This is a genomic window from Haladaptatus sp. QDMS2 (genome assembly GCF_029338295.1).
In the GTDB taxonomy this organism is placed as follows: Archaea; Halobacteriota; Halobacteria; order Halobacteriales; family Halococcaceae; genus QDMS2.
The window spans coordinates 2310579-2364462 of the sequence record NZ_CP119791.1; the positions used below are offsets into that span (position 1 = coordinate 2310579).

Here is a 53884-nt window from a genome sequence, read left to right on the forward strand (position 1 = left end):
GTCGAGGGCGGTCTGGGCTGCGACGGCAGCGTTGTTCACGAAACAAAAGCCCATCGCGTTGTCGTAGACCGCGTGATGACCCGGCGGCCGGCCGATAGAAAACGGCGTGTCGCGGCCTGTTTCGCCGTCGAGGGCGGCCGTCGCGGCCCACTCCGCGAGGCCGGCACTCTGCAGGGCGGCGTCCCACGTCGCTTCTACGGCGATGGTGTCGGGGTCCCACTCACCGCCGCCATCGGCACAGAATTGCTTGACGCGGTCTACGTACTCGTCTTCGTGGACGGCGCGGACGGCGGCCTCCGTCGCGGGGGCTGCCTCCACGTAGTCGACGCCGTGTTGCTTCGTGAGTCCGCGACGAATCGCGCGGAGACGGTCTGGACTCTCAGGATGGCGAACCCCCGTGTCGTGGTCCAGACAGACCTCGCTGTAGCCAAATCTCATTCAAAGAGTTCGAAGTACGTCTGAATGTCTTCTGCCTTGATGGTGCGGCGGTCTGCGTGCCTGGCGAGAATCGCCGCGGCCATTGAGATGTTTTCAGCGTAGTCTTCGAGGATGTCCGCGAGGGCGATTCGCGCGTCCATCGCCACGCGATATCGGTCGTCAATGCGTAGGCGGGCGATGCGGTCGACAGGCGCGATGGGCAGCGTCAGCGAATCCTTGTCGACGAGTTGTTCGACCCCGAAGTCCTGTGCCATCAGCGTCTTGCGACCGTCCGCAGTCGCGTGCTCTGCGGCGTCGATAGCCAGCGTCGCGCCGTGCCCCTGAATCCGGCGTGCGAGCTCTTCTGCAGCATCAGCACTCACGCGGAGGGACCCGGCATTGCGCCGAATGATGGTGTCTACCGGGGCGAACGGTAGCTCTACACTCATACCACAGAAGGGGTCCGATTGCCCCATAAGAGTTTCCGTCGGACTCGCTAGCCGTCGCTGCGCCGCTTAGAAGATATCGGTCGCGTCGAGTCGTCCGTCGCGGAGCGTCCCTCGGACCGTAATCTCCTGGCCGAGCTGCACCGTCTGGGAGGTTTCGACGCTCATCGTCTCTTTCCCGTCGTCGAGAACGACCGGATTGCCAGCCTGCACGACCGTTCCGGTGAATTCGACAGTCTCACCGTCCGCGCTGGCTTCAGCATCGCCGTCGTCACCCGTCTCGGGTTTCGGCTTGTTCCCCTCGGCAAACGCAGAGAGTCCCGTGTCGCTTGGGCTGTCCTGTGTGGCCGACTCTACCTCGCGGTCGGTGTCCTGAGTCACCGTGATTGTCGTCCGCCAGCCCGCGGAGGCTTCCATGTCCTCCTGCCAGCCGTCTTTGATTTCGACATCTGCGAGGTGGACCTCGTCACCTGGCGCGATTTCGTAGTCAGCTTTCTCGCCCCAGAGCGCGACGCGGATGTCACCCGTCGAGTCCTGCACGCGGATGTTTCTGACCTGTCCCTCCGACCCGTCGTCGCGGTCGAAGGTTCGCTTTGGGTCCGCAGAGCGGACGACGCCGCCGATGTCGGCGTTCATGCCGATTTCGAGGTCGGCGATTGGCGTCGATTCGGGGACGTATTCTACGTCCTCGTCTATCTCCTCTATCTTGCCGCGGTTGCCGACGTGCAGTTCTAAGTTGCCGTCGCGCTCGCGGACGTAGCCGTCTACGACTTCGACGGACGTGCCTGTGGTGAGTTCCTCGGCACGGTTCGCCTGCTCGTCCCACATCGTGACGCGGATGCGTCCCGTCGGGTCGCCGAGCGTGATGTTCGCGACGCGACCCTCGGAGCCGTCGTCCCGCGAGAAGGTGCGAACCGTCCCGGTGTCGAGCACCTTCCCCTGGAGATTGACGTCCGAGAGGCCGAGTGAAAGTTTCTCGATGGTGTGGGTGTCGAGCACCTCGACGTCGATTTCGACGTCCTCGTCGGGTTCGGCCTGGTCGACGCTCACTTCGACGCCGTTATACCCCTCTTTCGGGCGACCCTTGATGCGGAGGACCGTGCCGACGTCGAGTTGGCCGTCGGCCACGGCTTGAGCCTGCTCGTCCCAGAAGGTGATGCGAATCGTTCCGGTTTCGTCCGCAACTTCGACGTTGATGACGCGGCCGTCCTCGTCCTCGCCGTCGCGCTCGAAGGTGCGCAGGTCGCCGACCTTCACCACTTTCGCGATGAACTTGACCTCCTCTTGACCGGGTTTGATGTCCACGATGCCGGAAACCTCGCCGTCTTTGAGTTCGTGCGCGATGAGCATGGCCGCCGTTTCCTCGTCGGCGAGGCCCCCCATCTGCTCGACTTTCGCGGCGACGGCCTCGCGGAATTCCTCCTCCGAGACGTCAGCGTCAAGGTCCGCATAGATGTCCTCGATATCGCCCATAATCGTACGATTCACCAAGTTATGGCCGCGCTTAAGCGTTGTCGTTGGTCGAATAGACGGCTCTCGTCGGTCGGTTTTTTCAGGCCGAATCTAGCGTGCATGACGAGGGATTGTCCCGCCATCCGACTTGAATCTACGCCGACTGTGATTTCTTGGTGACTTCCGTCTTCTCGCCGCCGACGGTGTGGTTCACGACGACCGTCTCGGGGAGGCCGTTTTCGAATCCGACCGACGCCTCGTACTCGATCTCCTGAATACACTGCGCGCACATCGCGTCCTCGTCTGGCTGTTTCGTGACGACGTGGACCGTGAGCGTGTCAGACTCCTCGTCGTACTCGGCCGATTCGAGTTTTCCGGTGTGACAAGCGTTTGGCCCCCAGATGACCCCGCTGACCTGCACCTGCGACTGGTCGGGCTGGAACGAGACGCTCGCTTCGCTGACTTCGTTCCCACAGCCCGCACTGACCACCGAGAGCGATTTGTTCGTCACCTTTGGCTTCGGCTCTGGCGTCGCGGTCGTGGTCGTGTTGCCACCCGAACCGTTTCCATTTCCGGAGCTGACACAGCCTGCTCCAGCCGTCGCGGCGACACCCGCCGCGGACACGATGAATGTTCGTCGATTCATACCAGTACCGTCGCCGGGTGTAATAAAGGACGTTGGGTAGATTCAAAGAGCCATTTCACATATCGAAACCCGGTGCGAGCGAGTGAGTGACACCCGCAAAATCGACGGACGAAGCGAGGGCGAGAATCGTAACCCCTTTAACCGCGCCGGAGGTACGTGTAGATGAGTCCTGATAGGGTAGTGGACTATCCTCCTGGCTTGCGGAGCCAGGGACCGGAGTTCAAATCTCCGTCAGGACGTTTCATTTCATTCAACGACCTGACTTGCTCCACGCTCGCGTTCGCTCGCGTGGAACTCCGTGAGAACTGCGTTCTCACGTGCCTCACACTCGTTTCACTCGTGTGAGACTCCGTCAGGACGCTCATTTCATTCGCGCCCTGACTTACTCCACGCTCGCGTCCGCTCGCGTGGAACTCCGCCAGGACACTTCTACAAAAATTCGAGCGACAGAGCTACTCGCCCGTGTACAGCAGATAGCCGAGGACGACGAGCATGGCGACCTGCACGACCTTATCGAGAACGCCAATCGTAAAGTGTGGCGTGCCAGCGAGAATCCAGAGGACGACTTGGCCGGTGACGAAGAGAATCCCGATGGCATAGAGAAGTCGTCTAAAGACGTTGAGCGCCATCGCGACAACCGCGGCGAAGAAGATGACGCCGGCGAGGAGGAACGGAACCATGCCGTCTAGCGTGTAGAGATAGACGTGAACTGCCCCCGTGATGATGGCGAGCACTGCGAGCAGCCAGTGAACCGACGTGAGCGATTCCATTCGAAAGCCAAACCCCTCGTCTGCCAGCGTCCGGGATGGTTGGGTTGCCATGGTGCGACCCTAGGACATCTCCCGCACGTGACATAGGTATAGTATCGTTAATCGAAGAATATCATTCGTTTGCGAGTACTGTCGAGAATTGCTGCCCGTCGGACGGTTTTGGGAGATTACTGGACATTCATAACATTTTAACACGTGCTTAGTCGCAGAAACTGACTGTCCGTCCGGTGGCCAAACAACTATATGTGAAGGAAGTCCGTACTCCCCCTCAGAGGGGACAGGGGACAATGAGCCACCAAGCAGAGACTCGACTCGAACTGTACGTCCGCTCGCTCGCACCTGGAGTCGCGCGCGAGCAGCAAGACCGCATCATCGACCAACTGGACTCGCTCAAGGACGCAGACGCCATCGCAGACTACGACATCGAAGTCTGGGGCAGAGAGGTGTGCACGACGGCAGCCACCGCGCGCACCGAAGCCGGCAAGCGCGTCCTCGACAAAATTTCCGAGTTCGAACGGTGGGCCGACCGAAACGGCCGGTCGCTCTCTTCGGTGTTCGAGGTCCACGAAGTCGATTCGAGCATTACCGACGAACAATACGAGAGCATCGTCCTCCCGCTGATGGTGCTCGCAGAGTACCACGACGACGAACTCGTCGGCGTCGCGCCGTGCGCCTACGAAGGTGCACCCGTCACCATCGACGAGTGCCTCGCCACGCTGGACGAGCAGACCGACCGGCCGCTACTCGCTGCCGGACAGGCGAGCCAGTAACCACACCTTTTCACCTTCGCTCTCGAGATTCGCGTATGGACGACCACCTCCAGGCAGGCATCGCCATCTACAACGCGGGCGAGTTCCACGCCGCCCACGACGCCTGGGAGGACGTGTGGTTGGACCTCGACGCAGGTAGCGACGACGAGCGCCTGCTCCACGGCCTCATCCAGTTCACCGCCGCGGTTCACCACGCGACGCGCCAGAACTGGGAGGGCGTGGCCGGACTCGTCGAGAGCGCGGGCGAGTATCTCGCCGAACTTCCCGCCGACTACCGAGGCGTGAACGTCGGGCCGGTCTGCGACTACCTCACGACGCTCGCCCGCGACCCGACCGCCATCGACCTCGATGCGCCGCTCGCGCTAACCTACGAAGGACGCGAACTCCACGTACACCACCTCGACTTTCCGGCGGCCGCGATTGCGGCGCTGGTGCTTGCCGAAGAACACGATTACGACGAGGCGGTCGTCGCGCAGGCAGTCGCCTACGCGCGAGACGATTTAGCAGCGAACAATCAGACAAGTCAGTTTATCACGTTCGTGATGGACTTTGCGTCCGACCCTGCCCACCGCGCCATTGTCTTCCAGCGACTTTCTCAGCACGTAGAACGCCGGAAGTCGAAAGAACGAGACGTAGAGGGATTGTTCGATTGAGCTATTCGTCGAAGTGTGCGGAATTGTCCCGTGGCTCGTAGCCGAGGACCTCCTTCGCCCGGTCGATGGAGTAGTACTTGCGGTCGTTGTCCGAGATGCCGTAGACGATTTCGTAGTCGTAGTCGGCCTGGATACACCGGTCGAACAGGTGCGCACAGTCGCGATAGGAGAGCCACATGGCCTGCCCGCGCTCGTAGTCGATTGGCGGGTGGTCCTTCGTGAGGTTGCCAATTCGTACGCAGACCACGCTCAGGTCGTGGTGGTCGTGGTAGTACCGGCCGAGAATCTCGCCGGAGGCTTTGCTCACGCCGTAGAGGTTACTCGGTCGGGGAAGTTCGGTGCCGTCTAAGCGAAACTCGTCGTGCGTGCGGTAGATGTCCGGTTTTCGCTCCTCGGTCTCGAACGCGCCCACCGCGTGATTCGAGGAGGCGAAGGCGAACTTCTCTACGCCCGCGTCGACCGCTGCTTCGAGGATGTTCTGTGTGCCGTCGATGTTGTTCCGTAAGACGCTATCCCAGGGGGCCTCGGGACGGGGGTCACCCGCGAGGTGGATGATTGCAGAGACGCCCTCGACCGCTTCTCGGATGGCCTCCTCATCCGTGATGTCGGCGACGACGTACTCGTGGTCGACCTCGCCAGTGGGGGGTTCGCGGTCGAGGAGTCGCCACTCGTACTTGTCGGCAATGTCGCCCAGGATGGCCGTGCCGACGCGGCCCGCAGCGCCCGTGAGTAAGACCGGGTCGTCCATTCAGATGGTTCTCGGAGCGGGGACAGTAAGTAACGTGCGATTCAGAAAAGTCGTCTGTAGATTAGGCGAGCCGCGCGAACGCCAGCGTGCCAGAGATGTTCTCGATGTAGATGTTCACCACGTCACCCTCGCGTGCGCCGGGCACGAAGATGGTGTACTTGCCTTTCTCGGCGACGCCGTCGCCCTTGCGACCGGTGTCGGTAATCTTGACCTCGTAGGTCTTGCCCTCTTCGAGGACGGCACGGTTCTGGGTCGCGGAGGTTTTGCTGCGCTTTGCGACGGGGCGGAAGGCACCACAGGCCTCACAGCGGAGCATCTGCGTGCGCCCTTCCATCGTCAGGCGGGTGTCGGGAAGGCCACACTCAGAGCAGATGACGAACTCTTCCATGTAGCTCTCGATGGCCGCCTCGAAGTCGGAAGGCGAGAACGACCCGTTGTAGCGCGCCCAATTCTCCTCTATCTGACCGTTCGTCCCGAATTCGCGCTGGATTGCGCTGTGGAGATGTTCCGGTTTGCGCGAGAGGGCGTCCGCGATGGCGTTCAGGTTCGTCAGGCGAGTGAACGCCCCGTCCTTTTGCACCTCCGCGTCTGGGACGCGAAGTCGGTCTTCGCTGCCCCGGAAGTCGGGCACAGACTCCATGGCTCTGTTGAGGCTGGCTTCGTAGTCCATACTCGAACGAGGTGGCCGGGGCCTAAAGGAGTTGCGTGATTAGCTATCGCGTGGGGTCACAGAAGACGTATTGGCCCGGAAGGCGGAGAAAGCGCCATGGAACCGACCGACGCAGAGACCGCCTGTTTCGAGGCGGGCATCAAGTTCGGCACGCTGTATCACCAGTTCGCGGGGACGCCCGTCAGCCCCGAGAGTGCTGACTCGCTCGCCCGTGCTATGGAGGAAGCGATTTTGAACCAACCCCACTGTGAGGCAGTCTCGGTGGAGATTCGCAAAGACGACCTCGCAGCGGCCATCGACCACGGCTACACCGAGCTTACGGGCAAGTTCATGGACGTCGAGATGCGTATCGAGTACGAAGGTGTCACCGTGCACACGCGCATGGCGATGGAAGGCGGCTACCCGATGATGCGCGTCGTGGACGTGGCCTGAAAAACCCCCTGACAGCACGCGATTTTCACTTTCAGTTTCGGGCAATGGTTTAAAAGGGATGCCAACGAATACCAGGCCATGAGTCAAGCGACGCTCAACGACGACGAACTCTTCGGCGAAGCCGCAAGCGAAATGCGTGCCGACGTGGAGTCGCACCTCCAGCAAGCATACGAGTCGCTCCCAGCTGCGGACGACGTGTGGGACGTGGAAGCCGAGAACACCCTCGGCGTCCTCAACTCCCTTCGCTCGGCCCTCAATACGGGCGACGCAGAAGAGCACCTGCGCAACGCCAAAAAATGGTACACGATGGGCGTGCGGGCTGACGCCTTCGAGGACGCAGACGACTTAGAACAACAAATCGAGGACCTCACCGAACTCATCGAGGAGATCGAGGAGGCCCACGAGAAGGTCGGCGGCCTCACCTCGACGATTCCGAAACTCCGCAAATCGCTCGAAGCTATGGGCGAAGAAGCGGAGGATGCGGACGAAGAAGACGAGGAAGAAGAGGAAGAGGACGAAGAAGAGTAGGGACCACTCCGAGCGTCGCCGTGACGTTCTGCAATTCGCGCATTGAATTTTCGGAGAGCGACAGCTTTTTACACAGAAGTGGTTACAAACCTTGCTCGCTCCCTTTTCCGCGGACAGGTACCAGAATGCAGACGAAGGCTGAAACTACCACTTGAGATTCCAGTTTCGAATCAGGCGAAAGAATCCTCTTGGCTGTGCGCGAACTGATGGTATGATAACGTATTCGACGGAGATACACCCGCCGACAGACGCCCTCGAACTCACCGTCGAAGCCTCAAGTGCCCCCACAGCAACGAGTCCACCGCTCGTCACGGTCTGTTTGACATACGTCGGAGATACCCCTACGACGTTATACTATGGGTACATTGCCCCGTTCAATCGCTTTTCCGCGTGGAACGACGACGAGACAAAACGAGTGATGATCTTCCCACCTCGGTTAAACGAGCAACAGCATGTGATTCCGGACCAGCCAGTCGGGAAGAGCTGGCCGATGGGTCTGTCAGCGCTGCAACTCGAGAGTGGGCGACTATGGAAAGTCACGGCAGGGGACCGGCTCTGTGAGGAGTACGCCGTTCTCACGTTTGCTCCCTCTCTGGCTGGCTATCCGAAGGGAACCTACACGGCTCGTGACCGAGTGAAATTTGATGATAATGAGTTCGAAGTGCGACTCAGAATCGAGTGTACGTAAGCAGGAGCGTGGGCAACGGATTACTTGTGGACGGGCCGCGACACATCTCGCTCTCTGACTGCTTCTAACAACGTTGCAAGCGCCGTCCCCGCATCGTCGAGCAATGCTTCGCCGCGCTCTGCGTCGCCTGCGCCCGGGTCGCCAACCACACCATTTTCCGTAAATTCCGCCGAATCCACCGCGAGGTTCACGCGACTCGCCCAGTCGCCCCAGCGTTCAGCCGCCCCTTTGCGGGCTTCCTCGATGCGGTCTTCGTGGACGAGGTCGGGGTTCGTGTGTCGGAGCAGTGCGGTCTCGAGGGGCCCGCCGTGGCCCATTTCCTTGCGCCCGGTAAACCAGGTGAAGGGGACGGCAAAGGCGTCGTCGTGGCGGGTGATGGTTTGGCAGACTTCGGCGAGTGCGTTGATGTTGCCGCCGTGGCCGTTGACGACGACGACGCGGTCCCAACCGTGGTACGCGAGGCTCTGGATTGTTTCGCGCACGTAGCGCCGGAAGGTGTCCTCTGAGACCCAGAGCGTGCCGGTGAAGTGGCGATGTTCTTCTGCGATACCGACGGGAATTGTGGGGGCAACGACGAGATCGCCATCGTAGGCCTCGTGCCCGGCGGTGGCGACGGCCTCTGCAGTGAGAATGTCCGTGCCGAGTGGGGCGTGTGGCCCGTGCTGTTCGGTGCTGCCGACGGGGAGGAGTGCGAGATTCGTGTCGGCGGAATCGGCGTCCGTCCACGTCTCTTCGGCGAGGTACATGGACGACTCATGTGCCTGGCGCACCTTAATGGGTCAGTCCACGGACTCGGTGCGGGCCTGCCTGCGGGCGGCGCGTTCGACGAACTCCTCGGGTAGGGAGTCGATTTCGCCCGCTTGCACCCCCCAGAGGTGGGCGTAGAGACCGTCCGCCGCGAGCAGGTCGTCGTGGGTGCCGCGTTCGACGATTTTCCCGTCCTCCAAGACGACGATTTTGTCCGCGTCCTTGATTGTCGAGAGGCGGTGGGCGATGGCGAACGTCGTCCGGTCTGCGGTGAGTTTGTCGAGACTTCGCTGGATGAGCATCTCCGTCTCGGTGTCCACGTCGCTCGTCGCCTCGTCTAAGATGAGGATGTCCGGGTCGCGGAGGATGGCTCGGGCGATGGCGATGCGCTGGCGCTGTCCGCCCGAGAGTTTCACGCCGCGCTCGCCGACCATCGTGTCGTAGCCGTCGGTGAGGTTCTCGATGAAGTCGTGGGCTTCCGCGGCTTTCGCCGCCTCCACCACGTCCTCCTCGCTCGCGTCGAACGTGCCATAGGCGATGTTCTCCAGAACCGTCCCGTAGAACAGGAAGGTGTCTTGACTGACGTAGCCAATGGATTTACGGAGGCTGGAGAGGGTCACGTCACGGACGTCGGTGTCGTCTACTTTGACCGCTCCCTCGTCTACGTCGTACATCCGGAGCAGGAGTTTGAGGAAGGTCGATTTCCCTGCGCCCGTCGGGCCGACGAGCGCGAGCGTCTCGCCGCCCTCGACGACGACGGAGACGTCTTCGAGGATGGTGTCCCCGTCGTCGTAGCCGAAGGTGACGTGGTCGTACTCGACGCTCCCGTCTTCAACGTTGAGGTCGATTGCGTCGGGCGACTCCTCGATACGAGCGGGTTCGTCCATCAGGCCGAAGATGCGGGCGCTGGAGGCACGGGCCCGCTGGTACATGTTGATAATTTGTCCAAACTGCGCCATCGGCCAGATGAACCGCTGGGTGTAGAGGATGAACGCGACGAACTGGCCTGTGGTGAGCGTCCCCGAGAGTGGGCCGGGCGGTCCCGAGAGGACCCAGACGCCGCCGACGGTGAACGTGATGACGAAGCCAATTCCGGCGAGGACGCGCAGTGCTGGGAAGAACTTGATGCGCGTCGTAATGGCGTCCCAGTTGGCCTCGAAGTAGTTCATCGACACGTCGTCGACGCGGTCTGATTCGTACGTCTCGGTGTTGCTCGCCTTGATGACCTGGATGCCGCCGAGGTTGTTTTCGAGTCGGGAGTTAACCTTGCCGACCGAGGAGCGAACGTCCGCGTACTTCGGCTGGATGATGCTGACGAACTTGTAAGTGAAAAACGCGATTGCGGGCACCGGGACGAGTGCGATTGCGGCGAGTTGCCAGTTCATCGAAAACAGGATGACGGCGATGCCGACAACCATGACCGAGAGGCGGAACGCGGAGTTCATCCCGTCGTTCAGAAACCGCTCTAACCGGTTTACGTCGTTCGAAAGGATGGACATCATCTCGCCGGTTTGCTTGTCGGCGAAGAAGTCCATGTTCAGCCGCTGCATCTTGTCGTAGGTGTCGGTGCGGATGGCGTGCTGGATGTTCTGTGCGAAGTCGTTCCAGCCCCAGTTTCGAATCCAGTGGAAGGCCGCGCCGCCGAAGAAGGCGAAGCCGATGATACCGGCAGAGAGCCAGAGTTGCGCTGGGCGGTCGGCCGGGAGCCAGGCGTCTGGGACGAGCCAGAGGCTGAACGCCGCTTCCTGGAGGAAGATAGCGTCGATGGCGACGGCGAGGATGAGTGGGGGCAAGAGGTCGAGGACACGGGCGACGACGCTTCCGAAGAGACCGACGACGAACGAGAACTTGTTTGCTGCGCCGTAGTGGGTGAACAGGCGTAACATCGGGTTCTCGGCGCGTTCGCGTTGGGCTTCGAATGGGTCGTCCTCGTCTGCGTGGACGTCCATTGCCCTGAGTCACGGGAGGGAGACTGAAAAGGATGTTCCCAAATTGACTGATTAGTCGCCGATGGAGACGGTGTCACCCACCGAAACGTTGTTCCTCGTCGTCCAGCCCTCATTCACTTCGAGGACGTACTGGCCGGTCCCTGTGTACCGCGTAAGGTCGTTGTTGCTGGTTCCGGGTTCGACGGGAGCGTGGTAGATTTCGGTGATTTTGCCGTCTGCCCCGATGAAGATGATGTCGAGCGGGAAGTCCATGTCTCGCATGACGTAGGTGTGTTCACCCTCCTCCTCGTAGGTGAATATCATCCCCTCGTCTTCGTCGAGCGACGTGGTGTTCGAGAGCCCGGTGTAGCGTTTGTCCTGCGTGTCGGCGACGCGAGCCTGCACGACGCCGAGCTGCTCGCCGTTCTCGTCGGAGACGGTGACCTCAGTCCAGTTGTACTCGCCATCTGCGGGCGGAGCAGGCGGGCCGACGAGCCCGAAGTTGAACGCGAGAAGGGCGGCAATCCCGACGATGAGAAATGGGATGGGGCCTTTGAGGAGGGTTCGCAGCGAGGGGGCCATGACTGAAAGAAGGAATGGGACCCCGGTAAGGGTTCCGGACGAGAAAGTAACTGTTATTCTTGGGCAGTGATTTGGTTGGGGTGCGGGCTCGTGGTCTAGTTGGTTATGACGTGGCCTTTACAAGGCCGAGGTCGGTGGTTCGAATCCGCCCGAGCCCATTTCTGACGACACAACACGACGAGCGAAGCGAGGAGTCTGTGTCGTCTGAATGGGTTATAAGGATTCGAATGAGGAGCGGTAGCGACCGGGGTTCGAATCCGCCCGAGTGAAGCCCCCGGGTCCGAAGCCGTCCGGGTGAACTTTCGAGAGACGGCGCCATTTTATTGAATTTTTATTATGTGTTGTTTTCCTGATAGTCAGGGTAAAAGATTATATTGTCAGAGGCCTAATGAGAAAGTGGCCTAACTGGAGGGCCCCCAAAATCCAGTGTGAGTCGTGCTACTTACGGACGATTCACTTCCCCCAGGACTGCTGGCACTCCCCCACTTGTGCCGGCAGTCCCCCATCTGTTCCAAGAACTCGAATCCGAACCGGGAGTTGAGTTGTGTTTCTGTCGTTACAAATCCCCTGCTGGCAAGACCATTTCAGTGAGTTTTCGTTGTTTCATCCGCTTAGCGCGTTCATAATAAACACCCTCAGGCGCTGAAACAAAGAGTACACCTCCATGTCAACACAGACTGCGGTTTTTGGAACCCTCCTTGTCCTCCTCTCTACCACTGCGGGCGGGACCGTCGTAGGGGGCGCACAGAGTGACGTTGTCGAACTGAATTCCTGTCAGGTCATCTCCGAGTCTGGAACCTATCATCTCACGCAGAACATCTCGAACGAAGGCCGAGACGCCTGTCTTCGCATCACCGCGAGCGACGTGACGGTAGACGGAAACGGGTTCACCATCGACGGCCCGGCACAGGGACCGGCGATTCTCGTCACTGGTACCGAGACGCTCTCTGACGTGTCGCTCTCCAATCTCGCCGTCCAGCGCCGAAGCGGTGGCGTCCAGTTGAAGGGCGTTTCCGGTGGAACCGTCGAGAATCTCGACCTTCGAGACGGTGACGTGTCGGGCGCACTTCTGCTCGAGAACTCGACTGACATCACGGTCGCGGACACCGACATCTCACGGAGTCTCTACGGAATCGTCCTGCGCAACGCGGACGGGAACACCCTCGTCGGCAACGACTTCGGTACGAGTTACACCGCCCAGGAGACGCTCATCATCGACGATTCCTCCCGGAACGTCGTGCAGAACAACCGTTTCGTCGAGGGGACGGTCGACATCCGACCCGACGCCCCGGACAACACGTTCGTCGGCAACGAATTCATGACGACCGACGAGACGTACGAGAGTACGGCGTTGCTCGTCCGCAGCAGCGACAACGTCATCCGAGACAACACGCTCAAAAACGTCCAGACGGGCATCGCCGTCTCCGGTGAGAACAACCTCGTCCACGGCAATCACGTCATCGGAGCCACCGACTTCGCAATCGACGTGAACGCCGGTGGCCAGCGAATCGAGAACAACACGCTCGTCGGCAACGGCGAGGGCATCCAGATGGCCGGCGGTGGCATCCAGCTCGAAACCGGCGACCACATCGTGGTGGGTAACAAGCTCGCAGACAACGTCCACGGCATACAACTGCGGACGGTCACTGGCGGCGTCACCATCGAACGCAACCGCATCGCGGGGAACAACATTGGCATCGAAATACACAACACGGCACTCTGTGGCGCAGGTGGCGAGGGTGCAGAACTCGTCTCCGTCCACCAGAACGACATCGTCGAAAACCACGCCTTCGGCATCGCGAACCACGATGACGACTTCGTCGATGCGATGGGGAACTACTGGGGTGCTTCTGACGGCGCATCGTCACCCGAAGACGCCTCGGATACGCTCACGGACCCCGTGTCCGAGGAAAAAGCAGACGGCTACGGTGACGCCGTGACGGGACGAACCGCCTCCAACACGTCGAGCGTCCACTTCGACGGCTGGCTGGAAAGTCCCGTCTTCAACGCGACAGCGTGAGTGGCTCGATCGTCCCTCGAACCGCACGGTGAAGCGGTCGGCTCTGCCGGAAGCGATATGTGTCACCACACCCCATTATCCGTGATGGCAAAATCCTGTCCCGAGTGCAAGGGCTACGTCAAATCGGCCGGTGGGACTGACTACGAGTGCGTAGACTGCGGAACGCTGTTCGACGTGGCGGACCTGTTTCTCCCCTGAATCTGCCGCCGCCTTTCGAAATCCTTTTTTGTGCAGTCACCCTCCGTTCGATTGCACACCAGCGCGGTGCGCCGCCTTAGCTCAGCCTGGGAGAGCACTCGACTGAAGATCGGGCTGTCCCCGGTTCAAATCCGGGAGGCGGCATTTTCCAACTCTCGAACGCACGAGCGAAGCGAGCGCGTCGAGAGGTGTAACATCAATCCGACCGGATTTGAATCAGGGAGCGACAGCGACCGTTGTTCACAATCCGGGAGGCGGCATGTCCCTGCGAACAACGTGAGCAGTGAAATTGTTCACGAGCGATTTGAACCCGACGAGTCGCAACCGTGAACGAAGCGAGCGGTCCGTCTCGACTCGGTTCACAATCCGGGAGACGACAACCTGTGAAAACCGAAAGCGACTGTGAGTGAATCACAACCCAAAACCGGCAAATTTGCGGGAAGGCGGCCACCGTTTCCGGTTCTAATCACCCCATAATAACCATCCCCGAGTACTGAGGGCGCGTATGAAACGCCCCCTACTTTCGATTTTCGTCGTCGGGCTCGTCCTCCTTGCCGGATGTACCGGCCTCGGCGGCCAAGGAGACCAGTCGACGACCGACGCGACGACCGAAGCGACAGAAGCGACCACGACAGCCGCGCAGACGACCACGGCGAACGCCACCACGGCAGCCCAGACCACGACCCAACAGACGACGGAAGCGACGACGCAGGAACCGACGGAAACGTCGGCACCGCGTGAGGCGTGGACGCGCCCGCAGCCGCCGAACACGCCGCTGCAGAACAACATGGGCGAGGAGAACGGGTCGCGTATCTTCTCTGTCGAGGTAGTTGACGGGAACGGCTCGAGTTCCGAAGGCTACTCCTCGGTCGAGTTAGAAGTCACCGCGAACACGAGCATGCAGCGCGTGGACCCGGCCGAACACGGCACCGTGGACGGCGAACCGTACTTTCTCGTGTACGTGAACGGGTATCTCGAGAAGGACGGCGACCACACCCGGGCGAAGGGTACGCTCGTCGACCGACAGAACGTGACGTTCAAAGAGCGCGGCACGTACTCGCTATCGATTCCGGCGGAAGCCTTCGAGGAGAGCAACGCTGAGGAAGGCGAGGTCGAAATCATGGTCCTCCTGCTCGATGCGGATAAGACGTGGGACGACATCTACGGCGCGAAGAACGTCACCGTGAACTACAAACCCAAAGAATAACGCGAGTCGCGGCTGCAGGCAGCCGTTTCGCCCTGCTTTTTTTACCGTTGTAGAACGCCGAGTGACGAGATTATGTTGCCTTCGCCGCCTGCTCTGCACGGGATTTGAGCGCGCGGTTCATCGCCTCGTAGTCGCGTGCTGGGTCGTCGGTCAGCGCGGATGAGGCGAGGAGTCCGCGCACCGATTCACGGTTGTGAAGGCGCGTACGACTGCCGTCGAGTGGTTCGAGTTCGTACACGTGTCGTCCCTCGAAAATTCGTGTGTGGAGGAGGGTGCCGACCCAGGCGAGTCGACGCTCGGGTTCCAACTCGCTAATCGTCACCGTCATGTCGCGGTCTTTGACCCCCTTTCGGCGGATGCGGATGTCAAGGGACGAACCGACCCGAAGGTCACCACGTGCACGCACGATGTGGGGGTTCCACTCGGGATACGACGAGAGGTCGGTGAGGAGGTTCCACACCACGCTCGGCGGCGCGTCGATGTCCACGAACGTCTCTATCGATTGCATACGTGAAAGAGGGCCGCTGAGAGGATGACCGTTTCCGGCCATGGTGCTTACAATCACGGCAATCCTCACCGACACCTAGCGTCATGACGGCGTTCGACTACCACGAACCCTCGTATTCGGGGACGACGACCGACGATTGGGACGCGCCTCAGAAGAACGATTTCAATACCGATGACCTCGGTGAAATCGCAGACCACTTCGCCCTCTCGGCGACTGGCTTCCCGCCCGAGAACTTCACGGACCTGAAGCTCCCGGTCGTAGACCCGGACGGGAAGCTGAACGAAAACGCCTTGCAGACGGCACATGGCGGCGCACACAGCGTCGAAGCCATCGACGGCCTTACCGACGACGCTGTAGAGTCGGTGAAAGACTTGCTCGAAGACTTGGCACAGGAGGCGTTCGACGAGGACATCAGCGAGTAGGGAGAAAGGCGGCCACAAGTCGTAACCGTGGCAGTCGACAACGGCCAGTCATGCGCACTTCGACCATCATCCTGGCGTTCGGTGCAGGCCTGTTCGTACTGCCAATTCCCGGCACGTTCATCGGCGGAGCGCTCGTGCTCCTCGTCGGGGCGATCGTCCGGTGGCTGGGGAACTGAGGCGCACTGCTTTTCGGCCGTCCTCGCCCGTGCTTAGCTATCGGTTCGCTCCTCTGGTGGGATGAACGGACCGACAGATACGGTTCGGTGGGCAATCGTCGCGGCTCTAAGCGTGTAGGCAATAAAGAGCGCCAGCGGAACGAAGATGAGCGCGAGACCCACGCTCACGAGCATGGGGAGCAGCGAAGGAGCGACCATGACGCCACTCGACGTGTAGACGAGCGCGAGCAGGACCGTGACCACGAGCGCGAGGAAACCAGAGCTGGCGATGAAGCGAGAGAGTTGGGCGAAATCTTGCTGCAGTGAGAGGGTTTTGAAGAACTGGCGGGTCACCGCAATCGCCTCGAGAAGGCGGTCGATTGCGTCGAGTTGCTCGGTTGCCTCTGTCGGGAGGTCCGCGGTGTAGGTATTCTGCATGTATTCAGTCGCACGCAGGTTGCGTGCGTACTCGGTTCCCATGATGACCGAGAGAACGTCGACGATCGCCTCTTCGCTCTCGATTGCGTCGTCGATATTGGCCCCGTACTCGGCGACGTCGGCGGCGTACGACGAGAGCGTCGCGTGGGATTCAGCCGTGGACGTGAGGTTCTCGTCGAGTGTGTTCGCTCTGGCTTCGAGCGTCCGGGCGATGAGCGAGAGAAAATCAGCCGGGTCGTTCGGCGTCGTGGCTTCCCCAGCGAGGGTTCGAACTTCCTCGCGCAAGGTCCGCGAACCGTCGAGTTTGTCGCGCAGTTCGTTCGGCGACCCGAACACGCGCGAGAGAATGAGCTGGTTGATAGAGAGCGCGACGGTAATCAGCGTCAGCACGCCCGACGCGAGGCCACTCGTGAAGAGTGACGAGGCGACGCTGCTCGGGCCGACAGCCAGCACGCCGACAGCGACGAGCGAGAAGAACGTGAGAAAGACGACGAGTGTGAAGATGCCTGCAACCACGAGCCGGTTGCCGCCGAGCAGAAACCAATTTACCAGGCGCTCGAGTGGACCTGCTGTCTGCTGGACAGACGAGACAGTCTCCGGTGGCTCACCCATCGTCCCCACGCCCCCAGAACAGGACAGCGATGAAGAACGAATTCACAGGTTAGAGGGTGTTTTCAGGCCGTTTTCGACGTTCGCTACAAAATAACTCATTGGTGAATCAAAGGCTCACAGTCCCTTAAATCGGCTGGCCGCAAATGCAACGCATCTGTCGTGGAAGAAGTTGTGAATACCAACGGAGTGGTGCGGTTAATCCCGGAAACGATAGGTGATTGCGTAGAAAATCACGGAAATACAAGTCATAAGTAGCAGAAGGTCACCCATAACCGGACGATTGACCAACTGACATTTGGATTTTGAGAATAAATACACAAGCCTTAACACCGGCTGGGACATTCGTCCATTCGTAATGGCGAAAGGTACGGTTGATTTCTTCAACGACACCGGCGGTTACGGATTCATCAAGACGGACGACGCAGACGACGACGTGTTCTTCCACATGGAAGACATCGGCGGCCCTGACTTAGAAGAAGGTCAGGAAGTCGAGTTCGATATCGAGCAGGCCGACAAAGGCCCACGCGCGAAAAACCTGGAGCGCCTGTAATCATGGCGAAAGGGAAAGTCGACTTCTTCAACGACACTGGTGGCTACGGTTTCATCAAGACTGAAGACTCGGACGACGACGTGTTCTTCCACATGGAAGACGTCGGCGGCCCTGACCTCGAGGAGGGGCAGGAAGTCGAGTTCGACATCGAACAGGCCGACAAAGGCCCCCGCGCGAAGAACGTCACCCGTCTGTAAACCGGGTTCTACGTTTTACGCGAATTCAACATTCTCAGCGTATTTTACGGTCGTGAGCGACGCATCGGGCCGCATCCGACCGCCACACAAACGTTTTTCCGCAGTACGGACGAGGGTGAACCATGGCATCAAGTGTCGAAGAATTCCTGGAGATTAGTCAACTCAAACACGAATACTGCTATCGAATCGACGACGGCGACTACGACGAGTGGGTGTCGCTGTTCACCGAGGACGGAACGTTCGGACGGGCCGGGCAGGACCCCGCCGAGGGGGCCGAGGGCCTCCAGTATTTCGCGACCGAGATTTTCGACAATATGTACCAACAGACCGCACACCTGCTCTCGAACCCGGTCATCGACGTGGACGGGGACGAAGCGACCGGGCAGTGGTACCTGCTGCTCCAGTTCACTGACGACGAGGGGGAACAGCAGTGGATGCAAGGGCGCTACGAGGATGAATTCGAGCGCGTAGACGGGGAGTGGAAACTCTCGTCGGTGACGGTGGTCCCGCAGGCGAGCGGGTCGCTCTGAGCGACAAATCCTCCCGGCGGTTCAGTCGTCGTCCCGCATCCGAACCGTGAGACACGGGGCCGGCGAGCTCCGGACGACCTTTTCTGCGACGCTGCCGAGCAGGTAACGTCCGAGACCCGTACGACCGTGGGTCCCCATCACGACGAGGTCGATGTCGTTGTCCTCGACGTAGCGCAGGATCTCGCGATGTGGCGACCCCGTCTCGATGGTCGTCTCGACGACGACGCCTTCTTCGACCGCCTGGGCTTCGATGTCTGCGACCGCGCGTTCGCCGTGTGCCTGAAGCGAGTCGATGATGAGCGCCACGTCCACCTCGGGGGCGAACGCAGCCGTGTCCACCACGTAGAGGACGTGGAGTGTCGCGTCGTAGGTTTCGGCGATGTCGAGTGCTTGCTCGACTGCCTTTTCGGTCCCCTCACTGCCGTCGGTCGGTATCAAAATGTTATGGTACATACAGAAACTATGACGTTCGCTGTCTTAGCGATAGTGCTTGCCCGCCTGCCACAGCACACTTACGTCAAGTGAATGTATCTCTGTCCTGCTGTTTTCACCTTGCTATCACGGGTGACGCTACGTTTAATATCTCATACGACTTATAAGGGTGTCGGTAACCTACCATGCGATTCAACGACCGATTCGACGAGATGGACCGCCTGATGGAACAGATGCGCGAACGCATGATGCGCTCGCCGTTCTGGGGCATGGAGGGCGGCGACTTCGCCGCCAACTTCCGCAACATGGGTGGCAACCTGACCCTAGAGACCGACGAGGAGGGCTACGTCGTCCTCGGCGACATGCCCGGCTTCGAGAAGGAAGAAATCGACATCCGCTTCGACAAGGGTGTGCTCACCGTCACAGGCACCCACGAGGTAGAGAGCGAGTACGCCTCACAGCGCCGCCAGGTCCACGAGCAGCTGACGATTCCCGGTGAGATTCGGGAAGCCGACATCACCGCCTCGTACCGCAACGGCGTCCTCGAAATCCACCTCCCAACCGTGGAGGACATGGACGACGACAGCCACCGCATCGAGATTAGCGACTAAGTCGCTCGCTCAGTTCGACGCTCCGTTTTTCAGAAAATAATGTTGTGCCGAAACGCGTGTGGGACGTTACGCGTCCGATTCTTCCGGTTCTAGTTCAGAAATCGTGATTTCTTCGAGATTTATCTCCTCTACGTTGTCTTCAAAATCCTCGAGTTGTTGGTCTTCACCGACCGTTGCCAGTTCCCGTTCGGCCTCGACCGCGAGCAGTTGTTTCTCCTTCTGGAGGCCCTTCTTCTCTCGGCCACGCTTTGCATCTGGCATAGACGAATGTGGTACGCTACCAAGGTACTTGAAGCTGCCTCGGCTGGCAAACGAAGCGAAAAGCTGTCCGGAAACCTGAACGACGCGGTCAGATTGGATTACTGGACGAGCGCTTCCGGAGGCCGGCCCGCGAGACGGTCGCGATCGTGTGGCTCTTCGAAGTCGAGGACTGGTCCCTTCGGGATGATACCCTTCGGATTGAGGCTCTCGTGGGTGGTGAAGTAGTGTTCCTTGATGTGTGCGAAGTCGACCGTCTCCGCGACGCCGGGCGTCTGGTAGAGGTCTTTCAGGTAGTTCCAGAGGTTCGGGTAGTCGGCGATGCGGCGGAGATTGCACCGGAAGTGATTCACGTACACCGGGTCGAAGCGCACGAGCGTCGTAAACATACAGATGTCCGCCTCGGTGAGGCGGTCGCCGGCGAGGTAGCGCTGGTCTTCGAGCACGTCTTCCCAGTAGTCGAGATTATCGAACAGTTCGGTGACGGCATTCTCGTAGGCGTCCTGTGAATCGGCGAAGCCGGCGCGGTAGACGCCGTTGTTGATTGGCTCGTAGATGGCGTCGATAATGTCGTCTATCTCCTCGCGGTAGCCCTCCGGGTACAGCGTCACCTCGGTGTTGCCGAAGTCCGCGAAGGCCGTGTCGAGCATCCGAAGGATTTCCTCGGATTCGTTGTTGACGATGGTTCCCGTTTCCTTATCCCAGAGGACGGGAACGGTGACGCGCCCAGTGACGTTCGGGTCGGCTTCGAGGTAGGTCTCGCGCAGATAGTCGAAGTCGTTGATGGAGTCCGCCGTACAGCCCGCCTTCTCGGGCGTGAACTGCCAGCCACCCTCGTCGCGGTAGGGGTCGACGACGTCCATCGAGATGACGTCCTCGAGCCCGCGAAGGCTTCTGATGAGCGCGGTGCGGTGGGCCCACGGACACGCCCACGAGATGTAGAGGTGGTAGCGCCCTGCCTCCGCCGGATACTCGGCCTCCGGGTCGTCCTCGATCCAATCGCGAAACATCGTGGACTGGCGCTCGAATTCGCCGTCCAAATTCGTGGACTCGTAGTGGTGACCCCACTCGCCATTTTTGAACATCTTCATGGCTGATTCATAGGAAGAGACGGCAATAACGGCTCGCAATCGTGTGACCGATTCGCACGAAATCGGGCGCGAGAGAGACCCAAACGGTGCCGTCGGTTCGAAGGGTTTATTGACGCGGTAGGCGTCAGCCTCCAGTAGTAACCATGGCCGACAAACCTGCCTCGATGTACCGGGACATCGACAAGCCGTCGTACACCCGACGAGAGTACATCACCGGAATCCCCGGTTCCAAAGTCGCACAGTACAAAATGGGTGCCGTGGACGCAGACCCCGACGACTACCCTGTCCAAATCTCCCTCGTTCTCGAGGAAGCCTGCCAGATTCGTCACGGGTCGCTCGAAGCAGCACGCCTGAGCGCGAACCGCGCGCTCATCAAGCAGCTCGGTGAGGGCAACTACAAGATGATTCTCCGCAAGTTCCCCCACCAGGTCCTCCGTGAGAACAAACAGGCAACCGGCGCGGGTGCAGACCGTGTTTCTGACGGGATGCGCCTCGCCTTCGGGAAGCCAGTCGGCACCGCCGCACGCATCCAGAAGGGCGAGCGCCTGTTCACCGCGTGGTGTGACGTGAAGGACGCCCCCGTCGTCAAGGACGCCTTCCGTCGTGCCTACAACAAGGTCACGCCGCCGTGTCGCATCGTCGTCGAACGCGGCGAAGAACTGCTCGTCGCGTAAGTCGGCCACGGACCCTTTTTATCGCTGCCCACGCTCAGTCAGCGTATGCTGCGTCTCGCGGTTGCGACGGACAAGGAAACGTACCAACGTATCCAGTCGCCACTCGAAGCCCGAGGAATCGTCGCAGAACACGTCAGAACGTCAGAGCGAACGCTCTCGCTCACCGAACCCTGGGACGGGTTCGATGTCGGCTTCGTCTACCCCTCACGCATCATGGAAGGCGGCGTCGCAGACGCGCTCCTCGATGTTCCGTGGGTCAACGACCGCGAGGCGATTCTCACCTCTCGAAACAAAGCGGGCGTCATCGCCACACTCGCCCGCGAGGGGATTCCCGTCCCCGAGACGACGCTCGTGTCGAATCCCACCGAACGGGCCGACCTCGAAGCCGTGTTCGCGGACTTCGAGACGCCCGTCGTCGTCAAACCCAACTCCACGACTCGCGGAACTGGGGTCGTAAAGGTCCACGACGCAGACTCCTTTCTCGGCGTCACCGACTACCTCACGCTCGTCCACGACTACATGGCGACCGGCGACAAATCGTTTCTCGTCCAGGAGTTCGTTCCCAACGCACGGGACTACCGCGTGATGGTCCTCGACGGGGAATACGTCGGCGCGGTCGAACGTCGCCTGCCCGAAAATAGCGACCACTGGAAACACAACGTCCACCGAGGAGCCACAGCCACCGGTGTGGACCTTTCTGAAGACCTCAAAACACTCGCCGAGCAGACCGCAGAAATCCTCGACATCCCGTTGCTCGGCGTCGATATCCTCGCCACCGACGAGCGAGCGGTGGTGAACGAGACGAACGCGCGACCGACCATCGACGACTCGGCGAAGTACGAAGACGGGTTCTACGACCGACTCGCTGGAGTCATCAGAGAGACGGCGAAATACGAGTGAGAACGCTCAGTTAACGCTGATATCGGCGGAATCCTCGGCACGTTCGAGGGTCACTTCGAGGACGCCGTTGTTGTAGGTGGCTTTCGCCGAGTGTTCGTCGACGCGAACAGGGAGCGTGACGTGTTCGTCGTAGTTTCGCGTGTCGCTCTCTGCGGTGATGGTGAGCGTCTTTCCATCGCACTTCAGGTCGATTTGGTTCTTGTCGATGCCCGGTAGGTCCGCGATGACGCGAACGACGTCCGTCTCCTCGTAGACGACGACGTGCGGGCTTTCGCTCCCGTCTGCCCGGTCTACGTTGACGTCCACGTTGCCGCCGATGACGTCGTTCATCATCCGCTCGATTTCCCGGAACAGGTCGTCGAACGGGTCGCGGTCATCTCGTCGTTTCATTGGTATGCTGTAGGGTGGTTGAAGCCAAAAGACTTGGGACGGTTAGATGCCCATGCCCATCGCCTCGTTGGTCTTTTCGACGCTCTCTTTGGCGTCTGCGGTACCGAGGACGGCGCGGATGGCGTCTACGTTCTCAGGAACCACGTCTGACTCCTGGTGGATGGCCTGGAACAGATAGAGGTCGTTTCCTTCCATGCTGATGGACTCGCCCCAGATACAGTTCTCCCAGAGGTCGCCGCGCGGGCGGTCAATGTCGTGGGCGAGTTCCTTCAGCTTGCCCGCCCCGTCGATGTTCATGTGCTCGGGGATGACGAACGTGCGCGACTCGTTTTCGAGGAGTTCACGAACCTCCGCTGGGTCCGGCGTCGATTCGAGTTCGACGTTCACGCTGTGGGTGTGCATGAGCGTCGCTGGAACCTTCATGCCGAGGGTGTCGATTTTCAGGTCCGGGAAGATGGTCTTCACGTCGGGACCGTGGTGGGAGGGCAGCGAGATTGGGTTCGGGAGGATGTCGTTGATGGGACCCCGAGACGTCTGACCGGGGTCGCCACCGCGGCGGACGAGCGTGACGCGCATCTTCTCGATGCCGTACTCCTCTTCGAGGGGCGCAGCGAGTCGTGAGAGGCCGGTCGTGTTACAGGAAACGACGCGGACGTGGTCTGCGCCCTCCGCCTGCGCGAAGTTGCCGCGGGCGTTGAAGCTTACGTCGACGAGGTCCGCGTCCTCGCCACCCTGGTAGAGCGCGGGCGTCTCGTACTGCTCGTAGAGTTCCTTGTTCTGCGCGCCGATGCCGGACGGGGTGGCGTCGACGATGATGTCGGCTTCCTCGATGAGTTCCTCGACCATGCCGTCGATTTCGATACCCGAATCCGCGAACAGTGAGGCGCGGTCTTCGATGGCGGCGTAGAGCGGGTAGCCCTTCTTCACCGCCGTCTCCGCCTCGAAGTTCGGGCGCGTCTTCGCGACGCCGATGACTTCCATGTCATCCTGTGCGCGAACGGCGTCCGCGACGCGCTTACCAATTGTGCCGTAGCCGTTAATCCCGACTTTTATCATATGTGGCGGTGGTTTTGCTGTCCGCATAATCGTTTCGGGCAATCGTGTATGTCGTCAGCGTGGCACAACGTCTCGGATGGGAACGTTGAATGGCACCCGTCACTAGGCAGTTATCATGTCAGAACAGGCCACCGACGCCGCCCTCGCCGCCGCGGCCGAGACCGCCATCAACCAGTGTCTCGACCTCCAGTCCGACGAGTCCTGCCTCATCGTGACCGACGACAAACGCGTGCGAATCGGCGAAGCACTCTACGAGGCCGCCCGAAACGTGACAGCAGACGCATCAATCATGCGCTACCCGCCGCTCAGCCAGCACGGCGAAGAACCCGCCGCGCCCGTCGCGGCCGCCCTGCGCGAAGCAGACGTGTTCCTCGCGCCGACGACCAAGAGTCTGAGCCACACCCGCGCCCGCAGCGAGGCGAACGAGGCGGGCGCGCGCGGCGCGACGCTGCCGGGAATCACCGAAGCAGTGTTCACGACCGGTCTCGACGCCGACTACGAGAACATCAAGGAGACGTCCTACGATACGATAGCGAAGGTCGAGAACGCAACGACCGTTCGCGTCACCTCCCCACAGGGCACCGACATCACCTTCAAGTTCGGCGACCGCAAATGGCTCGCGGACACCGGCATCGTCCACAAACCCGGCCACTTCTCGAACCTGCCCGCAGGCGAGGTGTTCATCAGTCCGGTCACTGCGAACGGGACGTTCGTCGTCGACGGCACGATGATGCCCTACGGCCTGCTCGACGAGGGACAGGAGCTCTCATTTACGGTCGAAGACGGCTACGTCACCGAGGTCAGCGACGACGACATCCGCGGGCAAATCGAAACCGCCGCAAAAGAGGTCGGGAAGGACGCCTACAACCTCGCCGAACTCGGCATCGGGACGAACGTCGCCGTCGACGAACTCGTCGGCTCCGTCCTCTTAGACGAGAAGGCGGCGGGCACGGTCCACATCGCCATCGGTGACGACGCGGGCATCGGCGGCGACGTGTCCGCGCCGCTCCACCTCGACGGCATCCTCCGCGAACCGACCGTGTACGCAGACGGCGTAGAAATCGAACTGCCACAGCCACGCCGGGACTGACGCCTCTCGCGAACCGCCACGCACTTTTAGGCTGGGACGGCTAGATTCGACCATGAGTACACAATCAGACCGCGTTGCCGTGGTCTGCCCCTCGTGTTCGCCCACACTCGAAACCGTCCACGAGGTGCTGAAGCCCGGAAACGGCCAGATCACCGTCCGTTGTACGGACTGCGGTCACGTCCACAAGACGACCGTCGAGAGCGAATCGACCGTTGAGAAGATGGTCGTCATCTCTCAGGACGGCGAGTCCGTGAAAGCCACTGTGAGCGCCCCGCCAAAGGAGACGAGCGCCGTCGGCGAGGAGTTCATCGTAGACACCGAGGAGGCCATCCTCACCGTCCGCATCACGAGCATCGAAACGACCGACGGCAACCGCGTCGAGGAAGCGACAATCGAGGACATCAAGACGTTCTGGACGCGCGCCGTGGACAACATCAGCGTCAATGTCACCATGCACCCGAAAGACGGGCGACGTGACGAGACCAAGAGCCTGAAGATTCAGGTGCCCGGCGACTACGACTTCACCGTCGGCCGCACCGAGGAACTGGACGGCGAGGAGTTCACTGTCGAAGGCATCATCCTCCGCGACGACGCCGAGGGCTACGACCGCGAGCAGTTCGACTTCGGCGGCGACTCGGCGAAGGCAAAGGACATCAAGCGACTCTACGTCCGCGACGAGAGTTCGACCGCCTGGTCGGCCTGGTAACGAAAAAGAAAAACGCCGAATCCGCAATCGCCGCGCTTATTCGAGGTCGAAGCGGTCCAGGTGCATTATTTTGCTCCACGTCTCGACGAAGTCGTCGACGAACTTCTCTTCTGCGTCGTTGCCACCGTAGACCTCTGCGATGGCTCGAAGCCGCGAGTTCGACCCGAAGACGAGGTCGGCGCGCGTCGCCTTCCACTTGACTTCGCCCGTGTCGCGGTCGTGCCCTTCGAACAGGTTGTCGGACCCTTCGACTGGTTGCCAGTCGATGTCCATGCCGAGCAGGTTCACGAAGAAGTCGTTCGAGAGCGTCCCCGGTCGGTCAGTGAAGACGCCGAGGTCGGCCCCTTCGTAGTTCGCGTCGAGCGCCCGCATCCCGCCGACGAGCACCGTCATCTCGGGTGCCGTCAGGTTCAGCAGGTCCGACTTGTCCACCATGGCTTCCTCAGCAGGTCGTTCGGCCGCCTCGGAGCGGTAGTTCCGGAACCCGTCTGCGTCCGGTTTGAGCGCCTCGAACGATTCTGGGTCGGTCTGCTTCTGCGAGGCATCGACGCGGCCCGGTTCGAACGGGACGGTCACGTCGTAGCCGGCGTCTGCCGCCGCCTGTTCGACTGCTGCGTTGCCACCGAGGACGATGAGGTCTGCGAGCGAGACCTGCGTCCCATCGGACTGAGAACTGTTGAAGTCCTCCTGGATGCCTTCGAGCGTTTCGAGAACGGTCGCGAGTTGCTCGGGTTCGTTGACCTCCCAGTTCTTCTGTGGGTTGAGGCGAATGCGGGCCCCGTTCGCGCCACCGCGCTTGTCGCTGTCGCGGTACGTCGATGCCGACGCCCAGGCGGTCTTGACCAACTGGGAGCGGGACAGTCCTGAATCGAGAATCTCCGCCTTGAGCGTGGCGACGTCGTCCTCGTCAATCAGATCGTAGTCGACTTCGGGAAGCGGGTCCTGCCACAGCATCTCCTCGTCCGGAACCTCCGGACCGAGGAACCGAATCGGTGGGCCCATGTCGCGGTGAATCAGCTTGTACCACGCCTTCGCGAAGGCGTCCTGGAACTCGGCTGGGTTCTGCTGGAAGCGCTCGATGATTTCCCGATAGTCCGGGTCGCGCGTCAGGGCGATGTCCGTCGTCAGCATCATCGGCGTCTGCTTTTTCGACGAGTCGTGGGCGTCCGGGACGGTGTCGTGAAGGGTCTCGTCCGTTGGCTTCCACTGCCACGCACCGCCGGGGCCTTTCTCCGGTTCCCACTCGTAGTCGAGCAGGTTGTTCAGGTAGCCCATGTCCCACTGGGTCGGCGCGTCCGTCCAGGGGCCTTCGATACCGCTCGTAATCGTATCGGCACCTCTTCCGGATTCGTGGTCGCTCTCCCAGCCGAGGCCTTGCTTTTCGATTGGAGCTGCCTCGGGCTCCGGACCGAGGTTCTCCGGGCTGTCGGCACCGTGGACCTTCCCGAAGGTGTGCCCGCCCGCGATGAGTGCGGCCGTTTCCGTGTCGTTCATCGCCATGCGGCTGAACGTCTGGCGGATGTTGTCCGCCGAGGCGAGTGGGTCCGGCTGTCCGTCTGGCCCCTCGGGATTCACGTAGATGAGACCCATGACGGAGGCCCCGAACGGATTCTCGAGTTCGCCGCTCTCGTCGAAGCGCTCGGACGCTTCCATCTCGTTTTCCGGCCCCCAGTCGACTGCCTCGTCGGGTTCGTAGGCGTCGACGCGCCCACCGGCGAAGCCGAACGTCTCGAAGCCCATCGACTCCAGGGCGACGTTTCCGGTCAGGACCAGCAGGTCGGCCCACGAGAGTTTCTGGCCGTACTTCTGTTTGACCGGCCAGAGCAGTCTGCGCGCCTTGTCGAGGTTCGCGTTGTCAGGCCAGCTGTTGAGCGGGGCGAACCGCTGTCGGCCGCCCGCCGCGCCACCGCGGCCGTCGGTCGTCCGATACGTGCCGGCGCTGTGCCACGCCATTCGGATGAATAGCGGGCCGTAATGGCCGTAGTCGGCCGGCCACCAGTCCTGTGAATCGGTCATTACCGCTTCGATGTCCGCTTTTACCTCGTCGAGGTCGAGCGAGAGAAATTCTTCTGCGTAGTCGAAGTCCTCGTCCATCGGATTGCCGGGGTCGGCGTTCTGGTCGAGGATTCGCAGGTTCAGTTGGTTCGGCCACCAGTCTTGGTTGGATTTGCTCATTGGGTGTGTGCCTCTGTTACGTCGTTCGATGTGGGCTGACCGGAAGTGGTCAGCTGGTCGGTTCGCGCTGCAGTCGTCTTGGAATGGTCGGGTGTCCCCATCCCACGTGGTGGTCTGACGTCAGACATTCAATTCAGTCGTATGCGAACTTAGGGTGACAGGCGAAAAAAGGTAGCGGAGACGGCAGGGAGTGGACGGCGTTCGTTTTTACGTCTCCCGTCCGTTTCTCCGCCCATGACGGAGGCACGCTAATGCCAACTCGAGACACCGACCACCGCGAGGAGTTCCGCGAACTGCTCGTCCTCTGGGCGGCGCGTCGCGCCGGAATCCTCGACGCAGTGATGACCAGGGCGGGGACGCCCGCGGCGGTGGCCCGCGAAGCCGACGTGACCGAACGAGCGGCGCGAATCACCATCGAGGCGCTCTGTGAGCGAGGCTTTCTCAAACAGGTCGGCGAGGAGTACGAACCGACGAATCGGGCGCTCGGCTTCTTCGCAAAAACCGACCTCAAATCCGTCGGGCGACTCTCGCACGAACTCGACGCGTTAGACCGCTGGGTCGCCCTCCCGGAGGCGATGCAGTCTGGACTGCCGACGCCCGAACCGCCGGAGTGGACGGTGAACAGGCTCGGTGCGCACGCGGCGATGGACGACGCGACGGTTCGCGCCGTCGTGACCGCGGCCGTCCACTACCACGACGGCGGCCTCCGAGTGCTCGACGTCGGCGGCGGCCCGGGCACCTACGCGCTCGAATTCGCGGCGCGTGGCTCCGACGTGACGCTGCTCGACGCACCCGACGTGGTCGAACGCGACCGCAAACAACTCCGCCACGAGGACATCGAGCTGCTCGCCGGCGACTACATCGATTCGATTCCCGGTGAATACGACCTGGTTTTCGCCGGTGGCGTGGCTCACTGGCACGGGCCAGCCGACGTCGCCGCGCTCGTCGAGAACGCCGCGGGCGCGCTCGCACCGGGTGGGTCGCTCGTGATGAGTGAGTCCGTACGCGGACGCGCCGCAAACGCCGCGCTCGTGGGTGCGCACATGTTCGCCCAGAGTGAGCGCGGAGACACGCACACCGAAGCGCAGTTTCGCGAGTGGTTGTCGGCAGCTAGTTTGAAGCGGATTCGCGTCGAATCCATCCCCGGTACGGACCTGCAAGTGGTCTGTGGCAGGCGCGCCATTGATTAGTTTCCGGTCACTCTCTCGGGTATGGATCTCGCGGTGCTCCGCGACGACATGGTCGCGAGCCTGGAACACGAGAGTAAACGCTGTGTGACGAGCGACGCGGTCAGCATCGCGATGCGCACCGTCCCCCGCCACTGCTTCGTCGACGACGCTCGTGGAGCCTACACGGACCAGGCGTTCGACCACCGTGGAACGACGATTCTCGCTCCGAGCACCGCGGGTCGCCTCCTCGAAGCGCTCTGTCTCGAACCCGACGAGTCGGTTCTCATCGTTGGCGCTGGCGTTGGCTACACCGCCGCCGTCGTGGCCGAAATCGTCGGCGCAGCCAACGTCCAGGCCGTCGACATCTCGCGTCAGCTCGTCTACGACGCCCGTCAGTGCCTCGCCGATGCCGGATACGAAAGCGTCTACGTAGACCAGGGTGACGGGGCGTTCGGCTTGCCGGCATACGCGCCGTACGACAAGATTCTCGTGGAGGCCGCATCCGTTCGACCGCCTGCCGCGCTCCTTGACCAACTCGCGCCGGGTGGCCGGTTGGTGATGCCACTCGGCGCGGGCGAGCAGACGCTCGTCGCCATCGAGGGCGGCGACGTGGTCGAGCACTGCGGAACGGTCATCTTCCGGCCACTACTCGTAGACGGCGAGCAAGCGGGGACGGTCGAACGCAACCGCACTGCCCGCGAGGACTACGAACACGCCGTTCGCGACGCGGAGTCGCGCCACGGCTGGGAACAGGAGTGGATCGACTGGGACCACCGCCTCTAGTCGCGCACCACCAGCAATTCCGTATTTTCGCGTCGGTCGACGAACGAACTACCAGCCGGTGGCTTCACCGATAGTTCGAGCGTGCCCATGTCGCGGTTGGGAGCGAGACTCGGAGAGAGTGAGGCTGTCGCCTCACCATCGCCGTTCGTCCGCGCTGTGTGAATGCGTTCGAGGTCTGCGGTGCCGCCACGAACGACGACGGTCGCGTTGGAGACCGAATTTCCGTCGGCGTCGACAACTTCGAGTGTCACGTCCTCAGAGCCGGGATTGATGACCGCTGGTTGAGGGCGAACGTCGAGTTCCGAAACCGCGAGCCCCTGCACGCCAGAGAGCATGTTCATCATCACGCTGAGACTCGCCACGCCCACCACGAGCGCGATGACGAGTCGAATCGGTAGGCTTTCGATTGCACGGTCGTCAGCGAGCAGCCTGCTGAATGCGGACATACCCCGGGCTGGTCCCGCGTTCTGATATAAAGTCTCGGACGAGGGTTCAAGTGCGATACCGAGACGAGAGGGAGCCATGGACGTGCTCGGACGGCGGGATTCGCAGGGGCCAGTTGCGAGTGTGGGCCACTTCAGAGCACGCGACGGAAGTCGCGGCGGCGAGGTAGGACTCGACCTGAACCGCCCGCACGCGGCGCTCGTCGTGGGCAAGCGCGGGTCGGGGAAGTCCTGCACTCTCGGCGTGCTGGCCGAAGAGGTGGCACAGGCCTCGGGTATCGCGCCGGTCATCCTCGACCCGATGGGCGCGTTCTCCGGATTGGCCGAGGCTGCCGGTGAGTTCGCGGCGACGGTCGAACGGTCACCGACGATTGCACCGGAGACGCTCTCACCGCGTGCCTGGTGTGGGCTGTTCGACCTGGACCCGGCCGACGCAGTGGGGAGTCTCGTCTGGCGTGCGGCGAGAGCGAAGCCGACGCTCGACGCGATGGAGGAATTCGTGGAGACAGCAGAAGCAGGTCGGGCGACGCGCCGTGCCGCCCTCAATCACCTCGCACTCGCACGCGAGTGGGGCTGCTTCGGACCCGATGGCCTGTCGGTTGGCGCACTCTGTACAAGTGCCCTGACAGTCCTCGACTGCGCTGGCTTACCTGCCGCTCCGATGAACGCCATCGGCCGAGCAGTCGCGGACGCGCTCTATCAAGCGCGAATGCGTGGCGAAATCGACTGGTTCCCGTGGTTGCTCGTCGACGAGGCGCACGTCTTCTTCGACGGTTTAGCCGCGCCGGCGCTCCGGACGTTGCTCACCCGCGGTCGCCAACCCGGTGTCAGCCTCGTCGCCGCGACCCAGCGTCCCGGCGCGTTGCCGCCAGTGGCCCACTCGCATGCGGACCTGCTGGTCGTCCATCGAGTGACGAACGAAGCAGACCGGCGGCCGCGAGCGCCCGCCCGTCCGACGTATCTGGACGGCTCGTTCGCAGGTCGGATGCCGACGGAGCCGGGCGAGGCGCTCATCGTGGATGACGTTACCGAACGGATGCACGCGGTAAAAATCCGACCCTGGGAGACCGCCCACGGCGGAGATACCCCTTTCGTGTCTTCGCTCACCGAGTGAAAGAGAGATGGCCAGCCTCCACCGGGCAAGTTAGAGGCTGGTCGAAAGTTGTCAGAGGCACGTATCGAGTCCGGGCAAGGCTCGACCGCACCAAATTAGAATAGAGACCGCAGGGGCATATCCCCTTGGCATGAATATCCAAGTTGTTAACGTCCCGGTGGAAATTTAGTGGCGATTTTCTTACAGGACCGGATGCCAGCATAATACTGCGCGACTCTCTGACGAATCCTCTAAGAGCCTTGGCTCGCGAAAACACCCGAAATACGGTCATTCGTGTCGTGAAAGGTGGTCGGTGGGAATCCGCCGAAAAACGTGTCAGACCAGCGAGTGAACTTACAACCAATTGTTGCCGATTCCACAAGCGTGGGAACCGCTCTGCATCGACGAGGGACCAGTCAGAGGAGGTTGATTTTGTGTGAAGACGAATCTGTTCGGTCGTTTTCGGGGTGCGAGGTATAGATCGCTCTTGCTCTGAGGACGGTAGGAAACGGAAAAGTACCCGAGCCTCACTGTGCTGGGAGCACGGCGGATTTGAACACCAGTCGCAGGCAAGCTGCTCCTTTGTTCAAATCCCTCTGTGGGTGTTACACCAGAATCAGTCGTGCTCGGCGACGAGACGCCTCGCTGGACAAATTGGTTCTGTAGAAAACGCCCGAGCCGGGATTTGAACCCGGGTCACGACCGTGACAGGGTCGTATGATAGGCCACTACACCACCCGGGCGGGTGACGCAACTAACCGTTGCGGGGTGTCGGCCTTAAGGCTTACTAGGTGAGTACGAGGGTGGGAAAACCGCCCTCGTTCGTCAGCTGAGGTCCGTAGAAGTCGTTCAAGTTTCGCAGAAGCGAGGGCACCGTGGATTTGAACGACTCTCGCTCACGGTGTTCGCTCGAACGTTCAAATCCCTCTATAGTTGCGTTACAACTCACACGATTCCGAGCACACGCTACGCGGTGCTCGTCAGTTAGTTCGTTGAAAAAGCGCCCGAGCCGGGATTTGAACCCGGGTCACAACCGTGACAGGGTTGTATGATAGGCCACTACACCACCCGGGCGGGTGACGCAACTATTCGTAACGGAGTGTTGGTCTTAAGACTTACTAAATCGATGGACGACGGCGGGTGGTACCGTGTGCCCCGACCGGTTCGCGGGCGTGCCACGCGTGCGCGCTCGGAGACGAGGTTAACAACCCTTAAATGGACCGCGCCTGTACTGGCCTGTAGTATCTCGTGAGAGCCGCTTCTCCCACTGGCCAGAGGCAAACATGGTAGACGTAAGCCAACACAAACTTGTCCCAGAACACCTCGTGCTCGACGACGAGACGGTCGAGGAGGTTCTGGAAGAATACAACATCAATCGTACCGACCTTCCAAAAATCAAACGCACCGACCCCGCACTCCCGGACGAGGCGGAAGTGGGTGACGTCATCAAAATCGTGCGAAACTCCCGAACAACCGAGACGGCGGTCGTATACCGCCTCGTGGTGGAATAATGAATACGGACGATAGACGCGCAATCTCCAGACAGTACTTTTCGAGGGAACGACTCGCAGAACACCACTTCCGTTCGTTTAACGCGTTCTTGGAACGCGGCATGCAGGAGGTCGTCGAGGAAAAGGCGACCATCGAGACGGACATCGGCGACAAAGAGGGCGAAGAACCGGTGTACGTCGAACTCGGCAACGTCCGCGTTGTCACCCCGCGTGTACGCGAAGCAGACGGTAGTGAAGAGCTCCTGTACCCACAGGAAGCTCGCCTGCGCAACATCACCTACGCCGCTCCGGTGTTCATGGAGATGTCCATCATCAAGGGCGGCGAGGAAGAAGAAGAACGAGTCGTCGACCAGGCCGAGACGAAGGTCGGGCGCATGCCCATCATGGTCGGCTCGTCGAAGTGTAACCTGAACGGGTTCAACCACGACGAACTCGTCGAAATCGGTGAGGACCCGGCCGACCCCGGCGGCTACTTCATCGTCAACGGTTCAGAGCGCGTCCTCATGACGAGCGAGGACCTCGCGCCGAACAAGATTCTCGCCGAGTACGACACGAAGTACGGCGACGAAATCCAGGTGGCGAAAACGTTCAGCCAGCGCCGCGGCTACCGTGCGCTCGTGCTGTGTGAGCGAAATCGTGAGGGACTGCTCGAAGTCTCGTTCCCGTCCGTTTCCGGCAGCGTGAGTTTCGTCACGCTCGTCCGCGCGCTCGGACTGGAATCAGACGAGGAGATCGTCCACCGCGTCTCCGAGGACCCGGAAGTCGTGAAGTTCATGCTCGAGAACTTAGAGGCCGCAGAGGTCCAGACCACCGAGGAAGCCATCGAGCACCTCGGCAAGCGGGTCGCGAGCGGCCAGGGCAAGAACTACCAGTTGAAGCGGGCCAACTACGTCATCGACCGCTACCTCCTCCCCCACCTCCACGAGGACGGCGTCGACGAGGAAGAGGTCCGCATCAACAAGGCGTACTACCTCTGTCGGATGGCCGAGGCGTGTTTCGAACTCGCACTGCACCGCCGCGACTCCGACGACAAGGACCACTACGCCAACAAGCGCCTCAAGGTCAGCGGCGACCTGATGAAGGACCTGTTCCGGACGGCGCTCAACAAGCTCGCACGCGACGTGAAGTACCAGCTCGAACGTGCGAACATGCGTAACCGCAAACTCTCCGTGAACACCGTGGTTCGCTCTGACGTGCTCACCGAGCGCTTAGAACACCCAATCGCGACGGGCAACTGGGTCGGTGGCCGCTCGGGCGTCTCACAGCTCGTCGACCGCACGGACTACATGGGTGTGCTCTCTCACCTGCGCCGACTGCGCTCGCCACTTTCGCGCAGTCAGCCGCACTTCGAAGCCCGCGACCTGCACGCGACCCAGTGGGGTCGCATCTGTCCTTCGGAGACTCCTGAGGGGCCAAACTGTGGGCTCGTGAAGAACTTCGCGCAGGCGATGGAGCTATCGCAGAACATCCAGGACGAACAGGAACTCAAACGCGAACTGGCGTCGATGGGAGTCGAGGGCATCCCGGGTCTCGAAGGCGTCGAACCAATGGCGGACTAACATGAGCCAGGGAAGAGAAGCAAAAGTCTACGTAAACGGGAGTCTGGTCGGCACACACCCAGACCCGGCACAGCTTGCAAATCAGGTCCGAGAGGCCCGCCGACGCGGCGACGTGAGCGAGATGGTGAACGTCTCGGTCAAAGAGCGCACACGTGAGGTCATCATCAACGCGGACGCGGGACGTGCCCGCCGTCCGCTCCTCATCGTCGAGAACGGCGAACTGCTCGTCTCCGAGGAGGAAGTCGAGAAGGTCTCCGCGGGCGAACTCGAGTTCGACGACCTCGTCGACCGCGGCTACGTCGAGTACATCGACGCAGAGGAAGAAGAGGACATCTACGTCGCCGTCGAACCCGACGAGATTACAGAAGACCACACGCACTTGGAAATCGACCCGCAGCTCATCTTCGGTATCGGTGCGGGCATGATTCCGTACCCGGAACACAACGCCTCGCCGCGTATCACGATGGGGTCGGGGATGGTCAAACAGTCGCTGGGAATGCCAGCGGCGAACTACCGCATCCGCCCCGACACGCGCCAGCACCTCCTGCACTACCCACAGCTCTCGATGGTCAAAACGCAGACCACCGAACAGATTGGGTTCGACGACCGACCGGCGGCACAGAACTTCGTCGTCGCGGTCATGAGCTACGAGGGGTTCAACATCGAGGACGCGCTCGTCATGAACAAGAACTCCGTCGAGCGCGCGCTCGGTCGCTCGCACTTCTTCCGCACCTACGAGGGCGAAGAACGTCGCTACCCAGGTGGACAGGAAGACCGCTTCGAGATTCCGGACGACGAAGTGCGCGGCGCTCGCGGTGAAGAGGCCTACACGCACCTAGACGAAGACGGCCTCGTCAACCCCGAAACCGTCGTATCCGAAAACGACGTGCTCCTCGGCAAGACGAGTCCGCCACGCTTCCTCGAAGAACCGGACGACATGGGCGGCCTCTCGCCGCAGAAGCGCCGCGAGACGTCCGTCACCATGCGCTCCGGTGAGAACGGTGTCGTCGACACCGTCACCCTGATGGAGGGTGAAGACGGCTCGAAGCTCTCGAAGGTGAAAGTCCGCGACGAGCGGATTCCGGAACTCGGCGACAAGTTCGCGTCCCGTCACGGACAGAAGGGTGTCGTCGGCCACATGGCACCGCAGGAAGACATGCCGTTCACGGCCGAGGGCGTCGTGCCCGACCTCGTCCTGAACCCGCACGCCCTGCCGTCGCGGATGACGGTCGGTCACGTTCTCGAAATGCTCGGCGGCAAGGTCGGTTCCTTAGAGGGCCGCCGCGTCGACGGGACGGCCTTCACGGGCGAGAACGAGGAGAAGATTCGCCAGGCACTGCTCGACCAGGGGTACAACTCTGCGGGCAAAGAGGTCATGTACTCTGGCGTGTCCGGGGAGAAAATCGACGCCGAGATTTTCGTCGGCGTGATTTTCTACCAGAAACTCTACCACATGGTTTCGAACAAGATTCACGCGCGCTCTCGCGGGCCGGTGCAGGTGCTCACGCGCCAGCCGACCGAAGGGCGTGCGCGTGAAGGTGGGCTTCGTGTCGGGGAGATGGAGCGCGACGTGCTCATCGGGCACGGCGCGGCCATGGCGCTCAAAGAGCGCCTCCTCGACGAGTCCGACCGGGAGTTCATCTACGTCTGTGGACACTGTGGCATGAGCGCGGTCGAGAACGTAGACCAGCACCGCGTCTACTGTCCGAACTGTGGCGAGGAGACGGACATCCACCGTATCGAGATGAGCTACGCGTTCAAGCTCCTGCTTGACGAGATGAAGGCGCTCGGCATCGCACCACGCCTCGAACTGGAGGACGCAGTATGAGTTCCAATAGCACACCCAAAGAGATTGGCTCCATCAGCTTCGGGCTGATGAGTCCCGAGGAGTACCGTGAGATGAGCGCGACCAAAATCATCACCGCAGACACCTACGACGACGACGGGTTCCCCATCGACATGGGCCTCATGGACCCGCGTCTCGGAGTCATCGACCCCGGCCTGCAGTGTAAGACCTGCGGGAAGCACTCCGGGTCGTGTAACGGCCACTTCGGCCACATCGAACTCGCCGCGCCCGTCATCCACGTCGGCTTTACGAAGCTCATCCGGCGGCTCCTTCGTGGCACCTGTCGCAACTGCTCGCGGCTCTGCCTCACCGAGGAAGAGCGCGACGAGTTCCGCGACCAGCAGACGGTCGCTCGCGAACTCGGCAACGACCTGAACGACGTCACGAAGGCCGCCATCCGACAGGCCCGCAAGGCGGACACCTGTCCGTTCTGTGGCGAGACGCAGTACGACATCCAGCACGAGAAGCCGACCACGTACTACGAGGTCCAGGACGTGCTGGCGTCCGACTACGCAGAGCAAATCGCCGCGGCGATGCAGCCAAACGAGGAAGAAGACTGGGCTGGCCTCTCGCCACAGGAACTCGCAGACAAGACGGAAATCGACCTCCAGCGTATCAACGAAATCCTCTCCGGAGAGTTCCGTCCGGTCGAGATGGACCGTCGCGCCCTCGAAAAGGCGCTCAAAATCGACCTGACGGTCGAAGACATGAACAAGCTGATGCCCTCGGACATTCGCGACTGGTTCGAGGACATCCCGGACGAGGACCTGGAAGTGCTCGGCATCGACTCCGAGCGCTCGCGCCCCGAGTGGATGATTCTCACCGTGCTGCCGGTTCCGCCGGTCACCGCACGCCCATCCATCACCCTTGACAACGGCCAGCGCAGTGAGGACGACCTCACGCACAAACTCGTGGACATCATCCGCATCAACCAGCGGTTCATGGAGAACCGCGAGGCGGGTGCCCCACAGCTGATTATCGAGGACCTTTGGGAACTGCTCCAGTACCACGTCACGACGTTCATGGACAACGAGATTTCGGGGACGCCGCCGGCCCGCCACCGTTCGGGTCGCCCGCTCAAGACGCTCAGTCAGCGTCTTAAAGGCAAGGAAGGGCGCTTCCGTGGTTCGCTGTCCGGGAAGCGTGTCAACTTCTCTGCGCGGACGGTCATCAGCCCGGACCCGACGCTCTCGCTCAACGAGGTCGGGGTCCCTGACCGCGTCGCAAAGGAGATGACACAGACGATGAACGTCACCGAGCGCACCTTAGAGGAGGCCCGGACCTACGTTCGAAACGGCCCGGACGGCCACCCCGGTGCGAACTACGTGCGCCGCCCGGACGGCCGCCGCCTGAAGGTCACGCACAAGAACTGTGAGGAACTCGCAGAGAAGGTGGAGATTGGCTGGGAGGTCAACCGCCACCTCATCGACGGCGACATCGTCATCTTCAACCGCCAGCCGTCGCTGCACCGGATGTCCATCATGGCCCACGAAGTGGTCGTGATGCCGTACAAGACGTTCCGCCTGAACACGGTTGTCTGTCCGCCGTACAACGCCGACTTCGACGGCGACGAGATGAACATGCACGCGCTGCAAAACGAGGAGGCGCGTGCCGAAGCGCGCGTCCTCATGCGTGTCCAGGAGCAAATTCTCTCGCCACGCTTCGGTGAGAACATCATCGGCGCGATTCAGGACCACATCAGTGGGACGTACCTGCTCACCCACGAGAACCCACAGTTCAACGAGACGCAGGCACTCGACCTGCTGCGCGCGACGCGCGTAGACGAACTCCCAGAACCGGACGGCAAGGACGAAGATGGGATGGCTTACTGGACGGGCCGCACCATCTTCTCCGAACTGCTGCCGGGCGACCTGAGCCTCGAGTTCACGTCCTCGGCGGGCGACACCGTCATCATCGAGAACGGCCAGTTGCTCGAAGGCACCATCGACGAGGACGCGGTCGGCGCGTTCGGTGGAAAGGTCGTAGACACCATCATGAAGCTGTACGGCGCGACCCGCGCTCGCATCTTCATCAACGAGATTTCCTCGCTCGCGATGCGTGCCATCATGCACTTCGGGTTCTCGCTCGGTATCGACGACGAGTCCATCGAGTCCGAGGCCGAAGAGCAAATCGACGAGGCAATCGACAACGCCTACGAGCGCGTCCAGGAACTCATCGAGACCTACGAGAACGGCGACCTGGAGTCCCTGCCGGGACGCACCGTCGACGAGACTCTCGAGATGAAAATCATGCAGACGCTCGGGAAGGCCCGCGACTCTGCTGGTGACATCGCAGAGGAGCACTTCGCCGACGACAACCCGGCGGTCATCATGGCCGAATCCGGGGCGCGTGGCTCGCTGCTCAACCTGACGCAGATGGCCGCGTGTGTCGGCCAGCAGGCAGTGCGCGGCGAGCGCATCAACCGTGGCTACGAGGACCGCACCCTGAGTCACTACCAGAAGGACGACCTTTCGGCGGACGCCCACGGCTTCGTCGAGAGTTCCTACCGGAAAGGACTCTCCCCGCGTGAGTTCTTCTTCCACGCGATGGGTGGCCGCGAGGGGCTCGTGGACACGGCAGTCCGCACCTCCAAGTCCGGCTACCTCCAGCGTCGGCTCATCAACGCCCTCTCCGAGCTCGAAACGCAGTACGACGGCACTGTACGCGACACGAGCGACACCATCGTTCAGTTCGAATTCGGTGAGGACGGTACGAGTCCGGTGAAAGTCTCCTCGTTCCAGGACCACGACATCGACGTCAATCAGATCGCAGACCGCGTGCTGAACGCGGAGTTCGAGTCCGAACGACGGAAAGAAGAGTACCTCGGCCTCAAACGGCCGCCAACGAACCTCTCGGAGTACGCTGACGTGCGTGAAAGCGAGTACGCCGCGGAGGGGGTCGAATCCGATGACTGAACAAGAATACGACGTACCCGAGGCAATCGCAGAACAGGTCGAAGCGACCGAGCTTCCGCGACGCCTCAAGACGAAACTCTACCAGACGTTAGAAGAGCGAAACGTCACCGACGAGCAGGCAGAAGAAATCGTCATGGCGGTCGAGAACCGCTATCTCGAGACCCGCGTCGACCCACTCGACCCCGTTGGCACCGTGAGTGCCCAGTCGATTGGTGAGCCGGGGACGCAGATGACGATGAACACGTTCCACTACGCGGGTGTGGCAGAAATCGACGTCACGCAGGGGCTTCCACGACTCATCGAGCTGGTGGACGCCCGCAAGACGCCGGACACCCCGATGATGACCATCTATCTGGAAGACGAGTACGCCACGGACAAGGAACTCGCCCACGAGGTCGTCTGGAACGTCGAATCGACGCGCATCCTCGCGCTCGGTGACATCAGCACGAACGTCGCCGACATGCTCGTCCAGGTGAACCTGAACCAGGAGACGCTGGACGAACGTGGCCTGACTGCAGAAGACATCGCGGGCACCATCGAGGACAAACTCGGCGTGAAGACGGTCCAGAACGGCACGTCCATCGAGTTCGGGCCGGAGAAGCCGAGCTACCGCGACCTGCTCCAGCTCGTCGAGGAACTGCGCGAAATCGTGTTCAAGGGCATCGAAGACGTTCGTCGCGTCGTCATCCGCAAGGAGAACTTAGAAGACGAAGACCAGTACGTCCTCTACACCGAAGGGTCTGCCTTCGGCGAGGTCCTCACCATCGAAGGTGTGGACGCCTCGCGGACGACGTGTAACAACATCCACGAGATTCACCACACCCTCGGCATCGAGGCCGCCCGCGAGGCCATCATCGAGGAGACGATGAACACCCTCGAAGAGCAGGGGCTTGGCGACGTGAACATCCGTCACATGATGCTCGTGGCGGACATCATGACCAACCGCGGCGAAATCGAGTCCATCGGTCGCCACGGTATCTCCGGCAGCAAGGAGTCCGTGCTCGCCCGTGCGGCATTCGAGGTCACGGTCAACCACCTGCTCGACGCTGCCATCCACGGCGAAGTCGACGACTTAGACGGCGTCACGGAGAACGTCATCGTCGGGAAGCCAATCCGCCTTGGCACCGGTGACGTCGACCTCAAGATGGGGTCGATAAACCGGAGCGCGGAGCAGGCAGACTGATGAAAGTCACCCTCTCTGACACCGCTCGCCAGTTCATCGCCCTCTTCGAGGACGTGACGGGGGCGACCGCTCGCGACTGCGTGGTCGACGAGGAGAACGACCGTGTCATCATCCTCGTCGGCGCGGGCGAGATGGGCCGGGCCATCGGACCCGGCGGCAAGCACGTCAGAGAGGTCGAAGCCAAACTCGGCCGCGACATCGAACTCGTCGAAAATGCGGATACGCCAGAGGCGTTCGTCGCGAACGCACTCGCGCCGGCAGCGGTCTATCACGTCACCATCAGCCACAACAACGACACCGTGGCCTACGTCGAGGTCGACCAGGACGACGCCGGCGTGGCGATTGGGAGAGAGGGACGCAACATCGCGGCGGCGCGGGTGTTAGCGAAGCGCCACCACGACATCGACGACATTCAGTTAACCTGACTCGCACGCGCGAGACAGGACACTTGCGGCGCTCAATTTTCGCGGTGAGAACGAAGAGAAGTGGAGTTTACCGGTTGAGTGCCTGGCGAGCGAGCGAGAGGCCGCCGATAATGACGATGGACGCGGCGAGCAGGAACGCGAGGCTCCACGACATGCCGACGACGATACCGGTAAAGGAGTTGGGTGCGCCGAAGGTATCGACGACGAGCCCGAAGACGAATAGGCCGAGGACGATGGCGATGAGTTTCAGCAGGAAGGCATACCGGAACAGTTTCTCTAAGAAACTCACGTCTGAGGAGGGACTCGTACCCGTTGGCGTTGACATAGGCAAATGTAGACGCGAAAACCGTAATAATCTTTTTCTCTTGATGACGGTGCACACGGTGCGTTGGGACGGACGGAGCCTGACGCGCCGTGCGTGCTCGCCCGGAGCGTGATACCACGCGTCACGTTTCGTCGTCGTGGCCCCGTCTACGGGTGCGAAAAGGGAGGCTTAAGTAGCTCCGTCAGGTACGAAAGCGTACTATGGCGAACGGCAAGTACGCCGCGCGGAAGCTCAAAAAGGACCGTCAGTCACACCGATGGTCCGACTCTGAGTACGCGCGACGCGCCCGGGGGCTCGGCGTCAAGTCTGACCCTCTCGAGGGCGCACCGCAGGCCCGAGGTATCGTCCTGGAGAAAGTGGGCATCGAGGCAAAACAGCCCAACTCTGCAATCCGAAAATGTGTCCGTGTTCAACTCATCAAGAACGGGAAGCAAGTCACCGCCTTCTGTCCTGGTGACGGCGCAATCTCGTTCATCGACGAACACGACGAAGTCACCATCGCTGGCATCGGCGGCGCGAAGGGTCGCGCAATGGGTGACCTTTCGGGTGTCAACTACAAGGTCGAGAAGGTCAATGGCGTGTCCATGATCGAGCTCGTCCGTGGCAACAAGGAGAAGCCGGTTCGATGAGCGAAGAGGAAGCACCAGAGCCAGAGCAGCCAGCGGGCAGCGACGAGCAAGAGACCGCTGCTGAGCTGTTTGGCAAGTGGGACGTCTCGGAAATCGAATACACGGACCCAAGCACCAAACGCTACATCACCGTGACGCCCATCGCCCACACGATGGGTCGCCACGCAAACAAGCAGTTCCAGAAGAGCGAAATCAGCATCGTCGAGCGCCTCATCAACCGTCTGATGCAGACCGATGAGAACACGGGCAAAAAGCAGCAGGCGAGTTCCATCGTCGCAGACGCGTTCGACATCATCGCAGAGCGCACCGACGAGAACCCGGTCCAGATTCTCGTCCGCGCCGTCGAGAACTCCGCGCCCCGTGAAGAGACCGTCCGTCTCAAGTACGGTGGCATCTCGGTCCCACAGGCCGTCGACGTCGCACCACAGCGTCGCGTCGACCAGGCGCTCAAGTTCATCGCACAGGGCGCATACAGCGGCTCGTTCAAGAAGCCGACCAGTGCCGCAGAGGCACTCGCGTCCCAGCTGCTTGGTGCCGCAGACTACGACGTCCAGACGTACGCTATCGGGCAGAAAGAAGAGAAAGAGCGCGTCGCCGCCGCCGCTCGGTAACCGTTCCCTTCTCTCCGTTTTCACCGACCGCCGAGCGACAGCCTCGTCCCCGGTATAAACACCCGTTTGTTCCCGCCAGCAGGCTTTTTTATGTTTGCAGAAATCGGTAGAAGAATGGCGGAGACTGACACACTCGTCCCACACGACCCCGTTGACGTTCCGGAGGTAGACTATTCGACGAAGGTGCTCGCTGGCGCTGCGACGGTTGGCATTCTGGTGAACCTGAACGCGCTCATCATCCCAATTCTGGGAATAATTGGCGGTGGCGTGCTCGCTGGGTTTATCGCGGCGTACGCGGCAGGCGGCACCTATCGCGGCGTCGCCCACGGCCTCATCGCGGGGGCACTGACGGGGTTCGCGGGCGGCCTCGTGGTTGTCCTGACCGGGAGCCTCATCGGATTGTACAGCGAACCACCGTCCTTGCTGTTGAACTTCGTCGGACCGGTGAGCCCGTGGTACGACCACATGGGCGGCGCGGGGAACCTCCTTATCGTGACGACAATTACGATACTCATCACGGTCGATGCCCTCCTTGGAAGCCTGTTCGGCAGCGGGGCACGTCGGGCGGTCGACCAGGTTATCGACCGCTGAGAACGATTACTTTTCGCGGACCAGTCCGTAGACGAGACCCATCATCCCGCCGTAGGTCGCCCAGCTAAACAGGGCAATTGGGTCCACGAGGGGAGTCGCGGTGGGGTAACCGAGGATGGCGAGCCACCCGGGGACGAAGAGACTCCAGAACATGAGACCGACGACGATGCCGTATCCCTGTCCGAGTGCGAACAGCGTCACGCCCAGTGCGGAGCGACTGAGCAGGGGGACGAGGAGCTTCTGGAGGACGGTGCTCTGACTGGAGAGCATGATGACCTTGTTGACGAACGCGTTCACCGACCCGGAGACGAAGGCAACGAACGGAATCCCGAGGAGGATGCCGTAGCCGAACAGCGCGAGCCAGCCGCCGTTGAGCGAGGCCATGCCCACGGTGGCGCCGATCTCGCGGATGGCGTCGGGGTTCCAGAGCTGGAGAATCAACCCGCCCTGAAACGCCCCGAACAGCCCACCCGCGACGATGGCCTCGAACTGCTCGCCAGTGATTGCGACCGAAGACCGGAGGTTCTCGTACATGGCCTCTCGTTCGATATATCGGTGGAAAAGTCTCGTGCAGTGTGCAGCCGGGTGTTTAAATATGCCCCGGTCACAGAGTGCGAGCAGGCCGAATTGACATGCGTAATACCATTTAATTCATTAGAATGAAACCAGGTAAGTTACTAATTCAAACCTGTTGTCATAAAGGACCGTGCTAACCCGGGGAAACTATCAGGTGGAAAACTGGCTTTCTGCAAGGTACGTGACGGCAGGTCACGGTGTGGGCGACCGAGCTGCCACGGGCTGTGCGGGCCGTTCCCGATTATCCAGCGACGATCGATGGAAGTCGGGATGGTCCACAGGCCCGTGTGTTGTGATGTCACCCCAACGTTGCCCTGCAGCGTGAGGACACACCCATCCCGTCGTCATCCTCGTGATACCCATGTACAGAAAAGCACTTCTGGCAAAAGGAATGAGCGCATCGTTCGGAACCCTCCTGCTCGTGGGAGCCCTCGTCATGGCGACGGGTACGGCTTACGCAGCACCCCTCGCAGGCATCGGCGGCTTTACGATTCAGGCAGAGGAGATTCGAGCTGACTCGGCCGTCATCTACCCTGGCGCTGACGACACCAGCGAACAGGGAGCCTACCCGATGGCCGTCGTCGAGCAGAAAGGCGTGGAAATTGAAGGACTGAAACTCATCAAAGAACTCGAAGTCGACTCGCTTCCCGGACTCAGCGGGAACGCGCGTATCGTGATGACGTCGAGTGAGACAGTCGAAGCCGACCAGCAACTCATCAAGGTGAGTAACATCCAGGCCGAGCAGGCGACGTTCAACCAACAGCTCATCGACGAGCACCACTCGGATGACCCGACCCGTAAGTTCGACATCAAGTCCGGGTCGGCAACCGACGACATCGAAGGTCGGACCGTCTCCATCAACAACGACGGCCCAGCACAGGTGCTGAAGAATGCGAGAATCAACACCCACTACCTCGCGACCAACACCATTAGCCTGCCCGGACTGGAACTCGACGTTCAGTACGACGCAGACGGTGACGGCGAGTACAACGAAAACAGCGGCGACGGCGAATAAGACCCATGACGTCTGAGCAGACCGATACCACAATGATTCCCGGACTGGCCCCCCTCAGACAGCGACACGACCGCTTTACAAACTGGCGCAGCGAGCGACCGTTTGCCGGTGGTGTGCTGTTGATTCTCGCGAGCGCCATCATCGGGTACGTCCCGCTGCAGTTCGCGGGTGAACTCATCTTCATCGGCGGCACGTTCACCATCATCGGGCTAGTGTTCGCGACGTTCGTGTTCCTGTCCGGAGTGGGCGCACTCTCCATGCCGGAGCACTCGACCATCTTCGGCGTGGCGGGTGTGGCACTCTCGATTCTCTCCCTGATGGGCGCCCTCGGCGGCCTGTTCATCGGGATGCTCATCGGCATCGTCGGTGGGAATCTGTGTGTCGCGTGGGACAAAGGCCGCAGAGCCGAGGCTGAGGCATCATCAGATGAACAAACTGCGTAGCGTACTCGCAGTCGTCGCGGCGACGACGCTGCTCGTGAGTGGTGGCGTCGGCTTTCTCGCGACGGACGTTGCGACGGCGGCCCCGGACAACGTCGACGACCGCGAGTCGTTCACCGTGAGCACGGGTCAAATCGACTTAGACGAGAGTGGCGGCCTCATTTGTGCGGAAAAGCAGGCCCCCGACGTGAACAAGGTCACCGTCACGCAGGCGACGATGAAGGACGTGACCATCTACCTGAACGGCGGAGAGATTCAACAGCGCATCGAGATGGACGAGAGCAGAGTGAACCAGTCGCTGGTCATGTACACCAACGGCGAGAACGCGCAGGTGAACCTGCTCGCCACGCTCAACGCGTGTATTCCACTCGACCAGAACTCAGAAACCGTGGTCGAAGCGTACTTCCTGACCGCAGAGTCCCTCGATTCTGACGGGATGGAACTCATCGCCGGCCCGGATGCCGCGAGCGACGCGCCCGAACCGGGTGGTCTCTCACTCCCACCTGGCCTCACGAACAACTCGACGAACTCGAGTTCGGACCCGGTTCCCGACCTCGACAACTCGACCGACGACGTGACCGACACGGTCAACAACACTTCCGACACGATAAACGAGACCATCGACGACCCCGCTGACACTGTCGACGACACGACCGACGTGGTGAACAACACGACGGATGTGGTGGACGACACCACTGACGACGTGACCGACGTGGTGAACAACACGACGGACGACGTCTCAGACACCATCGAGAACCCGACTGAGACGATAGAAAACGGCGTGGACAACACCACCGACACGGTGAACGACACCGTGGACGACCCGGACGGGACGGTCGATGACACGGTCGACAACACCACGGACACGGTGGACGATACGACGGATACGGTGAACGACACGACGGATGGTGCGACTGACACCGTAGACGACACGACAGACGCGGTGAATGAAACCACGAACGACACGACGGACACCGTGGACGAGACGGTGGATGACACGACGGACGCGGTGGACGACACGACCGGTGGAGCGACCAACGATACCACCGACGCCGTAGACGACACCGTGGACGAGACGACTGATGGGGTTGACGACACTGCTGGGACCGTTGACGACACCGTAAACGACACGACGGACACCGTAGACGACACGACCGATACCGTCGAGAACACGACCGACGGGACGACCGACACGGTCGACGATACCGTGGACGACACCACGGACACGCTGAGCGGGACGACGGAGACCGCGTCGCCGACGGAGACGACAGATTCGGGCGGAGAGACGACAGAGACCCAGGGCGACAGCACAGACACCGTGGACGAGACGACTGACGGGGTGACGGATACGGTAGACGACACCACCGATGGACTCGTCACCACGACGGAGAACACGACCGAGAGCGACGACTCGGACGACGGACTGCTGTTGACACTCGGCCAGCAGTCAGACGGGTTGCTCTCGTAGAGTAATCGGGCGGTTCAGTCCGCGGCGGCGTCCGCGTGGCCGCCCGTGTGCATCGCATATTTTCGCGTGATATCGACGAGCGACTTCCGGTAGGCGCTGCTGTCCGGGTCGCGCGCGAGCGTGCGGAACGTTCGTTTGAAGGATTCGACGTCCACGTTCGGCGCGTCAGCAGCAGCGACCCCCGCGAGTTCGTACAGCCGGTGACCCGGACCGATGAGGTCGTGGCGTTCTGCGAGGCCGAGCGCGAAGGCCGCGTTCACGGCCGTGATGTCCGGGTCGGATGCACGCGTGTGGCGGACTGCCCCCGGCATGTCGATGGGACGGTCTGCAACGGCGGTCGCAAGCCCGGCTTCGAGGAAGGCGAGCAGTTTCGTCGCCGGGGCGATATCGAGGGTGATATCGTCGGCGTAGATGTCCTTCATGTGATTGGCAATCTGGTAGCAGTGGGTGAGCTTTCGCTGCTCGACCTGCCGCCCGGTGAACGCGAGAATCAGCGCCTCTGCAGTCGATTGAAGGTGCGAGGGATGGCCCTGTTCGTACCGGTACATGTGGGCGTACTCGTGTAAGACGAGTTCCCGGCCCATCGCGCTCGACGCCGCCTGCCTGGAGATGTTGAGCAGGTGGTGTTCTGCGTAGTGGGCCGTCCACGTGCGTTCGTCGGGGTCGTCACGGACCGCGACGAGGACTGGCCAGTCGAGGTCGTATTCGGTCTCAAAGAGGTACTGCGCCCCGAGAAACGGGTCCTGAGGCACGCCTACGGGCACACGGACATCCATGTGTATACCTACCAAACGACACGGCCGGACAAGACTCTTGTGGGGAATGTTGACATACCGAGCGAAATCGAGCGGTTCACGCGGGTTTCACGCGGTTTGGCGCTCGTTTCGGGTGTTCGCCGGTCGAAGGGGCGAGTCGAGCCGTTCGAGTCGTAAACGAGCGATTGGAGCCTCGTAGTGCCGATTTTCTGGAGAGTTGATGTGTCAACGCTGGCTCGCACGAAACACTATCCTTTTGAACCTCCTGCCGGAAGGTTAGCCCATATGGGCCGACGAAAGAAGATTGTCCAGGAATGTGAACGCCTGATGGACAAGCCGGAGCACATCCGGAACATGGCCATCGCGGCGCACATCGACCACGGCAAAACAACCCTGACCGACAACCTGCTCGCTGGTGCAGGGATGATCTCCAAGGACCTCGCGGGCAAGCAGCTCGCGATGGACACCGGAGAGGACGAACAGGAACGTGGGATTACCATCGACGCGGCAAACGTTTCGATGACCCACGAGTGGGAAGACAAGAACCACCTCATCAACCTCATCGACACCCCAGGCCACGTCGACTTCGGTGGCGACGTGACCCGTGCGATGCGCGCAGTCGACGGTGCGCTCATCGTGGTCGACGCAGTCGAGGGAACGATGCCACAGACCGAGACAGTCGTCCGCCAGGCACTCCGCGAGGGTGTCAAACCGGCACTGTTCATCAACAAGGTCGACCGCCTCATCAACGAACTGCAGGAAGGCCCACAGGAGATGCAACAGCGTCTCCAGAAGGTCATCCGCGAGGTCAACGAACTCATCCGTGGGATGGCAGAGGAGAAATACGAGGAAGAAGGCTGGAAGGTCTCCGTCGAGAACGGGACCGTCGCCTTCGGGTCTGCCCTCTACAACTGGGCAGTCTCCCTCCCATCCATGCAGGAGACCGGCATCGACTTCGGTGACATCATCGACTACAACCAGAACGACAACGTCGACGAGCTCAAAGAGCTCTCGCCGCTTTCGGACGTCGTGCTCGACATGGTCGCGGAGCACTTCCCGAACCCAGTCGAAGCACAGCCACGTCGTATCCCGACCATCTGGCGCGGTGACCCAGAGAGCGAAATCGCGATTCAGATGCGCGACGTCGACGACGACGGCGAAGTCGTCTTCATGGTCACGGACATCTCCATGGACCCACACGCAGGCGAAATCGCATCCGGTCGCCTGTTCTCCGGAACCATCGAGCGCGGTCAGGAGCTCTACGTCTCCGGGACTGCGGGCAAGAACCGCATCCAGTCCGTCGGCCTCTTCATGGGTGGCGAGCGCGAGGAAGTCGAGCGCGTCCCTGCGGGTAACATCGCAGCCGTGACCGGCCTCCGCGACGCCATCGCTGGCTCCACCGTCTCCTCCGTGGAGATGACGCCGTTCGAGTCCATCGAACACATCAGCGAACCCGTCATCACGAAGTCCGTCGAGGCAAAGAGCATGGACGACCTGCCAAAGCTCATCGAGACGCTCCGTCAGGTCTCCAAAGAGGACCCCACCATCCAGATTACCATTAACGAGGACACCGGCGAGCACCTCATCAGTGGGCAGGGTGAGCTCCACCTCGAAGTCATCACGCAGCGTATCGAGCGCAACCAGGGCATCCCAGTCACGACTGGTGAGCCAATCGTCGTCTACCGCGAGAAGCCACGCAAGGCCTCCCAGACGGTCGAGGGCATCTCGCCAAACCGCCACAACCGCTTCTACGTGCGCGTAGAGCCACTCTCGGAAGAGATTGTGGAACTCCTCAAGCTCGGCGAGGCATCCATGGACATGCCGGAACTCGAACGCCGCGAGGCGCTCATGGAAGCCGGAATGGACAAGGACACCGCCCAGAACGTCGAACACATCTACGGGACGAACATCCTCATCGACGACACGAAGGGTATCCAGCACCTGAACGAGACGATGGAACTCGTCATCGAGGGTCTCGAAGAGGCACTCGACGACGGCCCACTCGCGAAGGAGCCGGTCTCGGGCGCACTGTTCCGCCTCGAAGACGCGAAGCTCCACGAGGACGCCATCCACCGCGGTCCAGCACAGGTCATCCCGGCGACGCGTGACGCAATCCACCGGTCGCTCATCGCTGGCGAAGTCTCCCTGCTCGAACCGATTCAGAACGTCCGCATCGATGTTCCGACCGAGCACATGGGTGCGGCATCCGGCGAGATTCAGGGTCGCCGTGGCCGTGTCGACGACATGTACCAGGACGGCGACGTCATGGTCGTCGAAGGCGTCGCCCCAGTGCAGGAGATGATCGGATTCGCTTCCGACATCCGCTCCGCGACGGAAGGTCGCGCCTCCTGGAACACGGAGAACGCAGGCTTCCAGGACATGGCTGACAACCTCCAGCCAGAGACCATCCGCGAAATCCGCGAGCGCAAGGGCATGAAGCTCGAACTGCCCGAGTCGATCAACTACTTCTAGAGCACACCCACTCAGCGGGTGTTTCTCTCTCTATTTCACCGTTCCCGAGCAGCGCGTTCAGCTTTCTGCGGGCGGAGAAGCTTTGATACAGGTCCACCGCCATTTCTCTGGGATGAGCGACGACCCACTCGACGCCGTGGACAAGGGCGTCATCTACGCACTCCAGCAGAATGCGAGAGACGCGACGACGCTCGCCGTCGGCGAGCAATTAGACGTCTCCGCGAGCACGATTCGCAACCGCATCGAACGCCTCGAAGCCTAGGGCGTCATCACCGGCTATCACGCCATGGTGGACTACGAGAAGGCTGGTTTCCCACTGCACGTCCTCCTCGTGTGCACGGCGGAGTTAGACGACCGAAACCAACTGGCGCTGGCGGCACTCAAGATACCGGGCGTAGTGAACGTTCGTGAGTTCATGGTTGGCGAGGGCAACGTCCGGGTCGAAGCCATCGGCACGTCGAACGACGACATCACGCGCATCGCCCGGGAACTGGCGAGTCTCGGACTGCGCATCTCTGAGGAGATTCTGCTGCGCGCACAGTACGTCTCACCATTCGAGGCGTTCAACCCGGAATTCGAAGAATAGTGCGAATTTCGCAACGTCTACTGGTTTCTTTTGTGAAAAAAGTAGCCTAGGAGAGTGCGAATACAGCAATATTTATCAGTCATTCCGGCTATCACTCAATTGCCGGAGTTCGGTGTTCTCAGGGTAGGTCGCATCGCTCCCGGACAATGTCACACGGGGTTCTATACGAAGTCCGGCATCCGAGTCCCAGTGGGGACAGGGACTCGTTCTCGCACGAGTGGGAGGACTCGTGCGGGTCGACTTTACGTGGATTCGAACGGCGAGTTGCAACCATCGAGGGACGGCCTCACGTCGAAAGAGACGACAGGACAGAGACCTGCTCACCAGTTGCGTGTTACATCAGGCTTTTATCGTCGCACGAGTGAGAAAGACGCATGATTCAGGCCTTTCACATCGAACACGGTTCGATGGTCCGCTCTCGCGCGGCTTGCGCCTCACCGATGGTGTTCGTCGGGTGGTCAGATGAGTGAGCAAGCGACGACCGACGGCGGGCAGTACACACGGGCCTACATCGTGCGGCTCGAACTCAACGATGAGCCCGGCGAACTTCTCTCTGCGCTCGGCCCAATCGCCGAGAACGGGGGAAACCTGCTCTCGATCTTTCACGAGCGCGGGTCGATTACCCCTCGTGGGCGCATCCCGGTCGAGGTAGATTTCGAAGCGACCGAAGAGCGATTCGAGACCATCGTGTCGGAGCTGCGTGCGAACGGCGTGAACGTCACGCAGGCGGGACCAGAACGCTATGGCGAGGAGATGAACATCGTGCTCATCGGCCACCTCGTCGAGACGGACCTCTCCGACACGCTCTCGCGCTTAGAAGAGTGTACGAGTGCGTCGGTGGCAGACGTCTCGCTGACCGCGCCCAACGGTACCGACGAGGTGTCCTGTGCCCGGATTCGCCTCGCGACCCAGCGTGGCAAAGCGGAGTACGTCCTCGAAGTGGTGCGCGAGATGGCAGCCGAAAAGGAATTAGAGGTCGTCGAACCGCTCCTCGAAGGAGGTGACGCATGAAACTCGCCATCCTCGGTGCGGGCGCTGTCGGGCGCTCGGTGGCCGAATTGGCCGACGAGTACGGCCACACGGTGACGGCCCTCGCAGATTCCCAGAGCGCGGCCATCGACCCCGCTGGCATCGACATCGACGGGGCACTCGACCGGAAATCCCGCGGCAAGCAGGTCGGCAACGACGATCCTGATGCGGTGCTCGCGGGTGAGTACGACGTGCTCGTCGAGGCGACGCCGACGACGCTCGGCGACGCGGAACCCGGCTTCAGCCACCTCCGGGCGGCCCTCGAAGCCGACCGACACGTCGTGCTCGCGAATAAGGGCCCGGTGGCAGAGCGCTACGCGGACGTGCGCGCCCTCGAACGCGAGAGCGCGGGTGACGTGCTGTTCGAGGCCACCGTCGGTGGCGCGATTCCCGTGCTCTCGACGATTGCGGACATGGGACCGCGAAACATCACCGCCGCTCGCGGCGTGCTGAACGGGACGGCGAACTTCATCCTCACGCGCATGGCCGCGGAGGGCCTCGGCTACGAACACGTCCTCGCAGAGGCCCAGGACCTCGGCGTGGCAGAGGCAGACCCAACCTTCGACGTGGAGGGCACTGACGCGGCACTCAAGTGCGTCATCCTCGCGAACGTCCTCGCCCAGGGTGACCGCGAGTTCACGCTCGCGGACGCCGACGTGAAGGGCATCTCCTCGATTCCGCCAAGCGCCCTCGACCTCGCCGCCGAAGACGGTCAGACGATTCGGCTCATCGGCGAGGTGTCTGGTGAATCCGTGCGCGTGGGCCCGCGGCTGGTTTCCGAGCACGGCGCGCTCGCCGTGGCCGGCACCCGCAACATCGTCCAGTTCGAGACGAAGCACGCCGGCAGACTGAACATCAGTGGGCGCGGAGCCGGTGGCCCCGAAACGGCGACGGCCATCCTCGCCGACATCGGCCGACTGCGCTAGCATCGAAACCGTGCCATGGGTTGGCAAAACGCCCAACGGCGGCGGTGTGACCCGGATAGCGTTCCGAAATTGTTTTAACCGCAACTCCCAAAAGAACCCGATATAGCGCCTCTGTGCGTGAGATACCAATGAGCGAAGACAAACCGCACCAGAACCTGGCTGTAATCGGCCACGTTGACCACGGAAAGAGTACGTTGGTCGGGCGACTCCTTTACGAGACAGGGAGCGTTCCCGAGCACGTCATCGAACAGCACCGCGAAGAGGCAGAGTCCAAAGGCAAGGGTGGCTTCGAGTTCGCCTACGTGATGGACAACCTCGCCGAAGAGCGCGAACGCGGTGTCACCATCGACATCGCCCACCAGGAATTCGACACCGACGAATACTACTTCACCATCGTCGACTGTCCTGGTCACCGCGACTTCGTCAAGAACATGATCACCGGCGCGTCCCAGGCAGACAACGCCGTCCTCGTCGTCGCCGCAGACGACGGTGTCGCGCCCCAGACCCGCGAGCACGTGTTCCTCGCCCGCACCCTCGGCATCAACGAGCTCATCGTCGCCATCAACAAGATGGACGTCGTCAACTACGGCGAAGACGAGTACAAGGGTGTTGTCAAGGAAGTCAAGAACCTCCTCAAGCAGGTTCGCTTCAACACGGACGACGCGAGCTTCATCCCGATCTCCGCGTTCGAGGGTGACAACATCGCAGAGGAGTCCGAGAACACGCCATGGTACGACGGTGAGACCCTGCTCGAAGCACTCAACTCGCTTCCAGCACCACAGCCACCGACGGACGCACCACTGCGTCTCCCAATCCAGGACGTCTACACCATCTCCGGCATCGGTACGGTCCCCGTCGGCCGTGTCGAGACCGGCACCCTCGACGTCGGCGCGAACGTCTCGTTCCAGCCGTCCGACGTCTCCGGTGAGGTCAAGACCATCGAGATGCACCACCAGGAAGTGCCACAGGCCGAGCCTGGCGACAACGTCGGGTTCAACGTCCGTGGCATCGGCAAGGACGACATCCGCCGCGGTGACGTCTGTGGTCCTGCAGATGACCCACCGAAGGTCGCAGAGACCTTCCAGGCGCAGATCGTCGTCATGCAGCACCCATCCGTCATCACGGCTGGCTACACGCCGGTCTTCCACGCCCACACGGCGCAGGTCGCGTGTACCATCGAGTCTATCGACCAGAAACTCGACCCAGCCAGTGGCGAGGTCGCAGAGGAGAACCCGGACTTCATCAAGAACGGCGACGCAGCGGTCGTCACCGTTCGCCCACAGAAGCCACTGAGCATCGAGCCGTCCTCCGAGATTCCGGAGCTCGGTTCCTTCGCAATCCGCGACATGGGACAGACCATCGCGGCCGGCAAGGTCCTCTCCGTCAACCAGCGGTAACCTACGATGCAACAAGCACGCGTCCGGCTCGCGGGCACCAGCCCCGTGGACCTCGACAAAATCTGCAGCGACGTCCGCGAAATCGCGGAGAAGACCGGTGTCAACCTCAGCGGCCCCGTGCCGCTGCCAACGAAGACGCTGGAAGTCCCCACCCGCAAATCGCCTGACGGTGAAGGCACGGCGACGTGGGAGCACTGGGAGATGCGCGTCCACAAGCGGCTGATCGACCTGGACGCCGACGAGCGTGCACTCCGTCAGCTGATGCGCATTCAGGTTCCCAACGACGTCAGTATCGAGATCGTTCTCGAAGACTGACTCCGCGCACCCGCGCCTTATTTCGAACACGCACAGAGGGACCAGTTTCCCTCCCCCACGTTGGGATGTGAGCGTGTCACTCACACAGGCAACGGAAAAAACAAGGTTCAAATAACGAACGCGGC

General features: G+C 61.4%; 61 protein-coding genes and 5 tRNA genes (1 of these 66 running past the window's edge). 42 read left to right on the forward strand and 24 right to left on the reverse strand.

The annotated features are described in order from the left end of the window. The 4 genes from P1M51_RS12515 to P1M51_RS12530 form a co-directional block, all read right to left on the reverse strand. Positions 1-438 carry the start of a histone deacetylase gene (locus P1M51_RS12515; RefSeq protein ID WP_276274556.1) on the reverse strand. Its footprint begins 576 nt before the window's first position, so only the first 438 of its 1014 coding nucleotides appear in the window; it begins with the start codon at positions 436-438; the stop codon falls past the left edge of the window. Next, the gene (locus P1M51_RS12520) at positions 435-866 is read right to left on the reverse strand and encodes a histone (protein ID WP_276274557.1); all 432 of its coding nucleotides are present in this window, start codon (positions 864-866) and stop codon (positions 435-437) included. Before P1M51_RS12520 ends, P1M51_RS12515 begins: the two co-directional genes overlap by 4 nt. A gap of 66 nt (positions 867-932) precedes the next feature. Beyond that, the gene (locus P1M51_RS12525) at positions 933-2336 is read right to left on the reverse strand and encodes a single-stranded DNA binding protein (protein ID WP_276274558.1); all 1404 of its coding nucleotides are present in this window, start codon (positions 2334-2336) and stop codon (positions 933-935) included. A 133-nt stretch (positions 2337-2469) separates the two neighbouring features. After that, positions 2470-2961, reverse strand: a complete 492-nt coding sequence (locus P1M51_RS12530; protein WP_276274559.1) for a hypothetical protein — start codon at positions 2959-2961, stop codon at positions 2470-2472. A gap of 166 nt (positions 2962-3127) precedes the next feature. Between P1M51_RS12530 and P1M51_RS12535 the strand changes: the two genes are divergently transcribed. Further along, a tRNA-Arg gene (locus P1M51_RS12535) sits at positions 3128-3200 on the forward strand. Positions 3201-3413: 213 nt separating this feature from the next. On the opposite strand, the gene P1M51_RS12540 is transcribed toward P1M51_RS12535, so the two are convergent. Continuing rightward, on the reverse strand, positions 3414-3782 hold the full coding sequence (locus P1M51_RS12540; RefSeq protein ID WP_276274560.1) for a hypothetical protein: 369 nt from the start codon (positions 3780-3782) through the stop codon (positions 3414-3416). Positions 3783-4018: 236 nt separating this feature from the next. Here P1M51_RS12540 and P1M51_RS12545 point away from each other — a divergent pair, with 236 nt between their 5' ends. Further along, entirely contained in the window at positions 4019-4501 is a 483-nt protein-coding gene (locus tag P1M51_RS12545) for an HTH domain-containing protein (RefSeq protein ID WP_276245514.1), read from the forward strand. Positions 4502-4536: 35 nt separating this feature from the next. Beyond that, positions 4537-5154 carry a DUF309 domain-containing protein gene (locus P1M51_RS12550; RefSeq protein ID WP_276274561.1) on the forward strand — a complete coding sequence of 206 codons (618 nt, stop codon included), beginning with the start codon at positions 4537-4539 and terminating at the stop codon, positions 5152-5154. 1 nt (position 5155) lies between these two features. Here the strand turns inward: P1M51_RS12550 and azf are convergent, their stop codons facing one another. Further along, on the reverse strand, positions 5156-5902 hold the full coding sequence (gene azf, locus P1M51_RS12555; protein ID WP_276245516.1) for an NAD-dependent glucose-6-phosphate dehydrogenase Azf: 747 nt from the start codon (positions 5900-5902) through the stop codon (positions 5156-5158). A gap of 61 nt (positions 5903-5963) precedes the next feature. Then, positions 5964-6572, reverse strand: a complete 609-nt coding sequence (locus tag P1M51_RS12560; RefSeq protein WP_276245517.1) for a translation initiation factor IF-2 subunit beta — start codon at positions 6570-6572, stop codon at positions 5964-5966. Between the two features lie 96 nt (positions 6573-6668). Here P1M51_RS12560 and P1M51_RS12565 point away from each other — a divergent pair, with 96 nt between their 5' ends. The 3 genes from P1M51_RS12565 (at position 6669) to P1M51_RS12575 (ending at position 8220) form a co-directional block, all read left to right on the forward strand. Continuing rightward, positions 6669-7004, forward strand: a complete 336-nt coding sequence (locus P1M51_RS12565) for a dihydroneopterin aldolase family protein (RefSeq protein WP_276245518.1) — start codon at positions 6669-6671, stop codon at positions 7002-7004. A 78-nt stretch (positions 7005-7082) separates the two neighbouring features. Next, on the forward strand, positions 7083-7532 hold the full coding sequence (locus P1M51_RS12570) for a DUF5790 family protein (RefSeq protein ID WP_276245519.1): 450 nt from the start codon (positions 7083-7085) through the stop codon (positions 7530-7532). 211 nt (positions 7533-7743) lie between these two features. Then, positions 7744-8220 (forward strand): hypothetical protein, encoded by a 477-nt coding sequence (locus P1M51_RS12575; RefSeq protein WP_276274562.1) that lies wholly within the window; start codon positions 7744-7746, stop codon positions 8218-8220. 20 nt (positions 8221-8240) lie between these two features. Here P1M51_RS12575 and P1M51_RS12580 read toward each other — a convergent pair whose 3' ends face one another. From P1M51_RS12580 to P1M51_RS12590, 3 genes are read right to left on the reverse strand one after another with little or no spacing between them, the layout of a single operon-like run. Then, positions 8241-8966, reverse strand: a complete 726-nt coding sequence (locus P1M51_RS12580; protein ID WP_276274563.1) for a creatininase family protein — start codon at positions 8964-8966, stop codon at positions 8241-8243. Between the two features lie 33 nt (positions 8967-8999). Beyond that, positions 9000-10916, reverse strand: a complete 1917-nt coding sequence (locus P1M51_RS12585; protein WP_276245522.1) for an ABC transporter ATP-binding protein — start codon at positions 10914-10916, stop codon at positions 9000-9002. Between the two features lie 51 nt (positions 10917-10967). Continuing rightward, the gene (locus P1M51_RS12590) at positions 10968-11477 is read right to left on the reverse strand and encodes a DUF192 domain-containing protein (RefSeq protein ID WP_276245523.1); all 510 of its coding nucleotides are present in this window, start codon (positions 11475-11477) and stop codon (positions 10968-10970) included. Positions 11478-11561: 84 nt separating this feature from the next. On the opposite strand from P1M51_RS12590, the gene P1M51_RS12595 reads away from it, so the two are divergent. From P1M51_RS12595 to P1M51_RS12610, 4 genes are all read left to right on the forward strand, one after another. After that, positions 11562-11635, forward strand: a tRNA-Val gene (locus P1M51_RS12595). Positions 11636-12141: 506 nt separating this feature from the next. Beyond that, complete coding sequence (locus P1M51_RS12600) at positions 12142-13497, forward strand: nitrous oxide reductase family maturation protein NosD (protein ID WP_276274564.1); 1356 nt, start codon at positions 12142-12144, stop codon at positions 13495-13497. 268 nt (positions 13498-13765) lie between these two features. Next, a tRNA-Phe gene (locus tag P1M51_RS12605) sits at positions 13766-13839 on the forward strand. 361 nt (positions 13840-14200) lie between these two features. Continuing rightward, positions 14201-14902, forward strand: coding sequence for a hypothetical protein (locus P1M51_RS12610; protein WP_276245525.1), 702 nt, complete (start codon positions 14201-14203; stop codon positions 14900-14902). A 70-nt stretch (positions 14903-14972) separates the two neighbouring features. Here P1M51_RS12610 and P1M51_RS12615 read toward each other — a convergent pair whose 3' ends face one another. Further along, the gene (locus tag P1M51_RS12615) at positions 14973-15410 is read right to left on the reverse strand and encodes an SRPBCC domain-containing protein (RefSeq protein WP_276274565.1); all 438 of its coding nucleotides are present in this window, start codon (positions 15408-15410) and stop codon (positions 14973-14975) included. Positions 15411-15493: 83 nt separating this feature from the next. Here P1M51_RS12615 and P1M51_RS12620 point away from each other — a divergent pair, with 83 nt between their 5' ends. Then, on the forward strand, positions 15494-15832 hold the full coding sequence (locus tag P1M51_RS12620) for a hypothetical protein (protein ID WP_276245527.1): 339 nt from the start codon (positions 15494-15496) through the stop codon (positions 15830-15832). A gap of 50 nt (positions 15833-15882) precedes the next feature. Continuing rightward, positions 15883-16008: a hypothetical protein gene (locus tag P1M51_RS12625; protein WP_276245528.1), complete on the forward strand. Its 126-nt coding sequence runs from the start codon at positions 15883-15885 to the stop codon at positions 16006-16008. 33 nt (positions 16009-16041) lie between these two features. Here P1M51_RS12625 and P1M51_RS12630 read toward each other — a convergent pair whose 3' ends face one another. Further along, a complete protein-coding gene (locus P1M51_RS12630; RefSeq protein WP_276245529.1) occupies positions 16042-17037 on the reverse strand; it encodes a hypothetical protein in 996 nt (331 codons plus the stop codon). A gap of 355 nt (positions 17038-17392) precedes the next feature. Between P1M51_RS12630 and P1M51_RS12635 the strand changes: the two genes are divergently transcribed. From P1M51_RS12635 to P1M51_RS12645, 3 genes are all read left to right on the forward strand, one after another. Continuing rightward, positions 17393-17587 carry a cold-shock protein gene (locus P1M51_RS12635; RefSeq protein ID WP_276245530.1) on the forward strand — a complete coding sequence of 65 codons (195 nt, stop codon included), beginning with the start codon at positions 17393-17395 and terminating at the stop codon, positions 17585-17587. 2 nt (positions 17588-17589) lie between these two features. Continuing rightward, complete coding sequence (locus tag P1M51_RS12640; protein ID WP_276245531.1) at positions 17590-17784, forward strand: cold-shock protein; 195 nt, start codon at positions 17590-17592, stop codon at positions 17782-17784. Positions 17785-17906: 122 nt separating this feature from the next. After that, positions 17907-18314 carry a nuclear transport factor 2 family protein gene (locus P1M51_RS12645; RefSeq protein WP_276245532.1) on the forward strand — a complete coding sequence of 136 codons (408 nt, stop codon included), beginning with the start codon at positions 17907-17909 and terminating at the stop codon, positions 18312-18314. A 21-nt stretch (positions 18315-18335) separates the two neighbouring features. Here P1M51_RS12645 and P1M51_RS12650 read toward each other — a convergent pair whose 3' ends face one another. Continuing rightward, a complete protein-coding gene (locus tag P1M51_RS12650) occupies positions 18336-18767 on the reverse strand; it encodes a universal stress protein (RefSeq protein ID WP_276245533.1) in 432 nt (143 codons plus the stop codon). 164 nt (positions 18768-18931) lie between these two features. On the opposite strand from P1M51_RS12650, the gene P1M51_RS12655 reads away from it, so the two are divergent. After that, entirely contained in the window at positions 18932-19357 is a 426-nt protein-coding gene (locus tag P1M51_RS12655) for an Hsp20/alpha crystallin family protein (protein WP_276245534.1), read from the forward strand. A 66-nt stretch (positions 19358-19423) separates the two neighbouring features. On the opposite strand, the gene P1M51_RS12660 is transcribed toward P1M51_RS12655, so the two are convergent. Together P1M51_RS12660 and P1M51_RS12665 are read right to left on the reverse strand one after the other, a co-directional pair. Next, positions 19424-19618, reverse strand: a complete 195-nt coding sequence (locus P1M51_RS12660) for a hypothetical protein (RefSeq protein ID WP_276245535.1) — start codon at positions 19616-19618, stop codon at positions 19424-19426. A 98-nt stretch (positions 19619-19716) separates the two neighbouring features. Continuing rightward, a complete protein-coding gene (locus tag P1M51_RS12665) occupies positions 19717-20706 on the reverse strand; it encodes a glutathione S-transferase family protein (RefSeq protein WP_276245536.1) in 990 nt (329 codons plus the stop codon). A 143-nt stretch (positions 20707-20849) separates the two neighbouring features. Between P1M51_RS12665 and P1M51_RS12670 the strand changes: the two genes are divergently transcribed. Continuing rightward, positions 20850-21380 (forward strand): 50S ribosomal protein L16, encoded by a 531-nt coding sequence (locus tag P1M51_RS12670; protein WP_276245537.1) that lies wholly within the window; start codon positions 20850-20852, stop codon positions 21378-21380. A 45-nt stretch (positions 21381-21425) separates the two neighbouring features. Beyond that, a complete protein-coding gene (locus P1M51_RS12675) occupies positions 21426-22280 on the forward strand; it encodes a RimK family alpha-L-glutamate ligase (RefSeq protein ID WP_276245538.1) in 855 nt (284 codons plus the stop codon). 6 nt (positions 22281-22286) lie between these two features. Here P1M51_RS12675 and P1M51_RS12680 read toward each other — a convergent pair whose 3' ends face one another. Together P1M51_RS12680 and P1M51_RS12685 are read right to left on the reverse strand one after the other, a co-directional pair. Further along, positions 22287-22670 (reverse strand): Hsp20/alpha crystallin family protein, encoded by a 384-nt coding sequence (locus tag P1M51_RS12680; RefSeq protein ID WP_276245539.1) that lies wholly within the window; start codon positions 22668-22670, stop codon positions 22287-22289. Positions 22671-22712: 42 nt separating this feature from the next. Continuing rightward, complete coding sequence (locus tag P1M51_RS12685; RefSeq protein ID WP_276245540.1) at positions 22713-23726, reverse strand: type II glyceraldehyde-3-phosphate dehydrogenase; 1014 nt, start codon at positions 23724-23726, stop codon at positions 22713-22715. Between the two features lie 115 nt (positions 23727-23841). On the opposite strand from P1M51_RS12685, the gene P1M51_RS12690 reads away from it, so the two are divergent. Both P1M51_RS12690 and P1M51_RS12695 read left to right on the forward strand, forming a co-directional pair. Continuing rightward, entirely contained in the window at positions 23842-24816 is a 975-nt protein-coding gene (locus tag P1M51_RS12690; RefSeq protein ID WP_276245541.1) for an aminopeptidase, read from the forward strand. 52 nt (positions 24817-24868) lie between these two features. Continuing rightward, on the forward strand, positions 24869-25522 hold the full coding sequence (locus tag P1M51_RS12695) for an HVO_0476 family zinc finger protein (protein WP_276245542.1): 654 nt from the start codon (positions 24869-24871) through the stop codon (positions 25520-25522). Positions 25523-25558: 36 nt separating this feature from the next. On the opposite strand, the gene katG is transcribed toward P1M51_RS12695, so the two are convergent. Continuing rightward, positions 25559-27697, reverse strand: a complete 2139-nt coding sequence (gene katG / locus P1M51_RS12700) for a catalase/peroxidase HPI (protein WP_276245543.1) — start codon at positions 27695-27697, stop codon at positions 25559-25561. A gap of 251 nt (positions 27698-27948) precedes the next feature. On the opposite strand from katG, the gene P1M51_RS12705 reads away from it, so the two are divergent. Together P1M51_RS12705 and P1M51_RS12710 are read left to right on the forward strand one after the other, a co-directional pair. Next, positions 27949-28887 carry a bifunctional 2-polyprenyl-6-hydroxyphenol methylase/3-demethylubiquinol 3-O-methyltransferase UbiG gene (locus tag P1M51_RS12705; protein ID WP_276245544.1) on the forward strand — a complete coding sequence of 313 codons (939 nt, stop codon included), beginning with the start codon at positions 27949-27951 and terminating at the stop codon, positions 28885-28887. A 21-nt stretch (positions 28888-28908) separates the two neighbouring features. Continuing rightward, entirely contained in the window at positions 28909-29649 is a 741-nt protein-coding gene (locus P1M51_RS12710; protein WP_276245545.1) for a protein-L-isoaspartate O-methyltransferase, read from the forward strand. Here P1M51_RS12710 and P1M51_RS12715 read toward each other — a convergent pair. Beyond that, on the reverse strand, positions 29646-30095 hold the full coding sequence (locus tag P1M51_RS12715; protein WP_276245546.1) for a carboxypeptidase regulatory-like domain-containing protein: 450 nt from the start codon (positions 30093-30095) through the stop codon (positions 29646-29648). The two genes, P1M51_RS12710 and P1M51_RS12715, sit on opposite strands and share 4 nt — an antisense overlap. Before the next feature lie 76 nt (positions 30096-30171). Between P1M51_RS12715 and P1M51_RS12720 the strand changes: the two genes are divergently transcribed. Further along, positions 30172-31206 carry an ATP-binding protein gene (locus P1M51_RS12720; RefSeq protein WP_276245547.1) on the forward strand — a complete coding sequence of 345 codons (1035 nt, stop codon included), beginning with the start codon at positions 30172-30174 and terminating at the stop codon, positions 31204-31206. Positions 31207-31855: 649 nt separating this feature from the next. Here the strand turns inward: P1M51_RS12720 and P1M51_RS12725 are convergent. Further along, positions 31856-31928 (reverse strand) — tRNA-Asp (locus P1M51_RS12725). 258 nt (positions 31929-32186) lie between these two features. Next, a tRNA-Asp gene (locus tag P1M51_RS12730) sits at positions 32187-32259 on the reverse strand. A 209-nt stretch (positions 32260-32468) separates the two neighbouring features. Between P1M51_RS12730 and P1M51_RS12735 the strand changes: the two genes are divergently transcribed. The 6 genes from P1M51_RS12735 to P1M51_RS12760 are packed head-to-tail and all read left to right on the forward strand — an operon-like array spanning position 32469 to position 40624. Further along, positions 32469-32696, forward strand: coding sequence for a DNA-directed RNA polymerase subunit H (locus P1M51_RS12735; RefSeq protein WP_276245548.1), 228 nt, complete (start codon positions 32469-32471; stop codon positions 32694-32696). After that, positions 32696-34255: a DNA-directed RNA polymerase subunit B'' gene (locus P1M51_RS12740; RefSeq protein WP_276245549.1), complete on the forward strand. Its 1560-nt coding sequence runs from the start codon at positions 32696-32698 to the stop codon at positions 34253-34255. The genes P1M51_RS12735 and P1M51_RS12740 overlap by 1 nt, the downstream gene beginning before the upstream one ends. A gap of 1 nt (position 34256) precedes the next feature. Then, a complete protein-coding gene (rpoB, locus tag P1M51_RS12745) occupies positions 34257-36083 on the forward strand; it encodes a DNA-directed RNA polymerase subunit B (protein WP_276245550.1) in 1827 nt (608 codons plus the stop codon). Further along, positions 36080-39016: a DNA-directed RNA polymerase subunit A' gene (locus P1M51_RS12750; RefSeq protein WP_276274566.1), complete on the forward strand. Its 2937-nt coding sequence runs from the start codon at positions 36080-36082 to the stop codon at positions 39014-39016. The genes rpoB and P1M51_RS12750 overlap by 4 nt, the downstream gene beginning before the upstream one ends. Further along, positions 39009-40199, forward strand: coding sequence for a DNA-directed RNA polymerase subunit A'' (gene rpoA2 / locus P1M51_RS12755; RefSeq protein WP_276245552.1), 1191 nt, complete (start codon positions 39009-39011; stop codon positions 40197-40199). Before P1M51_RS12750 ends, rpoA2 begins: the two co-directional genes overlap by 8 nt. After that, positions 40199-40624 (forward strand): NusA-like transcription termination signal-binding factor, encoded by a 426-nt coding sequence (locus P1M51_RS12760; protein WP_276245553.1) that lies wholly within the window; start codon positions 40199-40201, stop codon positions 40622-40624. Before rpoA2 ends, P1M51_RS12760 begins: the two co-directional genes overlap by 1 nt. A 67-nt stretch (positions 40625-40691) precedes the next feature. On the opposite strand, the gene P1M51_RS12765 is transcribed toward P1M51_RS12760, so the two are convergent. Continuing rightward, on the reverse strand, positions 40692-40949 hold the full coding sequence (locus P1M51_RS12765) for a hypothetical protein (RefSeq protein ID WP_276245554.1): 258 nt from the start codon (positions 40947-40949) through the stop codon (positions 40692-40694). Between the two features lie 200 nt (positions 40950-41149). Here P1M51_RS12765 and P1M51_RS12770 point away from each other — a divergent pair, with 200 nt between their 5' ends. The 3 genes from P1M51_RS12770 to P1M51_RS12780 all read left to right on the forward strand — a co-directional run bounded on the left by P1M51_RS12770 (position 41150) and on the right by P1M51_RS12780 (position 42780). Then, positions 41150-41578 (forward strand): 30S ribosomal protein S12, encoded by a 429-nt coding sequence (locus P1M51_RS12770; protein WP_276245555.1) that lies wholly within the window; start codon positions 41150-41152, stop codon positions 41576-41578. Next, the gene (locus tag P1M51_RS12775; RefSeq protein WP_276245556.1) at positions 41575-42189 is read left to right on the forward strand and encodes a 30S ribosomal protein S7; all 615 of its coding nucleotides are present in this window, start codon (positions 41575-41577) and stop codon (positions 42187-42189) included. Before P1M51_RS12770 ends, P1M51_RS12775 begins: the two co-directional genes overlap by 4 nt. A 114-nt stretch (positions 42190-42303) precedes the next feature. Beyond that, the gene (locus P1M51_RS12780) at positions 42304-42780 is read left to right on the forward strand and encodes a hypothetical protein (RefSeq protein WP_276274567.1); all 477 of its coding nucleotides are present in this window, start codon (positions 42304-42306) and stop codon (positions 42778-42780) included. A 6-nt stretch (positions 42781-42786) separates the two neighbouring features. Here the strand turns inward: P1M51_RS12780 and P1M51_RS12785 are convergent, their stop codons facing one another. Then, complete coding sequence (locus tag P1M51_RS12785; protein WP_276245558.1) at positions 42787-43314, reverse strand: hypothetical protein; 528 nt, start codon at positions 43312-43314, stop codon at positions 42787-42789. Between the two features lie 433 nt (positions 43315-43747). On the opposite strand from P1M51_RS12785, the gene P1M51_RS12790 reads away from it, so the two are divergent. Genes P1M51_RS12790 through P1M51_RS12800 form a run of 3 tightly spaced genes read left to right on the forward strand, consistent with a single transcriptional unit; the run spans position 43748 to position 46279 of the window. Further along, positions 43748-44371, forward strand: a complete 624-nt coding sequence (locus P1M51_RS12790) for a DUF6230 family protein (RefSeq protein ID WP_276245559.1) — start codon at positions 43748-43750, stop codon at positions 44369-44371. A 5-nt stretch (positions 44372-44376) separates the two neighbouring features. Then, a complete protein-coding gene (locus P1M51_RS12795; protein WP_276274568.1) occupies positions 44377-44814 on the forward strand; it encodes a DUF6114 domain-containing protein in 438 nt (145 codons plus the stop codon). Continuing rightward, entirely contained in the window at positions 44798-46279 is a 1482-nt protein-coding gene (locus P1M51_RS12800; protein ID WP_276274569.1) for a hypothetical protein, read from the forward strand. Before P1M51_RS12795 ends, P1M51_RS12800 begins: the two co-directional genes overlap by 17 nt. 14 nt (positions 46280-46293) lie before the next feature. Here P1M51_RS12800 and P1M51_RS12805 read toward each other — a convergent pair whose 3' ends face one another. Then, positions 46294-47055 carry a DUF5781 family protein gene (locus P1M51_RS12805; RefSeq protein ID WP_276245562.1) on the reverse strand — a complete coding sequence of 254 codons (762 nt, stop codon included), beginning with the start codon at positions 47053-47055 and terminating at the stop codon, positions 46294-46296. A gap of 264 nt (positions 47056-47319) precedes the next feature. On the opposite strand from P1M51_RS12805, the gene P1M51_RS12810 reads away from it, so the two are divergent. From P1M51_RS12810 to rpsJ, 7 genes are all read left to right on the forward strand, one after another. Further along, a complete protein-coding gene (locus tag P1M51_RS12810; protein ID WP_276245563.1) occupies positions 47320-49506 on the forward strand; it encodes an elongation factor EF-2 in 2187 nt (728 codons plus the stop codon). A gap of 112 nt (positions 49507-49618) precedes the next feature. Continuing rightward, positions 49619-49768: an AsnC family transcriptional regulator gene (locus P1M51_RS12815; protein ID WP_276245564.1), complete on the forward strand. Its 150-nt coding sequence runs from the start codon at positions 49619-49621 to the stop codon at positions 49766-49768. A 24-nt stretch (positions 49769-49792) separates the two neighbouring features. Beyond that, on the forward strand, positions 49793-50092 hold the full coding sequence (locus P1M51_RS12820; RefSeq protein ID WP_276245565.1) for a hypothetical protein: 300 nt from the start codon (positions 49793-49795) through the stop codon (positions 50090-50092). 462 nt (positions 50093-50554) lie between these two features. Next, complete coding sequence (locus P1M51_RS12825; RefSeq protein ID WP_276245566.1) at positions 50555-51103, forward strand: amino acid-binding protein; 549 nt, start codon at positions 50555-50557, stop codon at positions 51101-51103. Next, positions 51100-52047, forward strand: coding sequence for a homoserine dehydrogenase (locus tag P1M51_RS12830; RefSeq protein WP_276245567.1), 948 nt, complete (start codon positions 51100-51102; stop codon positions 52045-52047). The genes P1M51_RS12825 and P1M51_RS12830 overlap by 4 nt, the downstream gene beginning before the upstream one ends. A gap of 128 nt (positions 52048-52175) precedes the next feature. Further along, positions 52176-53444, forward strand: coding sequence for a translation elongation factor EF-1 subunit alpha (tuf, locus tag P1M51_RS12835; protein WP_276245568.1), 1269 nt, complete (start codon positions 52176-52178; stop codon positions 53442-53444). A 6-nt stretch (positions 53445-53450) separates the two neighbouring features. Beyond that, positions 53451-53759: a 30S ribosomal protein S10 gene (gene rpsJ / locus P1M51_RS12840; protein WP_276245569.1), complete on the forward strand. Its 309-nt coding sequence runs from the start codon at positions 53451-53453 to the stop codon at positions 53757-53759. Positions 53760-53884: the final 125 nt, after the last annotated feature.

Bases quoted from the DNA above. Each gene is read 5' to 3' on its own strand.
- P1M51_RS12580 (WP_276274563.1), bottom strand. From the start codon at position 8,966: ATGTACCTCGCCGAAGAGACGTGGACGGACGCCGATTCCGCCGACACG.
- P1M51_RS12665 (WP_276245536.1), bottom strand. From the start codon at position 20,706: ATGAAGATGTTCAAAAATGGCGAGTGGGGTCACCACTACGAGTCCACG.
- P1M51_RS12765 (WP_276245554.1), bottom strand. From the start codon at position 40,949: ATGTCAACGCCAACGGGTACGAGTCCCTCCTCAGACGTGAGTTTCTTA.
- P1M51_RS12590 (WP_276245523.1), bottom strand. From the start codon at position 11,477: ATGGCCCCCTCGCTGCGAACCCTCCTCAAAGGCCCCATCCCATTTCTC.
- P1M51_RS12685 (WP_276245540.1), bottom strand. From the start codon at position 23,726: ATGATAAAAGTCGGGATTAACGGCTACGGCACAATTGGTAAGCGCGTC.
- P1M51_RS12810 (WP_276245563.1), top strand. From the start codon at position 47,320: ATGGGCCGACGAAAGAAGATTGTCCAGGAATGTGAACGCCTGATGGAC.
- P1M51_RS12830 (WP_276245567.1), top strand. From the start codon at position 51,100: ATGAAACTCGCCATCCTCGGTGCGGGCGCTGTCGGGCGCTCGGTGGCC.
- P1M51_RS12640 (WP_276245531.1), top strand. From the start codon at position 17,590: ATGGCGAAAGGGAAAGTCGACTTCTTCAACGACACTGGTGGCTACGGT.
- P1M51_RS12575 (WP_276274562.1), top strand. From the start codon at position 7,744: ATGATAACGTATTCGACGGAGATACACCCGCCGACAGACGCCCTCGAA.
- P1M51_RS12610 (WP_276245525.1), top strand. From the start codon at position 14,201: ATGAAACGCCCCCTACTTTCGATTTTCGTCGTCGGGCTCGTCCTCCTT.
- P1M51_RS12820 (WP_276245565.1), top strand. From the start codon at position 49,793: ATGGTGGACTACGAGAAGGCTGGTTTCCCACTGCACGTCCTCCTCGTG.
- azf (WP_276245516.1), bottom strand. From the start codon at position 5,902: ATGGACGACCCGGTCTTACTCACGGGCGCTGCGGGCCGCGTCGGCACG.
- P1M51_RS12530 (WP_276274559.1), bottom strand. From the start codon at position 2,961: ATGAATCGACGAACATTCATCGTGTCCGCGGCGGGTGTCGCCGCGACG.
- P1M51_RS12740 (WP_276245549.1), top strand. From the start codon at position 32,696: ATGAATACGGACGATAGACGCGCAATCTCCAGACAGTACTTTTCGAGG.
- P1M51_RS12600 (WP_276274564.1), top strand. From the start codon at position 12,142: ATGTCAACACAGACTGCGGTTTTTGGAACCCTCCTTGTCCTCCTCTCT.
- rpsJ (WP_276245569.1), top strand. From the start codon at position 53,451: ATGCAACAAGCACGCGTCCGGCTCGCGGGCACCAGCCCCGTGGACCTC.
- P1M51_RS12785 (WP_276245558.1), bottom strand. From the start codon at position 43,314: ATGTACGAGAACCTCCGGTCTTCGGTCGCAATCACTGGCGAGCAGTTC.
- P1M51_RS12760 (WP_276245553.1), top strand. From the start codon at position 40,199: ATGAAAGTCACCCTCTCTGACACCGCTCGCCAGTTCATCGCCCTCTTC.
- tuf (WP_276245568.1), top strand. From the start codon at position 52,176: ATGAGCGAAGACAAACCGCACCAGAACCTGGCTGTAATCGGCCACGTT.
- P1M51_RS12520 (WP_276274557.1), bottom strand. From the start codon at position 866: ATGAGTGTAGAGCTACCGTTCGCCCCGGTAGACACCATCATTCGGCGC.
- P1M51_RS12635 (WP_276245530.1), top strand. From the start codon at position 17,393: ATGGCGAAAGGTACGGTTGATTTCTTCAACGACACCGGCGGTTACGGA.
- P1M51_RS12800 (WP_276274569.1), top strand. From the start codon at position 44,798: ATGAACAAACTGCGTAGCGTACTCGCAGTCGTCGCGGCGACGACGCTG.
- P1M51_RS12615 (WP_276274565.1), bottom strand. From the start codon at position 15,410: ATGCAATCGATAGAGACGTTCGTGGACATCGACGCGCCGCCGAGCGTG.
- P1M51_RS12650 (WP_276245533.1), bottom strand. From the start codon at position 18,767: ATGTACCATAACATTTTGATACCGACCGACGGCAGTGAGGGGACCGAA.
- P1M51_RS12620 (WP_276245527.1), top strand. From the start codon at position 15,494: ATGACGGCGTTCGACTACCACGAACCCTCGTATTCGGGGACGACGACC.
- P1M51_RS12560 (WP_276245517.1), bottom strand. From the start codon at position 6,572: ATGGACTACGAAGCCAGCCTCAACAGAGCCATGGAGTCTGTGCCCGAC.
- P1M51_RS12735 (WP_276245548.1), top strand. From the start codon at position 32,469: ATGGTAGACGTAAGCCAACACAAACTTGTCCCAGAACACCTCGTGCTC.
- P1M51_RS12545 (WP_276245514.1), top strand. From the start codon at position 4,019: ATGAGCCACCAAGCAGAGACTCGACTCGAACTGTACGTCCGCTCGCTC.
- P1M51_RS12655 (WP_276245534.1), top strand. From the start codon at position 18,932: ATGCGATTCAACGACCGATTCGACGAGATGGACCGCCTGATGGAACAG.
- katG (WP_276245543.1), bottom strand. From the start codon at position 27,697: ATGAGCAAATCCAACCAAGACTGGTGGCCGAACCAACTGAACCTGCGA.
- P1M51_RS12795 (WP_276274568.1), top strand. From the start codon at position 44,377: ATGACGTCTGAGCAGACCGATACCACAATGATTCCCGGACTGGCCCCC.
- P1M51_RS12550 (WP_276274561.1), top strand. From the start codon at position 4,537: ATGGACGACCACCTCCAGGCAGGCATCGCCATCTACAACGCGGGCGAG.
- P1M51_RS12720 (WP_276245547.1), top strand. From the start codon at position 30,172: ATGGACGTGCTCGGACGGCGGGATTCGCAGGGGCCAGTTGCGAGTGTG.
- P1M51_RS12670 (WP_276245537.1), top strand. From the start codon at position 20,850: ATGGCCGACAAACCTGCCTCGATGTACCGGGACATCGACAAGCCGTCG.
- P1M51_RS12825 (WP_276245566.1), top strand. From the start codon at position 50,555: ATGAGTGAGCAAGCGACGACCGACGGCGGGCAGTACACACGGGCCTAC.
- P1M51_RS12705 (WP_276245544.1), top strand. From the start codon at position 27,949: ATGCCAACTCGAGACACCGACCACCGCGAGGAGTTCCGCGAACTGCTC.
- P1M51_RS12750 (WP_276274566.1), top strand. From the start codon at position 36,080: ATGAGTTCCAATAGCACACCCAAAGAGATTGGCTCCATCAGCTTCGGG.
- P1M51_RS12770 (WP_276245555.1), top strand. From the start codon at position 41,150: ATGGCGAACGGCAAGTACGCCGCGCGGAAGCTCAAAAAGGACCGTCAG.
- P1M51_RS12675 (WP_276245538.1), top strand. From the start codon at position 21,426: ATGCTGCGTCTCGCGGTTGCGACGGACAAGGAAACGTACCAACGTATC.
- P1M51_RS12690 (WP_276245541.1), top strand. From the start codon at position 23,842: ATGTCAGAACAGGCCACCGACGCCGCCCTCGCCGCCGCGGCCGAGACC.
- P1M51_RS12780 (WP_276274567.1), top strand. From the start codon at position 42,304: ATGGCGGAGACTGACACACTCGTCCCACACGACCCCGTTGACGTTCCG.
- P1M51_RS12790 (WP_276245559.1), top strand. From the start codon at position 43,748: ATGAGCGCATCGTTCGGAACCCTCCTGCTCGTGGGAGCCCTCGTCATG.
- rpoB (WP_276245550.1), top strand. From the start codon at position 34,257: ATGAGCCAGGGAAGAGAAGCAAAAGTCTACGTAAACGGGAGTCTGGTC.
- P1M51_RS12660 (WP_276245535.1), bottom strand. From the start codon at position 19,618: ATGCCAGATGCAAAGCGTGGCCGAGAGAAGAAGGGCCTCCAGAAGGAG.
- P1M51_RS12565 (WP_276245518.1), top strand. From the start codon at position 6,669: ATGGAACCGACCGACGCAGAGACCGCCTGTTTCGAGGCGGGCATCAAG.
- P1M51_RS12775 (WP_276245556.1), top strand. From the start codon at position 41,575: ATGAGCGAAGAGGAAGCACCAGAGCCAGAGCAGCCAGCGGGCAGCGAC.
- P1M51_RS12645 (WP_276245532.1), top strand. From the start codon at position 17,907: ATGGCATCAAGTGTCGAAGAATTCCTGGAGATTAGTCAACTCAAACAC.
- P1M51_RS12710 (WP_276245545.1), top strand. From the start codon at position 28,909: ATGGATCTCGCGGTGCTCCGCGACGACATGGTCGCGAGCCTGGAACAC.
- P1M51_RS12715 (WP_276245546.1), bottom strand. From the start codon at position 30,095: ATGTCCGCATTCAGCAGGCTGCTCGCTGACGACCGTGCAATCGAAAGC.
- rpoA2 (WP_276245552.1), top strand. From the start codon at position 39,009: ATGACTGAACAAGAATACGACGTACCCGAGGCAATCGCAGAACAGGTC.
- P1M51_RS12630 (WP_276245529.1), bottom strand. From the start codon at position 17,037: ATGGGTGAGCCACCGGAGACTGTCTCGTCTGTCCAGCAGACAGCAGGT.
- P1M51_RS12585 (WP_276245522.1), bottom strand. From the start codon at position 10,916: ATGGACGTCCACGCAGACGAGGACGACCCATTCGAAGCCCAACGCGAA.
- P1M51_RS12570 (WP_276245519.1), top strand. From the start codon at position 7,083: ATGAGTCAAGCGACGCTCAACGACGACGAACTCTTCGGCGAAGCCGCA.
- P1M51_RS12680 (WP_276245539.1), bottom strand. From the start codon at position 22,670: ATGAAACGACGAGATGACCGCGACCCGTTCGACGACCTGTTCCGGGAA.
- P1M51_RS12805 (WP_276245562.1), bottom strand. From the start codon at position 47,055: ATGGATGTCCGTGTGCCCGTAGGCGTGCCTCAGGACCCGTTTCTCGGG.
- P1M51_RS12540 (WP_276274560.1), bottom strand. From the start codon at position 3,782: ATGGCAACCCAACCATCCCGGACGCTGGCAGACGAGGGGTTTGGCTTT.
- P1M51_RS12695 (WP_276245542.1), top strand. From the start codon at position 24,869: ATGAGTACACAATCAGACCGCGTTGCCGTGGTCTGCCCCTCGTGTTCG.
- P1M51_RS12815 (WP_276245564.1), top strand. From the start codon at position 49,619: ATGAGCGACGACCCACTCGACGCCGTGGACAAGGGCGTCATCTACGCA.
- P1M51_RS12525 (WP_276274558.1), bottom strand. From the start codon at position 2,336: ATGGGCGATATCGAGGACATCTATGCGGACCTTGACGCTGACGTCTCG.
- P1M51_RS12625 (WP_276245528.1), top strand. From the start codon at position 15,883: ATGCGCACTTCGACCATCATCCTGGCGTTCGGTGCAGGCCTGTTCGTA.